The sequence below is a fragment of the Phenylobacterium sp. genome (assembly GCF_041691455.1).
Classification (GTDB): Bacteria; Pseudomonadota; Alphaproteobacteria; order Caulobacterales; family Caulobacteraceae; genus Phenylobacterium.
Map to the genome: position 1 here is coordinate 55,235 of NZ_JBEPUO010000004.1, position 53,792 is coordinate 109,026.

General features: G+C 69.2%; 57 protein-coding genes (1 of these 57 cut by a window edge). 33 read left to right on the top strand and 24 right to left on the bottom strand.

The annotated features are described in order from the left end of the window. Window positions 1–660, bottom strand: the 5' portion of a protein-coding gene (locus tag ACESMY_RS08380) for a methyltransferase domain-containing protein (protein ID WP_372784112.1). 249 nt of this gene lie to the left of the window's left edge; only the first 660 of its 909 coding nucleotides appear in the window; it begins with the start codon at window positions 658–660; the stop codon falls past the left edge of the window. Here ACESMY_RS08380 and ACESMY_RS08385 point away from each other — a divergent pair. From ACESMY_RS08385 to clpB, 8 genes are all read left to right on the top strand, one after another. Next, entirely contained in the window at window positions 659–1,435 is a 777-nt protein-coding gene (locus tag ACESMY_RS08385) for a ComF family protein (protein ID WP_372784113.1), read from the top strand. The genes ACESMY_RS08380 and ACESMY_RS08385 overlap by 2 nt on opposite strands. Before the next feature lie 34 nt (window positions 1,436–1,469). After that, entirely contained in the window at window positions 1,470–1,733 is a 264-nt protein-coding gene (grxC, locus tag ACESMY_RS08390; RefSeq protein ID WP_372784114.1) for a glutaredoxin 3, read from the top strand. A 32-nt stretch (window positions 1,734–1,765) separates the two neighbouring features. Next, a complete protein-coding gene (locus ACESMY_RS08395; RefSeq protein ID WP_372784115.1) occupies window positions 1,766–2,593 on the top strand; it encodes a carbon-nitrogen hydrolase family protein in 828 nt (275 codons plus the stop codon). Next, window positions 2,590–3,021, top strand: coding sequence for a DUF1178 family protein (locus ACESMY_RS08400; RefSeq protein ID WP_372784116.1), 432 nt, complete (start codon window positions 2,590–2,592; stop codon window positions 3,019–3,021). The genes ACESMY_RS08395 and ACESMY_RS08400 overlap by 4 nt, the downstream gene beginning before the upstream one ends. A 58-nt stretch (window positions 3,022–3,079) precedes the next feature. Continuing rightward, entirely contained in the window at window positions 3,080–4,501 is a 1,422-nt protein-coding gene (locus ACESMY_RS08405; protein WP_372784117.1) for a M20/M25/M40 family metallo-hydrolase, read from the top strand. Window positions 4,502–4,569: 68 nt separating this feature from the next. Beyond that, window positions 4,570–6,483 (top strand): alpha/beta hydrolase family protein, encoded by a 1,914-nt coding sequence (locus ACESMY_RS08410; RefSeq protein ID WP_372784118.1) that lies wholly within the window; start codon window positions 4,570–4,572, stop codon window positions 6,481–6,483. Window positions 6,484–6,601: 118 nt separating this feature from the next. Then, the gene (locus ACESMY_RS08415) at window positions 6,602–8,506 is read left to right on the top strand and encodes an alpha/beta hydrolase family protein (RefSeq protein WP_372784119.1); all 1,905 of its coding nucleotides are present in this window, start codon (window positions 6,602–6,604) and stop codon (window positions 8,504–8,506) included. Between the two features lie 114 nt (window positions 8,507–8,620). Next, window positions 8,621–11,203 (top strand): ATP-dependent chaperone ClpB, encoded by a 2,583-nt coding sequence (clpB, locus tag ACESMY_RS08420; RefSeq protein ID WP_372784120.1) that lies wholly within the window; start codon window positions 8,621–8,623, stop codon window positions 11,201–11,203. A gap of 55 nt (window positions 11,204–11,258) precedes the next feature. Here the strand turns inward: clpB and ACESMY_RS08425 are convergent, their stop codons facing one another. The 4 genes from ACESMY_RS08425 to arfB form a co-directional block, all read right to left on the bottom strand. Next, window positions 11,259–11,543 (bottom strand): hypothetical protein, encoded by a 285-nt coding sequence (locus ACESMY_RS08425; RefSeq protein ID WP_372784121.1) that lies wholly within the window; start codon window positions 11,541–11,543, stop codon window positions 11,259–11,261. A 79-nt stretch (window positions 11,544–11,622) separates the two neighbouring features. Continuing rightward, the gene (locus ACESMY_RS08430; RefSeq protein WP_372784122.1) at window positions 11,623–12,168 is read right to left on the bottom strand and encodes a hypothetical protein; all 546 of its coding nucleotides are present in this window, start codon (window positions 12,166–12,168) and stop codon (window positions 11,623–11,625) included. A 71-nt stretch (window positions 12,169–12,239) separates the two neighbouring features. After that, the gene (locus ACESMY_RS08435; protein ID WP_372784123.1) at window positions 12,240–13,349 is read right to left on the bottom strand and encodes a DUF3667 domain-containing protein; all 1,110 of its coding nucleotides are present in this window, start codon (window positions 13,347–13,349) and stop codon (window positions 12,240–12,242) included. 51 nt (window positions 13,350–13,400) lie between these two features. Next, entirely contained in the window at window positions 13,401–13,823 is a 423-nt protein-coding gene (gene arfB / locus ACESMY_RS08440) for an alternative ribosome rescue aminoacyl-tRNA hydrolase ArfB (RefSeq protein WP_372784124.1), read from the bottom strand. 222 nt (window positions 13,824–14,045) lie between these two features. Here arfB and ACESMY_RS08445 point away from each other — a divergent pair, with 222 nt between their 5' ends. The 3 genes from ACESMY_RS08445 (at window position 14,046) to ACESMY_RS08455 (ending at window position 16,769) form a co-directional block, all read left to right on the top strand. Beyond that, on the top strand, window positions 14,046–14,555 hold the full coding sequence (locus ACESMY_RS08445; protein WP_372784125.1) for a GNAT family N-acetyltransferase: 510 nt from the start codon (window positions 14,046–14,048) through the stop codon (window positions 14,553–14,555). Between the two features lie 105 nt (window positions 14,556–14,660). Next, entirely contained in the window at window positions 14,661–15,680 is a 1,020-nt protein-coding gene (gene ilvC, locus ACESMY_RS08450; protein WP_372784126.1) for a ketol-acid reductoisomerase, read from the top strand. A 216-nt stretch (window positions 15,681–15,896) separates the two neighbouring features. Then, a complete protein-coding gene (locus ACESMY_RS08455; RefSeq protein ID WP_372784127.1) occupies window positions 15,897–16,769 on the top strand; it encodes a DUF2189 domain-containing protein in 873 nt (290 codons plus the stop codon). 28 nt (window positions 16,770–16,797) lie between these two features. Here ACESMY_RS08455 and rsgA read toward each other — a convergent pair whose 3' ends face one another. Continuing rightward, the gene (gene rsgA, locus ACESMY_RS08460) at window positions 16,798–17,919 is read right to left on the bottom strand and encodes a ribosome small subunit-dependent GTPase A (RefSeq protein WP_372784128.1); all 1,122 of its coding nucleotides are present in this window, start codon (window positions 17,917–17,919) and stop codon (window positions 16,798–16,800) included. A 233-nt stretch (window positions 17,920–18,152) separates the two neighbouring features. On the opposite strand from rsgA, the gene ACESMY_RS08465 reads away from it, so the two are divergent. Both ACESMY_RS08465 and ACESMY_RS08470 read left to right on the top strand, forming a co-directional pair. Continuing rightward, window positions 18,153–18,560, top strand: coding sequence for a DUF6855 family protein (locus ACESMY_RS08465; RefSeq protein ID WP_372784129.1), 408 nt, complete (start codon window positions 18,153–18,155; stop codon window positions 18,558–18,560). Between the two features lie 2 nt (window positions 18,561–18,562). Then, window positions 18,563–18,877: a GNAT family N-acetyltransferase gene (locus ACESMY_RS08470; RefSeq protein ID WP_372784130.1), complete on the top strand. Its 315-nt coding sequence runs from the start codon at window positions 18,563–18,565 to the stop codon at window positions 18,875–18,877. Here ACESMY_RS08470 and ACESMY_RS08475 read toward each other — a convergent pair. Further along, complete coding sequence (locus tag ACESMY_RS08475; protein ID WP_372784131.1) at window positions 18,874–19,614, bottom strand: tRNA1(Val) (adenine(37)-N6)-methyltransferase; 741 nt, start codon at window positions 19,612–19,614, stop codon at window positions 18,874–18,876. The genes ACESMY_RS08470 and ACESMY_RS08475 overlap by 4 nt on opposite strands. A gap of 199 nt (window positions 19,615–19,813) precedes the next feature. Between ACESMY_RS08475 and ACESMY_RS08480 the strand changes: the two genes are divergently transcribed. Then, window positions 19,814–20,782 carry a polyprenyl synthetase family protein gene (locus ACESMY_RS08480; protein ID WP_372784347.1) on the top strand — a complete coding sequence of 323 codons (969 nt, stop codon included), beginning with the start codon at window positions 19,814–19,816 and terminating at the stop codon, window positions 20,780–20,782. Window positions 20,783–20,855: 73 nt separating this feature from the next. Beyond that, on the top strand, window positions 20,856–21,788 hold the full coding sequence (locus tag ACESMY_RS08485; protein WP_372784132.1) for an iron-containing redox enzyme family protein: 933 nt from the start codon (window positions 20,856–20,858) through the stop codon (window positions 21,786–21,788). 6 nt (window positions 21,789–21,794) lie between these two features. On the opposite strand, the gene ACESMY_RS08490 is transcribed toward ACESMY_RS08485, so the two are convergent. Next, entirely contained in the window at window positions 21,795–22,043 is a 249-nt protein-coding gene (locus ACESMY_RS08490) for a hypothetical protein (protein ID WP_372784133.1), read from the bottom strand. A gap of 57 nt (window positions 22,044–22,100) precedes the next feature. Beyond that, entirely contained in the window at window positions 22,101–23,492 is a 1,392-nt protein-coding gene (fumC, locus tag ACESMY_RS08495) for a class II fumarate hydratase (protein ID WP_372784134.1), read from the bottom strand. A gap of 132 nt (window positions 23,493–23,624) precedes the next feature. Between fumC and ACESMY_RS08500 the strand changes: the two genes are divergently transcribed. The 3 genes from ACESMY_RS08500 to ACESMY_RS08510 all read left to right on the top strand — a co-directional run bounded on the left by ACESMY_RS08500 (window position 23,625) and on the right by ACESMY_RS08510 (window position 24,560). Further along, entirely contained in the window at window positions 23,625–23,945 is a 321-nt protein-coding gene (locus ACESMY_RS08500) for a YbjQ family protein (RefSeq protein ID WP_372784135.1), read from the top strand. A gap of 73 nt (window positions 23,946–24,018) precedes the next feature. Continuing rightward, window positions 24,019–24,366, top strand: coding sequence for a RusA family crossover junction endodeoxyribonuclease (locus tag ACESMY_RS08505; RefSeq protein WP_372784348.1), 348 nt, complete (start codon window positions 24,019–24,021; stop codon window positions 24,364–24,366). Further along, window positions 24,363–24,560, top strand: coding sequence for a DUF2007 domain-containing protein (locus tag ACESMY_RS08510; RefSeq protein WP_372784136.1), 198 nt, complete (start codon window positions 24,363–24,365; stop codon window positions 24,558–24,560). The genes ACESMY_RS08505 and ACESMY_RS08510 overlap by 4 nt, the downstream gene beginning before the upstream one ends. Window positions 24,561–24,649: 89 nt before the next feature. On the opposite strand, the gene ACESMY_RS08515 is transcribed toward ACESMY_RS08510, so the two are convergent. The 4 genes from ACESMY_RS08515 to ACESMY_RS08530 all read right to left on the bottom strand — a co-directional run bounded on the left by ACESMY_RS08515 (window position 24,650) and on the right by ACESMY_RS08530 (window position 28,740). Further along, window positions 24,650–24,937 carry a DUF1153 domain-containing protein gene (locus tag ACESMY_RS08515; protein WP_324943050.1) on the bottom strand — a complete coding sequence of 96 codons (288 nt, stop codon included), beginning with the start codon at window positions 24,935–24,937 and terminating at the stop codon, window positions 24,650–24,652. A 164-nt stretch (window positions 24,938–25,101) separates the two neighbouring features. Continuing rightward, a complete protein-coding gene (locus tag ACESMY_RS08520; RefSeq protein ID WP_372784137.1) occupies window positions 25,102–26,478 on the bottom strand; it encodes a flagellar hook protein FlgE in 1,377 nt (458 codons plus the stop codon). Between the two features lie 92 nt (window positions 26,479–26,570). Further along, window positions 26,571–27,275 carry a flagellar hook assembly protein FlgD gene (locus tag ACESMY_RS08525; protein ID WP_372784138.1) on the bottom strand — a complete coding sequence of 235 codons (705 nt, stop codon included), beginning with the start codon at window positions 27,273–27,275 and terminating at the stop codon, window positions 26,571–26,573. Between the two features lie 7 nt (window positions 27,276–27,282). After that, window positions 27,283–28,740: a flagellar hook-length control protein FliK gene (locus ACESMY_RS08530; protein WP_372784139.1), complete on the bottom strand. Its 1,458-nt coding sequence runs from the start codon at window positions 28,738–28,740 to the stop codon at window positions 27,283–27,285. Window positions 28,741–29,232: 492 nt separating this feature from the next. Here ACESMY_RS08530 and flgK point away from each other — a divergent pair, with 492 nt between their 5' ends. Genes flgK through ACESMY_RS08550 form a run of 4 tightly spaced genes read left to right on the top strand, consistent with a single transcriptional unit; the run spans window position 29,233 to window position 33,757 of the window. Beyond that, window positions 29,233–31,341 carry a flagellar hook-associated protein FlgK gene (gene flgK / locus ACESMY_RS08535; RefSeq protein ID WP_372784140.1) on the top strand — a complete coding sequence of 703 codons (2,109 nt, stop codon included), beginning with the start codon at window positions 29,233–29,235 and terminating at the stop codon, window positions 31,339–31,341. A 28-nt stretch (window positions 31,342–31,369) separates the two neighbouring features. After that, a complete protein-coding gene (locus tag ACESMY_RS08540) occupies window positions 31,370–32,296 on the top strand; it encodes a flagellin (protein WP_372784141.1) in 927 nt (308 codons plus the stop codon). Window positions 32,297–32,341: 45 nt separating this feature from the next. Then, entirely contained in the window at window positions 32,342–33,526 is a 1,185-nt protein-coding gene (gene mnmA / locus ACESMY_RS08545; protein WP_372784142.1) for a tRNA 2-thiouridine(34) synthase MnmA, read from the top strand. Window positions 33,527–33,565: 39 nt separating this feature from the next. Then, the gene (locus tag ACESMY_RS08550; RefSeq protein WP_372784143.1) at window positions 33,566–33,757 is read left to right on the top strand and encodes a hypothetical protein; all 192 of its coding nucleotides are present in this window, start codon (window positions 33,566–33,568) and stop codon (window positions 33,755–33,757) included. 21 nt (window positions 33,758–33,778) lie between these two features. Here the strand turns inward: ACESMY_RS08550 and ACESMY_RS08555 are convergent, their stop codons facing one another. Further along, the gene (locus ACESMY_RS08555; RefSeq protein WP_372784349.1) at window positions 33,779–34,969 is read right to left on the bottom strand and encodes an acetyl-CoA C-acyltransferase; all 1,191 of its coding nucleotides are present in this window, start codon (window positions 34,967–34,969) and stop codon (window positions 33,779–33,781) included. 66 nt (window positions 34,970–35,035) lie between these two features. Next, window positions 35,036–35,710: a DUF3617 domain-containing protein gene (locus ACESMY_RS08560; RefSeq protein ID WP_372784144.1), complete on the bottom strand. Its 675-nt coding sequence runs from the start codon at window positions 35,708–35,710 to the stop codon at window positions 35,036–35,038. A 72-nt stretch (window positions 35,711–35,782) separates the two neighbouring features. On the opposite strand from ACESMY_RS08560, the gene ACESMY_RS08565 reads away from it, so the two are divergent. Next, window positions 35,783–36,061, top strand: coding sequence for a GNAT family N-acetyltransferase (locus ACESMY_RS08565; RefSeq protein ID WP_372784145.1), 279 nt, complete (start codon window positions 35,783–35,785; stop codon window positions 36,059–36,061). 237 nt (window positions 36,062–36,298) lie between these two features. On the opposite strand, the gene ACESMY_RS08570 is transcribed toward ACESMY_RS08565, so the two are convergent. The 4 genes from ACESMY_RS08570 to ACESMY_RS08585 all read right to left on the bottom strand — a co-directional run bounded on the left by ACESMY_RS08570 (window position 36,299) and on the right by ACESMY_RS08585 (window position 38,303). Further along, the gene (locus tag ACESMY_RS08570; protein ID WP_372784146.1) at window positions 36,299–36,580 is read right to left on the bottom strand and encodes a hypothetical protein; all 282 of its coding nucleotides are present in this window, start codon (window positions 36,578–36,580) and stop codon (window positions 36,299–36,301) included. Between the two features lie 191 nt (window positions 36,581–36,771). Next, window positions 36,772–37,629 (bottom strand): PEPxxWA-CTERM sorting domain-containing protein, encoded by an 858-nt coding sequence (locus tag ACESMY_RS08575; RefSeq protein WP_372784147.1) that lies wholly within the window; start codon window positions 37,627–37,629, stop codon window positions 36,772–36,774. A gap of 123 nt (window positions 37,630–37,752) precedes the next feature. Further along, on the bottom strand, window positions 37,753–38,121 hold the full coding sequence (locus tag ACESMY_RS08580; RefSeq protein ID WP_372784148.1) for a type II toxin-antitoxin system VapC family toxin: 369 nt from the start codon (window positions 38,119–38,121) through the stop codon (window positions 37,753–37,755). Then, window positions 38,118–38,303: a type II toxin-antitoxin system VapB family antitoxin gene (locus tag ACESMY_RS08585; protein WP_372784149.1), complete on the bottom strand. Its 186-nt coding sequence runs from the start codon at window positions 38,301–38,303 to the stop codon at window positions 38,118–38,120. The genes ACESMY_RS08580 and ACESMY_RS08585 overlap by 4 nt, the downstream gene beginning before the upstream one ends. Before the next feature lie 233 nt (window positions 38,304–38,536). On the opposite strand from ACESMY_RS08585, the gene ACESMY_RS08590 reads away from it, so the two are divergent. Beyond that, window positions 38,537–39,364: a hypothetical protein gene (locus tag ACESMY_RS08590; protein ID WP_372784150.1), complete on the top strand. Its 828-nt coding sequence runs from the start codon at window positions 38,537–38,539 to the stop codon at window positions 39,362–39,364. Here ACESMY_RS08590 and uvrB read toward each other — a convergent pair. After that, window positions 39,345–41,597, bottom strand: a complete 2,253-nt coding sequence (gene uvrB, locus ACESMY_RS08595; protein WP_372784151.1) for an excinuclease ABC subunit UvrB — start codon at window positions 41,595–41,597, stop codon at window positions 39,345–39,347. The two genes, ACESMY_RS08590 and uvrB, sit on opposite strands and share 20 nt — an antisense overlap. Window positions 41,598–41,701: 104 nt before the next feature. Between uvrB and ACESMY_RS08600 the strand changes: the two genes are divergently transcribed. After that, complete coding sequence (locus ACESMY_RS08600) at window positions 41,702–42,094, top strand: hypothetical protein (protein ID WP_372784152.1); 393 nt, start codon at window positions 41,702–41,704, stop codon at window positions 42,092–42,094. On the opposite strand, the gene ACESMY_RS08605 is transcribed toward ACESMY_RS08600, so the two are convergent. Continuing rightward, on the bottom strand, window positions 42,095–43,009 hold the full coding sequence (locus tag ACESMY_RS08605) for an alpha/beta fold hydrolase (protein WP_372784153.1): 915 nt from the start codon (window positions 43,007–43,009) through the stop codon (window positions 42,095–42,097). 110 nt (window positions 43,010–43,119) lie between these two features. Here ACESMY_RS08605 and ACESMY_RS08610 point away from each other — a divergent pair, with 110 nt between their 5' ends. Together ACESMY_RS08610 and ACESMY_RS08615 are read left to right on the top strand one after the other, a co-directional pair. Then, on the top strand, window positions 43,120–43,461 hold the full coding sequence (locus tag ACESMY_RS08610; RefSeq protein ID WP_372784154.1) for a PadR family transcriptional regulator: 342 nt from the start codon (window positions 43,120–43,122) through the stop codon (window positions 43,459–43,461). Further along, complete coding sequence (locus ACESMY_RS08615; RefSeq protein WP_372784155.1) at window positions 43,461–44,420, top strand: hypothetical protein; 960 nt, start codon at window positions 43,461–43,463, stop codon at window positions 44,418–44,420. Before ACESMY_RS08610 ends, ACESMY_RS08615 begins: the two co-directional genes overlap by 1 nt. A 144-nt stretch (window positions 44,421–44,564) precedes the next feature. Here the strand turns inward: ACESMY_RS08615 and ACESMY_RS08620 are convergent, their stop codons facing one another. Further along, a complete protein-coding gene (locus ACESMY_RS08620; protein WP_372784156.1) occupies window positions 44,565–44,753 on the bottom strand; it encodes a hypothetical protein in 189 nt (62 codons plus the stop codon). 386 nt (window positions 44,754–45,139) lie between these two features. Between ACESMY_RS08620 and ACESMY_RS08625 the strand changes: the two genes are divergently transcribed. Then, window positions 45,140–46,075: a cell wall hydrolase gene (locus ACESMY_RS08625; protein WP_372784157.1), complete on the top strand. Its 936-nt coding sequence runs from the start codon at window positions 45,140–45,142 to the stop codon at window positions 46,073–46,075. 74 nt (window positions 46,076–46,149) lie between these two features. Then, window positions 46,150–46,710 carry a DUF1003 domain-containing protein gene (locus ACESMY_RS08630; protein WP_372784158.1) on the top strand — a complete coding sequence of 187 codons (561 nt, stop codon included), beginning with the start codon at window positions 46,150–46,152 and terminating at the stop codon, window positions 46,708–46,710. A 13-nt stretch (window positions 46,711–46,723) separates the two neighbouring features. Here ACESMY_RS08630 and ACESMY_RS08635 read toward each other — a convergent pair whose 3' ends face one another. After that, entirely contained in the window at window positions 46,724–47,665 is a 942-nt protein-coding gene (locus tag ACESMY_RS08635) for a GlxA family transcriptional regulator (protein ID WP_372784159.1), read from the bottom strand. Window positions 47,666–47,747: 82 nt separating this feature from the next. Here ACESMY_RS08635 and ACESMY_RS08640 point away from each other — a divergent pair, with 82 nt between their 5' ends. The 3 genes from ACESMY_RS08640 to ACESMY_RS08650 all read left to right on the top strand — a co-directional run bounded on the left by ACESMY_RS08640 (window position 47,748) and on the right by ACESMY_RS08650 (window position 50,226). Then, the gene (locus ACESMY_RS08640) at window positions 47,748–48,446 is read left to right on the top strand and encodes a DJ-1/PfpI family protein (protein WP_372784160.1); all 699 of its coding nucleotides are present in this window, start codon (window positions 47,748–47,750) and stop codon (window positions 48,444–48,446) included. 130 nt (window positions 48,447–48,576) lie between these two features. Further along, window positions 48,577–49,530, top strand: coding sequence for an aldo/keto reductase family protein (locus ACESMY_RS08645; RefSeq protein ID WP_372784161.1), 954 nt, complete (start codon window positions 48,577–48,579; stop codon window positions 49,528–49,530). 15 nt (window positions 49,531–49,545) lie between these two features. Then, entirely contained in the window at window positions 49,546–50,226 is a 681-nt protein-coding gene (locus ACESMY_RS08650; protein WP_372784162.1) for a M24 family metallopeptidase, read from the top strand. Here the strand turns inward: ACESMY_RS08650 and ACESMY_RS08655 are convergent. Beyond that, complete coding sequence (locus ACESMY_RS08655) at window positions 50,223–51,962, bottom strand: cytochrome c biogenesis protein DipZ (protein WP_372784163.1); 1,740 nt, start codon at window positions 51,960–51,962, stop codon at window positions 50,223–50,225. The two genes, ACESMY_RS08650 and ACESMY_RS08655, sit on opposite strands and share 4 nt — an antisense overlap. A gap of 122 nt (window positions 51,963–52,084) precedes the next feature. Between ACESMY_RS08655 and ACESMY_RS08660 the strand changes: the two genes are divergently transcribed. After that, complete coding sequence (locus tag ACESMY_RS08660) at window positions 52,085–53,788, top strand: c-type cytochrome (RefSeq protein ID WP_372784164.1); 1,704 nt, start codon at window positions 52,085–52,087, stop codon at window positions 53,786–53,788. Window positions 53,789–53,792 lie beyond the last annotated feature (4 nt).

The window sequence follows — 53,792 nt, forward strand, 5'->3', positions numbered from 1 at the left end:
GCCCATCTGGCGCAGGTCGGCGAGCAGCTTCAGGGGATGCTCGTAGCTGACGTTCACCCGGTCGACGTCGCCGACGGGCAGCGCAAAGCCCGCACGCTGTAACAGCCCCGCGGCGTCGCGGCTGTCGGCGAAGGGCGAGACGCGGCTGCCGGCGCCGCCCAGGATCTCGTCCTCGGCGGCGGTCAGGGCCTGGCGAAGCTCGGTGAGCGTCGAGCCGCCCAAGAGGGCGCCGATGAAAAGGCCGTCCGGCTTCAGCGCCCGGCGAATCTGCACCAGGGCGCCGACCACGTCATTGGTCCAGTGCAGGCCGAGCGTCGAGACGACCAGGTCGAGGCTCGCGGGCGCGAACGGCAGGCGCTCCTCGTCCAAGGTGGCGCGCGGGCCGGTCCGCCCGGCCAGCATGGCGGGCGAGAGGTCTGTCTCGACCAGGACGCCGATGCGCCCGGCCGCCTCGCTGCCGCCCAGCACCTCGGCGAAGACACCGGAACGCGCCGAGAGGTCGACGGCCACGGGGAACTCCCGCATGATCCCCTCCAGGCGCTCGGCGATGTCGAGGGCGGCGCGGCGCTGCAGGAAGTCGGCGGCCGTGAAGCCCTTGGCGGCGCGGTCCAGGCGCCGGCGGTGCAGGGTGCGGTCGAAGAGGCGGGGCGGATTGGGCATGAGCGCGGAAGATGGCCTCTTCCCGGCTGTATTGAAACCGGGCCCGCGGGTCCGGGCGATGTGGCGCGGCGCGCTCGACCTGGTCTTCCCGCCGCAGGCCATCGACGGTGGGTCCGCCCTGGCCGGCGGGCTCTCGCCGGAAGCCTGGAGCCGCATCCGCTTCCTCGACGGTCCGGTCTGCGACGGCTGCGGGACGCCCTTTGAGTTCGACATCGGCTCCCGTTGCGCGGCCTGCCTCGCCAAACCCCGGGCCTTCGACGCGGCCCGCGCCGCCTGCCTCTATGACGAAACCTCCCGCGATCCGATCCTGAAGCTCAAGCACGCCGACCGGCTGGACCTCGCCCCGCTCTTCGCGCGCTGGCTGTCGCGCACGGCCCACGCCCTGGTGGAGCAGGCCGACGCCATCGCGCCCGTGCCGCTGCACCCCTCGCGCCTGCTCAGCCGCCGCTACAACCAGGCCGCCGAGATCGCCCGGCCGCTCAGCCGCCTGACCGGCGTTCCCTACCTGCCCGACGCCCTGGTCCGCCGCCGCGCCACCGAGACGCAGGGCGGCAAGTCCGGCTCGGGCCGCCGCCGCAACGTGGCCGGCGCCTTCGAGGTGCCGCCCGGCCGCGCCCGTCGGGTGGCCGGCAAGCGCATCCTGCTGATCGATGACGTGATGACCACCGGCGCCACGGCGGAGGGCTGTGCGCGGGCGCTGAAGGCCGCCGGCGCCGTGCGCGTGGATGTCGCAGTGGTCGCGCGGGTTAAAGAGATGTCAGGACTCACCATATGAAACTTCCGCGACAGTCGAGCGTCTAAAGAGTGTTATGTCCCACGTCACCATCTACACCCGGCCTTACTGCCCCTACTGCGTGCGGGCCCTGGACCTGCTTGAGAAGAAGGGCGTCGATTTCACCGAGATCGAAGCCGGCTTCGATCCCGAGAAGCGCCAGGAAATGATGCAGCGCGCCAACGGCCGCGCCACCTTCCCGCAGATCTTCGTCGGCGACCGGCACATCGGCGGCTGCGACGAGATGATGGCCCTGGAACGCGCCGGGCAACTCGATCCGCTGCTGCAGGCGGCGGCTTAGGCTTTCCAACGGCTGCGCTATAAGCTGGCGCCATGAAGATCGGCCTCATCCAGACCCGGACGCCCGCCACCCACGAGGCGGCGCTGGCGCATGTGCTGCCGCTGGTCCGCGAGGCGGCGGGGCAGGGCGCCGGCTTCATCGCGACCCCGGAGGGGACCAACGTCCTGCAGAAGGACCGCGCCATCCTGCTGCCGATGCTGAAGTCGCTGGAGGACGACGTGGTGGTGGCCGGCCTGCGGGCGGCGGCGATGGACTTCGGTGTCTGGATCCTGATCGGTTCGGCCCTGGTCCGGCGTGAGGACGGCAAGGCCGCCAACCGCTCGGTTCTGGTGTCGCCGCAGGGCGCGATCTCCGCGACCTACGACAAGCTGCACATGTTCGATGTCGACCTGCCGACCGGCGAAAGCTCGCGGGAGTCGGCGACCTACGAGCCTGGCGACCGGGCGGTGACCGCCCAGGCCGGCGAGCTGAAGCTCGGCATGACCGTCTGCTACGACCTGCGCTTCCCCGCGCTCTACCGCGCGCTGGCGCTGGCCGGCGCTGAGGTCATGACCATCCCCTCGGCCTTCACCCGGCCGACCGGGGCGGCGCACTGGGAGGTGCTGATGCGCGCCCGGGCCATCGAGACCGGCGCATTCGTGCTGGCGCCGGCCCAGGGCGGCCGCCACGAGGACGGGCGCGGCACCTACGGCCACTCGATCGCGGTCGCGCCCTGGGGCGAGGTTATCGGCCATCTCGACCATGACGAGCCGGGCGTACTGCTCGCCGAGCTGGACCTGGCGGCCGCGGCCAAGGCGCGCGCCGCGATCCCGGCGCTGGCCAATGCCCGGACCTTCGCCGCCCCTGAGCGTCTCGCATGATCCGCTACGCGCTCGCCTGCGAGCACGACCATGAGTTCGAGGGCTGGTTCGGCGCCTCGGCCGATTTCGACGACCAGCAGGCCCGCGGCCTGATCGAATGCCCGGTCTGTGCCTCGAAGGCGGTGCGCAAGGCGATCATGGCGCCGGCCGTGGCCGGGACGAAGCGACGCTCGCAAGACCAGTCCCCGGCCCAAAATCAGGCGATGATGATGGAAGCCATGGGCCGCATCCGCCAGCATGTGGAAGACAACTTCGACGATGTCGGCGACGCTTTCGCCTCAGAGGCCCGGGCGATCCACGAAGGCCGGTCCGAAGACCGCGGCATCTATGGCCAGGCGACCTCGACCGAGGTGAAGAAGCTGGTGGAAGACGGCGTCCCGGTCGCCCCAATGCCCCCCGAGGCGCCCAGGAAATCCAAGCTCAACTAGGGTTCTTGCGGACCCACGACCCGCCCCATACGGTCGCGGTCCAACCCTGGAGTCCTTCATGATCCGTACGCTGGCTGTCACGGCCGCCTTCGCCGCCTTTTGCGCTTCGTCCGCCGCAGCCCAGCCCGCCCCGCCGCCGAACTTCCCCGGCCAGGCGGAATTCCACGATCTCTACAAGGAGCTCATCGAGACCAACACCACGGTCTCCGCCGGGTCCTGCACCGTGGCCGCCCAGGAGATGGCCGCCCGGCTGAAGGCCGCGGGCTTCGCCGACGCCGACCTGACGCTGCTGATCCCGCCGAACCGGCCCAAGGACGGCAATCTGATCGCCGTGCTGCATGGCGCCGACGCCAAGGCCAAGCCGATCATGCTGCTCGCCCACATCGACGTGGTGGAGGCCAGGCGCGAGGACTGGCAGCGCGACCCCTTCAAGCTGGTCGAGGAGAACGGCTACTTCTACGCCCGCGGCGCCAGCGACGACAAAGCCATGGCCGCCTCCTTCACCGACGCCATGACCCGCTACAAGAAGGAGGGCTTCAAGCCCCGCCGCGACATCAAGCTGGCGCTGACCTGCGGCGAGGAGACGCCGGACACCTTCAACGGCGCCCACTGGCTGATGACCACCCACCGCGCCGAGATGGACGCGGCCTTCGCCCTGAACGAGGGGGCCGGCGGGCGGCTCGACGGCGACAAGCGCGTCTACCTGGGCATCCAGGCCGGCGAGAAGGTCTATCAGGACTATACGCTGGAGGTGACCAATCCCGGCGGCCACTCCTCGCGGCCGATCCGCGACAACGCGATCTACCATCTGGCCGGCGGGCTTTCGAAGATCGGGCTCTATGACTTCCCGGCCCACCTGAACGAGGCCACGCGCCTGCATTTCGGGAAGATGAGCACGATCCTGGGCGGCCAGATCGGCGGCGACATGAAGGCCGCGCTCGCCCAGCCGACGCCCCCGGCCGTGGTCGCCTCCATCGCCCGCGACCCCGGCTACAATTCGATGATGCGCACCACCTGCGTGGCGACCATGGTCAACGCCGGCCATGCGCTGAACGCCCTGCCGCAGCGGGCCACCGCCAACGTCAACTGCCGGATCCTGCCGGGCGAGGCGCCGGAGGCGGTGATGGCGCAGCTCGCCAAGGTGATGGACGATCCGGCGATCAAGATCCGCATGGCCGGGGAGAAGAGCCCGGTCTCGCCCCCGCCGCCGCTCGGCAAGGACATCACCGGCCCGGCCGAGACGGTCGCCCGCCAGATGTGGCCCGGCGTGCCGCTGGTCCCGGCCATGTCCACCGGCGCCACCGACGGGCGCTTCCTCACCGCCGCCGGCGTGCCGACCTACGGTCTCTCAGGCATGTTCGGCGAGAGCGACGGCGGCGGGGTGCATGGCCTGAACGAACGCATCCGCGTCCGCTCGCTCTACGAGGGCCGCGAGTACCTCTACCGCGTGGTCAAGCTCTACGCGAACAGCGCCGGCTGACCGGGCCGGCTTGTCGTCCCCGCACGCCTGGGCCACGATCGTGGCAGTGGCGTTCGGGGGAATCGATCATGCTTAGGTTGCAGGCCGCGCTGGGCGCGTTGGTCCTGACGTGGGCGTCCGCCGGCCTTGCGGCGCCCCTCGACGCCTACGGCCACCTGCCGGCGCTGGAGAATGCGGTGATCTCGCCCGATGGGCGACAGATCGCGCTCCTGCGCACCAACGGCGAACTTCGCCAGATCGCCATCGAAACCCTGGCCGACGGCAAGACCCCCCATGTGCTGGGAATCGGCGACGCCAAGATCCGCGCCCTGCAGTGGGTGGGGCCGGACCACCTGATTCTCACCACCTCGAAGACCACCACCATTCAGGACACCGGCGCCCCGCGAGCCGAGTACTTCCTGATCTTCGACTACAGCCTGAAGACCCGGAAGCTCTATCCCCTGCTGCGCGACGTCCCGCGCTCGCTGCCGACGGTCTTCGGGCCGCCGATGGCGCGAATGCTGGACGGCAAGCCGAACCTGTTCGTCGAGGGCATCCAGTTCAACGACAGCGGCCAGGGGATGTATTCGCTCTTCCGCATCGACCTGGAGAAGGAGCGGGCCGGTCTCGTCGAGATGGGCACGCTGGCGAGCCGGGGCTGGCTGGTCGACGCGAATGGCTATCCGATCGCCCAGACCACCTATGACGACCGTAGCGGCCGCTGGTCGCTCAAGGTGAAGGCGGGGCCCGGCTGGCGCGAGGGCCGGTCGGTCGAGCACACCTTGGAGACCCCGGCGCTCGAGGGCCTTGGCCGGGACGGCCATACGATCCTGATGCGCGAGATGATGGACGGCCGGGCCCAGGTCCGCGAGGTCGGCCTCGACGGCGCCTGGGGACCGCCGCTGGACATCGCCGACGACGACAGCGCGATCTTCGATCCCGCCGCCCACAACCTGATCGGCTACCACGCCCTGATCGGCGAGGAGCAGCGCTACAATTTCCTCGAGCCTCAGGACCAGACGGCCTGGAGCGCGCTGCTCAAGGCCTTCCCCGACCAGCAGGTGCGGCTGATCTCCTGGTCCGACGATCGGCAGAAACTGGTGGTGGCGGTGAATTCGCCCGTGGAGGGGCCGGCCTTCGCCCTCGTCGACGCCGCCACCCACGCCGTCACCAGGATCGGCCCGCAGTTCGACCGCCTGCAGAAGGCGGATATCGCCACGGTCCGCCCGATCCGCTTCAAAGCGCAGGACGGCGTCCCGCTCAGCGGCTACCTGACGATCCCTCACGGCGCCGATCCGAAGAACCTGCCGCTGGTGGTCTTCCCGCACGGGGGACCCGCGGTCCGTGACGAGCCGGGGTTCAACTGGTGGGCCCAGGCGATGGCTTCGCGCGGCTATGCGGTGCTGCAGGTCAACTACCGCGGCTCCAGCGGCTTCGGCTGGAATTTCCTGCAGGCCGGTTTCGGCCAGTGGGGCCGCAAGATGCAGACCGATCTGTCCGACGGGGTGCGAGATCTGGCCCGCCAGGGGATTGTCGATCCGAAGCGCGTCTGCATCGTCGGCGCGAGCTACGGCGGCTATGCGGCCATGGCCGGTCCGACGCTCGACCCCGGCGTCTACCGCTGCGCGGCGGCCTACGCCGGCATCTCCGACCTGCGGAGCTTCGCGCCCTGGGTCCGCAACCAGTCCGGGATCGGCCCGCAGCGCTATCTGGTGCGGTTCGTGGGTGCGGAAAGCGCGCGTGACCCCTCGCTGTCGGAAATCTCGCCCGCCGCCCACGTGGATCGGGTCAGCGTCCCGATGCTGCTGATCCACGGCAAGGACGACACGGTCGTGCCCCTGGAGCAGAGCCGCATCATGGCCGACGCCCTGAAGGCGGCCGGCAAGCCCGTCGAGTTCATCACCCTGGACTCCACCGACCACTGGCTGACCCGCGGCGACACGCGGCTCGCCATGCTGCAGGCGGTGGTGGCCTTCCTGGAAAAGAACAATCCGCCGAACTGAGCGGTCCGAGGCGATCGGCGGGGGTCCGCCGGCTTGATTTCAGGCCGGTGTCCCGACAACCTTCGCCTGTAATGGGGAGCGTTGCATGTTGAGGTGGGGTGGAGTGGCGGCGGGCCTATTGGCCCTCGCGGCGGGCGCCGCGAGGGCTGCGCCTCTCGAGGCCTATGGCAAGCTGGCGGCGGTCGAGGACATCGCGATCTCGCCCGATGGCTCGCGGTTGGCTTTGATCCAGACCGACGGTGAGAAGCGATCCATTCGGGTCGAGAATCTCGCTCAGCATCGGCTGGAGCGGTTGCTCCAGGGCGGCGACGCCAAGCTTTCCGGGATGCTTTGGGTAGGGCCTGACCACCTTTTCGTGTCGCGCGGCTCCAGAGCAGGTCTTCAAGGTACGGAGGCCACTCGGAGCGAGTTTCAGTTGGGATTCGACTACAACATCCTGACGGGCGGCACGCATGAGCTCCTGCAGGATACGACGGCGAGCTTCAACGCGTTCTGGGGCGGTCAAACACGCGTCATCGGTGGCAAGCCTGTCCTGTTCCTGCGTACCTACCATCTCTCCGGCTTCTACCTGGTCCATACGATCTACCGAATCGACATGGACACCGACAAGTCCACGGCGGTCGAAGTCGGCGCGCCGGGGGCGATGGGATTGGTCTTGGCTGCGGACGGCCACGCCATCGCGGAGTCGACATGGGACAGGTCGTCCAGGACCTGGGCCCTGAAGTTCAGGAGCGACGACGCCTGGAAGGACGTCCGAACCGAGAAGATGGAGCGCCACGAAAAGGCGTGGAAGGACGAGTTCTACAAGGTTCCCGTGTTGCTTGGCCTCGGCCGGGACGGGAATTCGGTTCTCGTGTCGGAGACGCGCGGCGACGAACAGCTGCTTCGGGAAGTGAATGGCAAGGGGGAATGGTCCGAACTCTTGCCGATCGAAGGAAGTGAAAGGCCGGTGTTCGACCCTGCCCACCACAACCTGATCGGCATCGCGGGCTTGGTCGGCGACGAGCAGCGCTATCGCTTCTTCTCCGATGCGGATCAGCAGGCCTGGAAACTGGTCGAACACGCCTATCCCAACCAACGCGTCCGGCTCGTTTCCTGGACCGACGACCGACGAAAGATCGTCGTCAGTGTCGATTCCCCCGATCTGGGGCCTGGCTATGCGCTGATCGATCTGAACTCACGCCACGCCGACTGGATCGCAAACCGGTACGATAAGGTCGGCCCCGCCGACATTTCGCCCGTCAGGCCGATCCAGTTCAAGGCCGCGGACGGCATGCAACTGACCGGATATCTGGCGACTCCGCGTGGGGCCGGCGAGAAGAACCTTCCTCTGATTGTCTTCCCTCACGACGGCCCGGAACAGCGGGACGAACCGGGGTTCGATTGGTGGGCTCAGGCCATGGCGTCCCGAGGCTACGCCGTTTTGCAGGTGAATTTTCGAGGATCGGCCGGCTTTGGGAGCAAGTTTCGCGACGCCGGTTTCGGCCAGTGGGGCCGCAAGATGCAGACCGATCTCTCGGATGGGGTTCGCTACCTGGCCAAGGAGGGCATCGTCGATCCCAAACGCGTCTGCATCGTGGGCGCGAGCTTTGGCGGCTACACCGCGATGGCGGGGTTGACGCTGGATCCCGACGTGTACCGGTGCGCGGTTTCCTATGGCGGGATCTCGGACATGGAGGACTTCACGCCCTGGGTGCGAGAACGGGATGGCCGTGAGCCTGAGCATTCGCTCATGGAGTTCATCGGCGCGAAGGAAGGGCGCGACGCGTCCGTCGCCGAGATCTCACCCATCGACCACATCGACAGGATCAAAGGCCCGTTGCTGCTGATCCACGGAAAGGACGACACGGTCGTTCCGATCGCGCAAAGCCGGCTCATGGCCAATGCCATGAAGCGGGCAGGAAAGCCGGTGGAGTACGTCACACTCGACAGCACCGATCACTGGCTGACGCGCGGCGACACGCGCCTGCAGATGCTGAAGGCCACCGTTGACTTCCTGGAGAAGAACAACCCGCCGAACTAGGTCCGCTGCGGCGTATCGTTGCGCCTTGTGTGGCTGATCCGCCACACTACATCGGGAGGGCTGGGCCGTGCTTGATGAGGCGGCCCCGCCCATTCGCCTACTCAAGGGGACCTGATGAATATCGACGTCTATTCCGACCGCGCCAAACAGGCGATCCAGTCTGCCCAGAGCCTTGCCCTGGCCCGCGGCCATCAGCAGCTGGGCCCCGAGCACCTCCTGAAGGTGCTGCTGGAAGAAAAGGACGGGCTGTCGCGCGCCCTGATCGAGAGCGCCGGCGGACGGCCCGACGAGGCCGACAAGGCCACCGACGCCCTGCTGGGCAAGACGCCCCGCGTCGAGGGCGGCTCCGGCCAGCTCTACATGAAGCCCGAGACGGCCCGCGTCTTCGCCGGCGCCGAACTGGGCGCCAAGGACGCGGGCGACGCCTTCGTCACCACCGAGCGCCTGTTGATCGCCATCTCCAAGGACGGCGGCGACGCGGCCAAGGTGCTGAAGGACGCGGGCGCCACCACCAAGGCCCTCGAAGCCGCCGCCGTCGCCCTGCGCAAGGGCAAGACCGCCGACTCGGCCTCGGCCGAGGAAGGCTACGATGCGCTGAAGCGCTACGCCCGCGACCTCACCCAGGCCGCCCGCGACGGCAAGCTCGATCCGGTGATCGGCCGCGACGAGGAGATCCGCCGCACGATCCAGGTCCTCTCGCGGCGCACCAAGAACAACCCCGTCCTGATCGGCGAGCCCGGCGTCGGCAAGACCGCCATCGTCGAGGGCTTGGCGCTGCGCATCGTCAACGGCGACGTGCCCGAGGGCCTGAAGGACAAGAAGCTCATGGCGCTCGACATGGGCTCGCTGATCGCCGGCGCGAAATACCGCGGCGAGTTCGAGGAGCGGCTGAAAGCCGTCCTCAACGAGGTCACCGCCGCCGAGGGCTCGATCATCCTGTTCATCGACGAGATGCACACCCTGGTGGGCGCCGGGAAGAGCGAAGGCGCCATGGACGCCTCCAACCTGCTGAAGCCCGCCCTGGCGCGCGGCGAACTGCACTGCGTGGGCGCCACCACGCTCGATGAGTACCGCAAGAACGTCGAGAAGGACGCGGCGCTCGCCCGTCGCTTCCAGCCGGTTTTCGTCTCCGAGCCCACGGTGGAGGACACCATCTCCATCCTGCGGGGCCTCAAGGAGAAATACGAGCTGCACCACGGGGTGCGGATCTCCGACAGCGCCATCGTGGCCGCCGCGACGCTGTCCAACCGCTACATCGCCGACCGCTTCCTGCCGGACAAGGCCATCGACCTGATGGACGAGGCGGGCAGCCGCGTGCGCATGGCGGTGGATTCCAAGCCCGAGGAGCTGGACGAGATCGACCGGCGCGTCGTGCAGCTGAAGATCGAGCGCGAGGCGCTCACCAAGGAGACCGACGCCGCCTCCAAGGCCCGGCTGGAGAAGCTGGAGGACGAACTCATCGACCTCGAGGCCCAGTCCGAGGACATGACCGGCAAGTGGCGCGCGGAGAAGGAGAAGGTCTCCTCCGCCGCCCAGACCCGCGAGGCGCTCGATCGCCTGCGGGCCGAGCTGGTCGTGGCGCAGCGGAGCGGCGACCTGCAGCGCGCCTCGGAGATCGCCTACGGCGAGATCCCGCAGCTCGAAAAACGCCTGGCCGAGGAAGAGTCCAAGGCCGACCAGGACGCGGTCTCCCCCGAAGTCGTGGACGCCGAACAGATCGCCGCTGTCGTCTCCCGCTGGACCGGGGTGCCGGTCGAAAAGATGCTGGAGGGCGAGCGCGAGAAGCTGCTCAAGATGGAAGACGCTCTGCGCGGACGCGTGGTCGGCCAGGAGGAGGCCCTGCTGGCGGTTTCCGACGCCGTGCGCCGGGCCCGCGCGGGCCTGCAGGACCCCAACCGCCCGATCGGCTCGTTCCTGTTCCTGGGCCCCACGGGCGTCGGCAAGACCGAGCTCACCAAGGCGCTCGCCGAGTTCATGTTCGCCGACGAGCACGCCATCACCCGCCTCGATATGAGCGAGTACATGGAGAAGCACTCGGTCTCCCGCATGATCGGCGCGCCCCCCGGCTACGTCGGCTATGACGAGGGCGGGGCGCTGACCGAGGCGGTGCGGCGCAGGCCCTACCAGGTGCTGCTGTTCGACGAGGTCGAGAAGGCCCACCCGGACGTCTTCAACGTGCTGCTGCAGGTGCTGGACGACGGGCGGCTCACCGACGGCCAGGGCCGCACGGTGGACTTCCGAAACGTGATCATCGTCATGACCTCGAACCTGGGCTCGGAATTCCTGGCCACGCTCGACGACGGCGAGGACGTGGAGGTCGCCCGCACCTCGGTGATGGACGTGGTCCGCCGCCATTTCCGGCCGGAGTTCATGAACCGCATCGACGAGATCATCCTCTTCAAGCGGCTGGGCCGCGGCGAGATGGACGACATCGTCAAGATCCAGCTGCAACGGGTCGAAAAGCTGCTCGGCGAGCGGCGCATGTCGATCGCGCTCGACGCGGCGGCCACCCACTGGCTGGCCGAACGCGGCTACGACCCGGTCTATGGCGCGCGGCCGCTGAAGCGGGTCATCCAGAAGGAACTGGTCGACCCGATCGCCAAGAAGCTGCTGGCGGGCGAGCTGGAGGATGGCGCGGTGATCAGCGTCTCCGCCGGTCAGGACGGCCTGATCATCGGCCGCGCCAAGGTCCACTAACGAAAAGGCCCCGGCGAGCGCCGGGGCCTTTCCTGGACTCCAGGGTCCGGCCGGATCAGTCGGCGCAGGCGACCCAGCGATGGCCTTCGCGGTACATGTCGCGGCGGGCGTCGTAGCCGTGGTAGCGCACCATGCAGTTGTGGACGTGGCCGTACCAGTCGGCCTCATGGCCGCGCCAGCGGTGCCACCTGTGCATGGGCGGGGGCGGGGCGTGGCCCCAGGTGTTGTCCCAGTGGCCGTAGCGTTCGACCACGACCGGCTGGGCCGAACTGACGCTGGCGGCGCCGGCGGCGCCCATCAGCGTGGCCACGGCCAAGCCGGCAAACATAAGCTTACGCATGGAAAATTTTCCTTCGTTGGTTGTCCCGACGAGGAAGAACGCAGATCGGCCCAGCGGGTTTCTCGCGAAAATCCGGGCCCTAGAATTCGAAGCTCGTGGCCCGCCCGCCGCGGGTGACCACCCGGCGCATGACCGCGACGCTGGGCCCCGAGGCGCCCGCGACCGGCTTGGCCAGGGTCACGGCGTACCAGGCGCCGTCCGGCAGGCCCGAGAAGCTCACGCGATCGGTGTTGTCGCAGGTGGCGCGCTTGACGAAGGGGTTGGAGTCGCCGGGCGGGGCCTGGGCCGTGCGGCTGCGCACGTCGTCGGTCGGCAGGGCCGAGCGCTGGTCGGACTTGTAGAGCACCATCATCCGCCGGCGCGACCAGGGGGTCTCCGGGGTCAGCACCACGGTCGCCCCGGCGCAGGTGTAGCGGGCCGATCCGGAGCCCCGGTAGTTCAGCGCCCCGATCAGCGCGTTGTGGCCGGGCGCCTTCGACCAGGCGAAGTCGCCGGCGCGGAACGCGGCGTCCTCCGCCGGCAGGCTCGGCCCACGTCCCGGCGGCGACGGACCGTAGGTCGGCGCACAGGCGGTGAGCGAGCCCAGAAGGGCGGCGGCGGCGAGGAGACGAGCGCGGTCGGCCATGAAGCGGAGCATATAGGCCAATGCGGCGAAATCGCGCCAGTGGGCTCGAGACCGCCGGGCGCTCGCGCCGCTCAGAGCTGGTTCAGGCTGAAGACCATCAGGCCGAGCAGCAGGAGGCCGAACGACACCACCGTCGTCGTCCAGACGATCAGGGTCTTCAGGATCGCCCCCAGCACGCTCGATCCATAGGCGCCGCGCAGGGTCTGGAAGAGGTTGATCGGCGTCCAGACGGCGAGCGCCAGGAACCAGACGATCGCCAGCTGGCCCGGCAGGATCAGGCCCACGGCGTTGGTCAGGAAGGCGAAGGACAACAGGTTCATCGCCACCAGCAGGTGGTCGTAGATGAACACCTGTTTGCGGTTGCGATAGACCAGCGCCAGGGTCAGGCCGACGATCGGCAGCAGCAGGATCGCCGTCCGCTGGCCCCAGGAGAACAGGACGCTCCAGTAGTAGTCCGGATTGGCGGTGGCCTTCCTCAGCCCCGCCTTCCAGCCGGTGCGCGCCTCACCGACCGCGGCCTCCGCATTGTCCGGCGCCAGGCCCTGGGCCGCCCGGTCGGCCTCGGCGATCCGCCGGCGATAGCGGGCCTCGGCCTTGGCGATGGTCCGGTCATAGGCCGCCGCCGCGTGGCCGGGCTTCTCGTCCGGGTCCAGCAGCGCCTCGGCGCGGTCCTTGCGGGCCTCGGTCATGTCCGCGGCCAGGTCCGTGCCCGCCTCGTCCCGGATCTTGCCGGCCGCGACGCTCCGGCCGGCGGGGGTCTTCAGCGCCGCGATCTCGGTCGCCTTGCGCCGGGCGTTGCTCAGCGTCTCCTCATGGGCCGCATGCTCGGCGGCGAAGATGAAGAGCACCAGGGCGACCAGGAAGGTCCGGAACGGCGGCACGTGGCGGACGATGCGGCCGTCCATATAGTCCCGCGCCAGGCGCCCGGGCCGCAGGAACAGGTCCGGCACGGTGCGCCAGAGCCGCCCGTCCAGTTCGAAAAGCGCCTCGCCGGCCTCCCAGATCAGCCGCAGGATCGAGCGCTTGTGGGTGTCGGCGGTCTGGCCGCAGACATGGCAGTAGGGTCCTTGCAGCTCTGCCCCGCAGTTGGCGCACGGCGTCCCCGGCGGCGGCGCCTTGCGGCGGCGTCCGATCAGATGGCCCAGCGAATCGGCCGCCGCCGCCTCAAGTTCCCCGCTCACCTCGCCCCCCGGACTCGCGCGCTGCGGAGAACCTAGTGCAGACGACCGCGCCTAGTCATCGCCCTTCGGTCGTCCGCGCATGGCCTTGACCCCCGACCGCTTCGACTTGCCCTCCAGGCGCTTCAGCTTCGAGGCGTAGGTGGGCCGGGTCTTCTTGCGGGGCTTGGGCTTGTGGGTGGCCTGTTCGATGAGGTCGACCAGGCGGGCCCGCGCATCCTGCCGGTTCATCTCCTGGCTGCGATGGCTCTGGGCGAAGATCACGATCACGCCCTCCTGGTTCATGCGGCTGCCGGCCACCCGCTCCAGGCGATGCTTCACCTCATCGGGCAGGGACGGGGAGTTGCGCGCGTCGAACCGCAACTCGACCGCGGAGGATGAGGTATTGACGTGCTGGCCGCCGGGACCGGAGGCGCGCACGAACTTCTCGCTGATCTCGTCGTCCTCGATCGAGATGGTTTCGGTGACGGGAATCATCGGACCGGTTTTGCCAAGCTTCGCCTAACGAGGTATGAGGCGTCCATGCGCTCGTTCGCCGCCATTCTCGTACTTACCATGCTGACCGCCACAGGCGGGCCGGTAAGGGATGTCGCGCGCTAGAGCTACCTCAAAGCAACGATAGCCACCCACCAGCCCCGCCGGATCCGGACGGGGCTTTTCTTTTGGTCCCTCGTCCGTCCCGCCAACCGAGATGAGACCATGGACCCGCCTCAGCCCAAGACCGACATCCTGATCCGCGCCCTCGAGCCCGGCGACATTCCAGACCTGACCGAGGCCTGGAACCAGCCGCTGGCCTACGCCGGCACCCTCCAGCTGCCCTATACCTCGGTGGATGCCCGCCAGAGGCGCGCCGCCGACCCGCCCGCGACCCTGACCCGCCTGGTGGCGGTGATCGAGGGCAGGGTGATCGGCTGCCTGGGACTGGAGCGCTACGAGAACCGGCGCAGCCACGCCGGCCAGTTCGGCATGGCGGTGCACGACGCCTACGCCGGGCGGGGCGCGGGCACGGCCCTGTTGGCGGCCGCGATCGACCTGGCCGACAACTGGCTGAACCTGAAGCGGCTGGAGCTGAGCGCCTACGCGGACAACGCCCGCGCCATCGCGCTCTATGAGCGGTTCGGCTTCGAACGCGAGGGCTTTCATCGCGCCTATTCCTGGCGCAACGGCGGCTATGTGGACTCGATCTCGATGGCGCGGCTTCGCCTGTGACCTCGCTTGGCTTGACCTTCACGCAAAAAACCGCTGGAAAGCGCCCGCTTTCCCGCACTCTCGTTGCGTCTGAGCGCAACTTCTTGACCACCCAGGAGAACAATCATGCGCGTCTACTATGACCGCGACGCCGACCTTTCCCGCATCCTGGACAAGAAGATCGCCATTGTAGGCTATGGCTCCCAGGGCCGGGCCCATGCGCTGAACCTCAAGGATTCGGGCGTGAAGAACGTCGCCGTGGCGCTGAAGCCCGGCTCGGCCACCGCCAAGAAGGTGGAAGCCGACGGCCTGAAGGTGATGAGCGTCGCCGACGCCGCCAAATGGGCCGACGCGGTCATGGTGCTGGCCCCCGACGAGCTGCAGCGCGACATCTACAAGGCCGACATCGCCCCCAATATCCGCGACGGGGCGGCGCTGCTGTTCGCCCACGGCCTCAACGTGCACTTCAACCTGATCGAGCCGGCGCCCGGCATCGACGTCCTGATGGTGGCGCCCAAAGGCCCCGGCCACACGGTGCGCGGCGAGTACCAGAAGGGCGGCGGTGTGCCCTGCCTGATCGCGGTGCACCAGGACGCCACGGGCGGGGCCATGGACCTCGGTCTCGCCTACGCCTCGGCGATCGGCGGCGGGCGCTCCGGCATCATCGAGACCAACTTCCGCGAGGAATGCGAGACCGACCTGTTCGGCGAACAGGCCGTGCTCTGCGGCGGCCTCGTCGAGCTGATCCGCGCGGGCTTCGAGACCCTGGTCGAGGCCGGCTACGCGCCGGAGATGGCCTATTTCGAGTGCCTGCACGAGGTGAAGCTGATCGTCGACCTGATCTACGAGGGCGGCATCGCCAACATGAACTACTCGATCTCCAACACCGCCGAGTACGGGGAATACGTCTCGGGCCCGCGGGTGGTGACGGCGGAGACCAAGGCCGAGATGAAGCGCATCCTCGACGACATCCAGTCGGGCCGCTTCGTGCGCGACTTCATGCAGGAGAATGCGGTCGGCGCCCCCAGCTTCAAGGCCACCCGCAAGCGCGGCGCCGAGCACCAGATCGAGGAAGTCGGCCAGCGGCTTCGCGCCATGATGCCCTGGATCACCAAGAACAAGCTGGTCGACACCGCGCGGAACTGAGCCGGGACGGCCGAGACCTACATCCAAGCTTCGTCATCCCGGACGGCCCGAAGGGGACGATCCGGGATGATGTGGGATTTTGAACCCCTGCGACGGCTCGCTACTTCCGTGCTAGCCTGAGGCCATAACGTCTGGGTTGTGGTCTGCGCTGCGCGACGAACCCTAGAGCCGCCCCCGCCAAGGCCACCCCCAGACCCAGGGTCCGGGAGATCAGGAATGGCGTCCGAAAATCATGTCGAAAACCCCTTCGAATTCGTCCTTGAGAAGCTCGGCTGGGCGGCCTCCGATGTCGCCCATGTGGTGCTGCCCCGGCGCGACCGGCACGCAGGCCAGGTCGCGCCCGCCGTCCGCAAGATCGGGGCGGCCGACCTCTGGGACGCGCTGCGCAAGGGCATGGCGGACGTGGGGGCCACCCGCGACGACGTGCTGTTCATCGGCCTGATCTATCCGCTGGCGGGTCTGGTGCTCGCGCGCCTGGCCTTCAGCCTGGACCTGCTGCCGCTGGTGTTTCCGCTGGCGTCGGGCTTCGCCATCGTCGGTCCGTTCGCCGCGGTGGGTCTCTACGAGCTGAGCCGCCGGCGCGAGCAGGGGGCGCAGGTCACCTGGCTCGACGGCTTCGGGGTGTTCAAGTCGCCGGCCCTGGGCTCGATCCTGGGTCTCGGCGCCATCCTGCTCGGCCTGTTCCTGGTCTGGCTGGGCGTGGCCTATGAGATCTATCTCGCGACGCTGGGCTCCACGCCGCCGCAGACCATCGCCGCCTTCGAGCGCAGCGTGTTCCAGACCGGCGGCGGCTGGACGATGATCGCCGCGGGCGTCGGCGTAGGCTTCCTCTTCGCGGTGTTCGCCTTCGCGATCAGCGTCGTCTCCTTCCCCCTGCTGCTCGACCGCGACGTGGGCCTGATGACGGCGGTCCGCACCTCCCTGCGGGCGGTCTCGGCGAACCTCGGCGTGATGACGCTCTGGGGCGCGATCGTCGCCGGCGCCCTGGTGCTGGGCTCGATCCCGGCCCTGGTCGGCCTGATCTTCGTGGTGCCGGTGCTCGGCCACGCCAGCTGGCACCTCTACCGCAAGGCGGTGGGAGAGGCCTGAAGTCCGCCGGCGCGCCGAGCCCCCCGCGTCAGTCGTCGATCTCGCGCTTGGCCTTCATGCGCGAGCGCCCGGCCTTGTGGATCGCCACCCAGCGCTTGCGCTCGGCGGCCGCGGCCAGCGGGTCCTCCTTGCGCACCGTGTGGGCGACCTCGCGCTGCAGCTTCTGGAAGCTGCGCCAGCGCTCGGCGTCCAGGGTCCCGTCGGCGAGCGCCGCCTGAACCGCGCAGCCGGGCTCCCGGTCGTGGGCGCAGTCGCGGAACTTGCAGCCCAACGCCAGCTCGTCGACCTGGGCGGTGGTCTCCGCGAAGGCCGCCGCCACCCCGGCCTCGGAGTCCCAGAGCGCCAGCTCGCGCATGCCCGGCGTGTCGAGGATCAGGGCGCCGGAGGGCAGCAGGATCAGCTCCCGGTGGGTCGTGGTGTGCCGCCCGTGGGCGTCGTCCTCGCGGATCTCCTTGGTCGCCATCCGCTCACTCCCGGCCAGCGCATTGACCAGGGTGGACTTGCCGACCCCGGACGAGCCCAGCAGCACCGCCGTCTTGCCGGGCGCGAGCAGCGCCGACAGCGCCTCCAGACCCTCGCCGGTCCGCACCGACACCGCCAGCACCGGCACGCCGAAGGCGATCTCCCGCACGCTCTCGACCAGGGGCTCGGGGTCGTCGCAGGCGTCGGCCTTGGTCAGCAGGAAGACCGGTTCGGCCCCGCTCTCGTAGGCGGTGGCCAGGTAGCGTTCCAGGCGGCGCAGGTTGAGGTCGGCGTTCAGCGAGGCGGCCAGCAGCGCCATGTCGACGTTGGCCGCCACCACCTGCATGTCCTTGGCGGTGCCGGCCGCCATGCGGGTGAAGGCGGTGCGGCGCGGCAGGACGCTGGCGATGACCGCGGCGTCGCCCTTCAGGTCCACCGCCACCCAGTCGCCGGTGACCGGATAGCCGCCCCCATTCTCATTGAAGACGGCGGCCTCATGGGCGAAGCGGCCGGAGATGCGGCCCTCGATCTCGGCGGCGGCGCCGTCGATCTCGAGGACCAGGCGGTAGAGGTTGCGTTGCTGGACGATGACCCGGGCCGGGACCAGCCCTTCGGCCGCGAAGGGTTGGAAGTCGTGTTGGAGCGTTTCGGTCCAGCCGTAGTTGCTGAGCCCAGATGAGGTGAGCAATGTCAGGGTTTCCTTGAAGGTTCGAGCCAATCCGGCGTCGACCGCGGAATCCCGCCTTTTCGAGGAAGGGTCGGTTGCCTAGGCAACCCGCACGGCGACGCGACGAAGGGCTGTGGCAATGGGCGTCGTCATCAGATCCTCCCTCGTTCAAGGTTTGCGTGCGTGCGAGGCGGACCTTGGCCCCGGGGCCGCCCTGGGTCAAGAAGGGGGCTGGACGCGGGCGGGAGTGGACGATGGCGAGCGGCGACGGCTTGAAGGACAATCCCTGGACGCTCACCACGCCCAGCGGCGGGTCCGAATTCCAGGCCTGGCGCGACGAGACCCTCGATCCGCCGGCCCTGGTGGTCCAGGTCGGCAAGACCCAGCTTCGCTATGCGCTGGCCGCCATCGAGGACCTGCACGCCATGTTGAAGTCGCGCGGCGACTGGGTGGCGCTCGGCGGCGCGGACGAACAAAAGCCGGCGGCGGCGGGCACGGTCGAGGCCTGGGGCCGGGCCTCGGACAACCCGCAGGGCGGCTGGTATGGCCTGAAGAAGGGCCTCAGAGGCCGCTTCGGCGTCTATGTGCCGCCGGTGCTGGAGGCTCTGGGCCTGGCCGAGGTCGAGAAGGCCTCGCGCAACAACCGCATGCGGGCGCTCTGATCGTGGCTGAGCCCTCCGCCGTGGTGATGAACGACAAGACCCATCGCTTCGAGGTGACCCTCGATGGCGAGACGGCCTACACCGAATACGTCCTGCACAACGGCGCGATCGTCCTGCCGCACACGCTCGTGCCGCCTGCCTTCGAGGGGAAGGGCGTCGGCTCGGCGCTGGCCAAGGCGGCGCTGGGCTACGCCCGCGCGCACGGGCTGACGGTCAAGCCGATCTGCCCGTTCATCGCCGGCTACATCCAGAAGCATCCGGAGTGGCAGGATCTGGTCGATCCGGAGTTCCGGGGACGGCTCGGGCTGCCGGCTTAGCGCCATTCAAGCGCGGCCTGGCCGCGCAGGATCGCCTCGGTCTCGGGCGTATGCTTGCCGCCCTCGCGGTCGTGCAGGATCAGCGGCGGCAGGATCTGCAAGGGGGCCTTGCCGGTCTTCACCGCGCGCACCAGCACCCGCTTGGCCGGTTCGTCGGCGAAGGGCAGCACCGGCCGCACCTGGAACGAGCCTGCCTTGGACGCCAGCAAGCCCAGGATGTCGGCCATCCGGTCGGCGCGGTGGATCAGGGTGATGGTCCCGCCTTCGACCACGGCCTTGGACAGGAAGACGATCCAGCCCTCCAGCCCGTCGTCGGCCATCCAGGCGTCGCGGCGGTCGTCGGCCGGGCCCCGGAGCGCGCCGGGGTCGTCGAAATAGGGCGGATTGGCGAACGCCGCGTCGAACGGCGCGAGCCCGAGGGCCGAAAACCGCTTGCCGACGTCGCCCTGCAGCGCCTCGACCCGATCCTCCATACCGTTCGCCGCGATGTTCTCCCGGGCCAGCGCCAGGGCCCTTGGGTCGCGCTCGACGCCGGTGAAGCGCGCCTGCGGCCGGCGGGCGGCGGCGGCCAGCAGGGCGGCGCCGGCTCCGCAGCCCGCCTCCAGCGCCCGGCCGCCCAGACCGACGTCGCAGGCGGCGGCCAGCAGCGCCGCGTCGAGGCCCGCGCGGTAGCCGCGGCCCGGCTGGCGCAGCGTCACCCGCCCGTCCAGCACGCGATCTTCGGTGGTCTCGTTCATCGTAGGCGCAACCGACAATCTCGCCACAGGGGTCCAGGCGCGGGCCCGCTCGGGGGTCCGTGCGCTTGACCGTGCCCTATCGCGTCACCATTGTCCCACGCAACGGCGACCGCCTCCCCACCGGCCGCCTCAAAGCCAGGAGCCCGAGGTCCGCGTGGACGTCGCCACACGCCCCGCCATCGCCGAAAAGCCGCCGTCGCTGGACGCGCTGCTGGCGCTTGCGCGCCCGGACATGGCCTCGGTCGACGCCCTGATCCGCCGGCATATGGATAGTCCGGTGCCGGTGATCCCGGCGCTCGCCGATCACCTGATCGCCGGATCCGCCAAGCGCCTGCGCCCGCTGCTGACCGTCGCCGCCGCCCGGCTGGCCGGCGGGCGGGACGACGCCTGCCTGAAGCTCGCCGCCGCCGTCGAGTTCATCCACACCGCCACCCTGCTGCACGACGACGTGGTGGATAGCTCCCAGCTGCGCCGCGGCCGGGTCGCGGCCCACCTGATCTGGGGCGCGCCGTCGAGCGTGCTGGTCGGCGACTTCCTGTTCGCGCGCGCCTTCGAGCTGATGGTCGGGGCGGGCTCCATGCCGGCGCTGGAGATCCTCGCGCGGGCCTCCCGGGTGATCGCCGAGGGCGAGGTGCTGCAGCTCACCCGCGCCCACGACCTCGACCTCTCCCAAGAGGTCTATCTCGACATCATCAAGGCCAAGACCGCCGAGCTGTTTGCCGCCGCCGCGGAGGCCGGCGCGGTTTCGGCCGGCGCGTCCCCGGACCGTTGCCGGGCGCTCCGCAAATACGGCCAGGACCTGGGCCTGGCCTTCCAGCTGGTGGACGACGCCCTCGACTATTCCGGCGACAGCGCGACCCTCGGCAAGAACCCGGGCGACGATTTCCGTGAAGGCAAGGCGACCCTGCCCCTGCTGCTTACAATGGCCCGCGCCGGCTCCTCGGAACGCGAGTTCTGGATCCGCACCGTCGATCGCCGCGAGCAGACCGACGCCGACTTCGACCGCGCCCGCGAGCTGATGCGCCAGACCGGGGCCCTGCAGTCCACCCTCGACCTGGCCGCCGCCTACGCCGCCAGCGCCAAGGCCGCCCTCGCCGACTTCGGCGCCAACCCCTGGCGCACGGCGCTGGAAGACCTCGCCGACTTCGCGGTCGCCCGCCTGGCCTAGGCCCAGCGTCGGCCTGTCGACCTAGGAACCTGAACGCGGGTTGAGCGCTCCTTCGCATCCGGAGGGAGTGGCTATGTTCGCAGCGCTGAGACTATCGAGCCTGGGGCAGTTCACGCCTGAGTTTCCCGATGCCGAGGCCCTGCATCTCGGCCTCGCCAAATGGAACCGACGACGGCTCGCGGTGCAGACGCCGGGCCCCGATTGGCAGGCGCGGCTCAACGAAGATCAGCGGATGCTCCGCCTGGAGGGCGCATTCGTCGAGGCCTTCCGCGCCCATGTGGCGGACCTGGCCGCCGGGGCCCCCCGCGATCCCGAGGGCTTCATCGGCTGGTTCGAGGGCCTGAAGGCGGCCGGCCCCGGCCAGTGGGACCCGCTGTTCGGCTGGCTGGAGGTCGACGCCGACCTGGAGCAGGTGAAGTGGTTCCTGACCCAGGAAGCGGCCGGGGAGGCGGGCTTCGACGATCTCGTCGCCATGACCCAGGTCAAGCTGCCGGCCGGCCCGAAGCTGGAGCTCGCCCGCAACTACTGGGACGAGATGGGCCGCGGCAATGAGGCCGGCATGCACGGGCCGATGCTCGACCGCACGGTCGAAGGGCTGGGCCTGACCCCCACCATCGACGGCACGGCCTGGCAGAGCCTTTGCCTCGCCAACACCATGACCGCCTTCGCGACCACCCGGCGCTATGTCTACCAGTCGATCGGCGCGCTCGGAGTGGTGGAGCTGACCGCGCCGGGCCGCGTGGCCTGCGTCGATCTCGCCCTGAAGCGGCTGGGCTGCGGGCCGGAGCAGCGGAAGTACTTCGCCCTCCACGCCCACCTGGATGTCGAGCACTCGAAGGCCTGGAACGCCGAGGCGCTCGCGCCGCTGGTCCGCGAGACCCCCGACTGCGCCCGCTACATCGCCGAGGGCGCGCTCATGCGGCTGATCTGCGGGGAGCAGTGCTTCGAGACCTACCGCGCCCACCTCTGGGCCCATGCCCATCCGGTGGTCTACGCAGCGGAATAGGGCGCCTCAGGCCTCGTCGAACGGATGCGGCAGCCGGCCGGACTTGAACAGGATCATCGGGTTCTCGTCATAGTCGCCGAGTTCGGTGTCCGCCGTCGCCGAGAAGGCGACCACGCCCTCGCGCAGGGGCGCCAGCCGCTCGGCTTTGCGCCGGGCCTCCTCGGCGGTCTTGCAGCCCACCTGCGGCTCGGCCTTCAGCCCATTGCCGCGCCCGGCGACATAGGTCTGCAGGATGTAGACGGTTTCACTGGCCATGCGCTGACACGCGCCGCCGAACGAGTCCCGTCAATGGGCGTCTGGCGCCCTTGGCCTCTAGCCTGGGCCGATCATGTTCTCCGGCCGCACGACCCGGTCGAACTCCTCGTTGGTGACGTAGCCGCCGCCGACGGCCTCTTCGCGCAGCGTCGTGCCGTTCTTGTGGGCGGTCTTGGCGATCTTGGCGGCGTTGTCGTAGCCGATGGTCGGCGCGAGCGCGGTGACCAGCATCAGCGAGCGCTCGAGGTTGGCCTTGATGTTGTCCTCTCGGGCCTCGATCCCCACCACCATGTTGTCGGTGAAGGAGACCGCAGCGTCGGCTAGCAGCCGGCAGGACTGCAGGAAGTTGTAGGCCATCACCGGGTTGAAGACGTTCAGCTCGAAGTGGCCTTGGCTGCCCGCGAAGGCGATCGCCGTCTGGTTTCCCATCACGTGGGCGCAGACCATGGTCAGCGCCTCGGCCTGGGTCGGATTGACCTTGCCCGGCATGATCGAGGAGCCGGGCTCGTTCTCCGGCAGGGAGAGTTCGCCGAGGCCGGATCGCGGGCCGCTGCCCAGGAACCGGATGTCGTTGGCGATCTTGAACAGCGCCGCGGCGGTGGCGGTCAGGGCCCCGTGGCTGAACACCATGGCGTCGTGCGCGGCCAGCGCCTCGAACTTGTTGGGCGCGGTGATGAACGGCAGCTTGGTGATCGCCGCGATCCGCTCGGCGACCTTTTCCGCGAAACCGATCGGCGCGTTCAGCCCGGTGCCCACCGCCGTGCCGCCCTGGGCCAGCTCATAGAGGCCGTAGAGCGTCTCCTTCAGGCGTCGCGTCGACATCGCCGTCTGATGGGCGTAGCCGCCGAACTCCTGGCCGAGGGTCAGCGGGGTGGCGTCCTGGGTGTGGGTGCGGCCGATCTTGATGATGTGGGCGAAGGCCTTGCTCTTCGCCGTCAGGGCCGCGTGCAGGTGCTCGATAGCCGGCATGACGCTGCGGGCTACCTCCTCGGCGCAGGCGATGTGCATGGCCGTCGGATAGGTGTCGTTCGACGACTGGCTCATGTTGACGTGGTCGTTGGGGTGGACCGGCTTCTTGGAGCCCATGACCCCGCCCATCATCTCGATCGCCCGGTTCGAGATCACCTCGTTGGCGTTCATGTTCGACTGGGTGCCGGAGCCGGTCTGCCAGACCACCAGCGGGAAGTGCTCGTCGAGCTTGCCGTCGATCACCTCCTGGGCGGCCGCGACGATCGCCGCGGCGATCGCGGGGTCGATCTTGCCCAGCGCCAGGTTGGCCTCGGCGGCGGCGCGCTTGACCACGCCCAGGGCCCGGATCATCGGCTCGGGCTGCTTCTCCCAGCCGATCTTGAAGTTCTGCAAGGACCGCTGGGTCTGGGCGCCCCAGTAGCGGTCGGCGGGAACCTCGATAGGGCCGAAGGTGTCGGTTTCGGTGCGGGTGGCGGTCATCGAAGGGGCCCCAGGCGGTGTCGTTCCGGCGATGCGGCGGGTCTAGCCGCCGGAAGCGGGGCCCGCAACGGGCGTGGCGCGCCTGACCCGCCGACGCTATAGGGGAAGCGGTCAAGCTCGGAGCCAGAACCCATGATCGTCGTGACCACCAACGATCTGCCCGGATACCGCGTCACCGCCGTGATCGGCATGGTCCGCGGGATCACCGTCCGCTCGCGCAGCGTGGTCGGCAACCTCGGCGGGGCGATCCAGTCGATCTTCGGCGGCAACCTGTCGATCTACACCGAGCTCGCCGAGCACGCCCGCCAGGAGGCCTATCAGCTGATGGTCGAGCACGCCCGGGCGGCCGGCGCCGACGCGGTGCTGGCCATGCGCTACGACGCCAACGAGATCATGGAAGGCATCACCGAGGTGCTGGCCTATGGCACCGGCGTGAAGGTCGAGCGCGTCTAGCGCGCCGGCGCCCGGCGTGGACGACGCCTGGACCCAGCACGGCAAGGTCCGCGCCCGCGAGGGCGAAGGGGTGATGGAGGTGGTCGTCGACGGCCTGACCACCCAGGCCAAATACTATAAGCCGCTGATCTACGAGTTCTTCCGCAAGGCCTGGCGCGGCTCCCGCCCAGCCTGGGGTGAGTTCGCCGTGGAGATCCGCATGGAATATGTCGGCGATCCCCCCTGGCTCGACCTCGACAACCTGGCCAAGGCGATCCTCGACGCCATCAAGGGCTACGCCTTTCACGACGACGCCCAGGTGGCGCGCCTGCTGGTCGAGCGCCAGCCGGGCGAGCGCGAGCGGATCACCGTCAGCGTGCGGCGCCTGCCGGGCGCGGGCTTCGGCGCGCCGTTCCATCCGCAAGGGGAGGCGAGAGAATGATCGCGATCCTGGAAACCGACGACCCCGTCCGCCTGGGGTTCCTGAAGATGATCCTCGAGGAAGCGGACCTTCACCCGTTCATCTTCGACACCCATTCGACCTACCGCCAGCTGCCCAACCGGCTGATGGTGCCGGAGAGCGAGGTCGAAATGGCCAGGCGGCTGATCGAAGAGGTCGAAAAGTCGGCGACCTAGGGCCGCATTGGGTCCTGAAACAGAAACGGCCGCGCCCTGGGGCGCGGCCGATGTCTTACGCGAACCTCTCGGTGGGAACGGCGAGCGGCTCAGCGATACTGTTGGAGGCGCGTGGTCCGAAGACCGGCGAGGCCGTGACGGTCGATGGATCGTTGCCAGGCCAGGAATTCTTCCGACGTCAGCCGGTAGCGTTCCAAGGCGTCCTCGAGCGAGAGCAGGCCGCCACGGACCGCGGCGACGACCTCGGCCTTGCGGCGGATCACCCAGCGGCCGGTATCGGCAGGCGGCAGATCCCTCAGCGTCAACGGCGCGCCCGTGGGGCCGATGACGTACGACTCCCCGCGGCTATTCGTGCGCGTCTGCTGTTGCTGCAACATGGTTTTACGTCTTTCCCACGATCACTGTTGAGCGACAGAATAGGCGGTGGGCCCTAACAGCCGCTGAATCGTGATAGTGAATCGAAACCTAATCATTTGATTTCCCATGTACTAATTCGGCACATACTGATGTTAAGCGTGGTTAATCAGTATTAAGATTGCGCCTAGCGGATGATGTTGATCAGCTCGTCCAACATCGTGTCGGCGGTGGTGATGATCTTGGAGGAGGCCGAGTAGGCCTTCTGGGTGGTGATCAGGCCGGTGAACTCGGTCGACAGGTCGACCGTCGAGGCTTCCAGGCTGGACGGCGCGATCTTGCCCGCGCCACCCACGCCGGCCGCCTTCAGGGTCATCTGCCCGGCGGGCAGGGTCGAGGTGTAGGCGTTGCCGTTGACCGCCTGCAGGCCATCGGCGTTGGGGAAGGTGGCGATGGCGATCTGGGCGATCTTGCGGACCTGGCTGTTGTCGAAGAGCGCCGAGACCACGCCGTCGGGGCTGACCTGGACGCCGACGATGTTGCCGACGCCCGCGCCGTTGGAGGTCACCGAATTGACCGTCGTGGCGGCGGCGAGCTGGGTGAACTGGCTCAGGTCGAGGGTGAGCGGCTGGGCGGCGATGCCCAGGGCCGTGCCCCAGGCCGGCTGGGCTCCGCCCGAGGCGGCCAGGTTGATCTGCGGCGGCGCGCCGGCCGCGCCGAACAGGGTGGAGTTCGCCAGGTCGATCGACCCGTCGGTGTTGAACTTCACGAGGCCCGCGGCGATCTGGCCGTTCGGGCCGGCGGTCGAGACGTCGCTGGCCGGCACCGCGTAGATTTCAGCGTTCCAGGTGTTGGGCGTGGCGGTCTTTTCGAAGGCGAGCGCGAACTTGTGGGTGCCGCCCATCGAGTCGACGACGCTCAGCTCCATCGGCGGGGCGTCCGGCGCCGTGCCGGTGCCGGTGGCGGCGAAGGCGGCCATGCTCTTGGTGGCCTTGTTGTAGGTCGCCGCGCCCGCCGAGACCGCGGTCGTCTGGTCGAGGTTGGCGCTGATCCCCAGGGTGCTGGTCTGCTGGACCGCGGCGCCGAGGTTCTTGACGTTGATCGGGCCGATCTTGGAGAGGTCGGAGGGGTCGGTGGTGAACCCCCCGGTGGCGTTCACCGGCCAGCCTTGCAGGTAGAGGCCCGCGTCGTTGACCAGGTAGCCGTTGGCGTCGGGCGCGAAGGCCCCGGCGCGGGTGAATTCCCGGGGATCGGAGGCGGTCAGGCCGGCGCCCTTGGTCGACACCACGAAGAAGCCGTCGCCGGAGATCGCCAGGCTGGTCGAGGACGACGAGCTCTGGATCAGGCCCTGCTGGCTGACGAACGCCTTGGAGGAGCCTTGCACGCCGCCGGCGGAATATTCGCCCTTGACCGCCTGGGACGTCACCATGGTGGCGAAGTCCACCTGGTTGCGCTTGTAGGCGGTGGTGTTGACGTTGGCGATGTTGTCCGAGATGGCCGCCAGAGCCGAGGAGTTGGCCACCAGGCCCGAAACCCCGGCCAGCAGTGCTGAATTGATGCTCATGGTGTGATCCGTTCTTTCCTAGGTTTCCGCCTGCTGCGGGCGTCGATCGGCGTCGTTCAGCCGTCGGGGTTCAAAAGGGGAGGCGCCGCGCGTCACGAGGCGGCCGGTGTGGTTGGGGGCGTGGCCGCCGCGACCTGCTGGATCGAGGTGACCTTCGACCAGTCCACCGGCCCGCCGTTGACGGTGATGGAGGTCGCGCCGTTGCCCTGGGTGACGCCGGTGACGACGCCTTGCACATAGGTCGTCGAGGCGATCTGGGCGCCGGTGGAGTCGAGGGCCGTCACCCGCAGCGTATAGGGCCCGCCGTCGGGCAGCTGGGTGTTGGTGAGGTCCTTGCCGTTCCAGGTGAAGGCGTGGTCGCCGGCCTTCAGGTCGGTCGGCGCCTCGGCGTGGACGATCTTGCCGTTGGCGTCGAGCACCTGGACCTTGAGGTCCGAGGCCGCGGCGGGAAGATTGTAGGTCCACTGGGCCTGGCCGCCCGAAAGATTGGCGTCGTCGCTGACCGCTTTCACGTTCTTGCCGATCAGGGTGACGGCGGTGGAGACGCCGCTCGAGGTGTTGTTGACCAGCTGCTTCAGCAGATCGTTGGCGTTGAGCTGCTGCTCGACGCCGGTCATCTGCACCAGCTGCTGGGTGAACTGGTTGGAGTCCAGCGGCGCGGTCGGGTCCTGGTTCTTCAGCTGCGTGGTGAGCAGGCTGAGGAAGGTGTTGAAGTTGTCGGCCAGGCTCGCCTTGCCGAGCGCGGTCTGGTCCGGCGGCGTGGTGGGGGTCGTGGCGGAAGGCGCGGTGACGGTCATGAGGTCCTCAGATCCGGATGTCGACGCCGGAGACTGAGCTCCGGCGGTACATGAGTTGGTTGTCCGGCGCGGCGTCGGCAGTGGTGTCGAGCGCCGTCTGGAAGGCCCGGCCGCGGAACGCCGCGCCGGTGTTGCTGTCGGGGTCCTGCCCCTGGGCCTGGCGGCCCTGGCCGTTGTCGCTGGCGACGTCGAACGACAGGCCGCCGGAAAGGTCGAAGCCGGACTGTTCAAGCGCGCGCTGCAATTCGCCGGCGCGGGATTTCAGCTCCGCGGCGGCCTGCGGATTGTCGAAGGCCATCGAGGCGCTCATCCGGCCATCGCCGCCGATCTCCACGTGCACGTTGACCTTGCCGAGGCCGGCCGGATCGAGTTGCACGTCGAACTGGGTCGAGCGGCCGTCGAGCTTCTTGGCGATCTGGGCGGCGAGGTTGGCGACGGTCTGGGGCGCGCCGCGCACGGCGATCGCCGCGGCGTGGATCAGGGTGGCCGGCGTGGTGGTCGAGGCGGTGTCGAGGGTCGCCGGCGTCTGGGGCTGGTCGGCCGGTTCGGTCTTCGCGTCGAGCAGCGGGCCCTGGGCGTCGCGATCTGCGGCGCCGCCCTTGGCCAGGGCGGTGGAGACCGCCAGCAAGGCGTCGGCGGTCTTGGCGGAGACGTTGGCGCTCGGCGCGCCATCGGCCTGGGCGCCTTCGACGCGCGTGGAGGTGGGAGCCTGCGCCTTGGCCTTGGTGCTGGGCGCCGCCACCGGCTGCGGCTTGGCGCCGGGGTCCGCGGTGGGCGGCGTCAGGGCGGCCGTCGCCGCGGCGGTGGCGGCCGCGGTCGCTGCGACAGGCGTTTCGGCGATGACGGGTTGGGCTGGGGCCTGGGGCGTGGCCGGGACGGCTGTGGCCAGCGCCGGAGTCGCCGCGGTGGGGGGCGTGGGCGCTGTCGGCGCTGCGATCTTGGCCGTGGCGGTCGCGTCGCTGGCGGCGGTTCCGGCGGCGATCGCGGCCTGCAGGGCGGCGGACGAGGGTTTCGCGCCGTCTGTCTTGCCCGCGTCCGTCTTGCCTGCGTCGCCCGCGACCTGGGCGCCGAGTTGCGCCAGCGTGGCGGCGGTCACCTGGCCTGCGGTCTTGTCGGCGCCGGCGCCCGGCGCGGGCGTCGCGCCCGGTTGGGCCGCGGTCGTGTTGGTCTTCGGCGATGTCGGCGCAAGCGTCAGACCCGCCGCCGCCAGCATGGCCAGCAGCGCGTCGGGCGTCTCAGGGGCGATGGCGTCCGCCGTGTCGGTCTTGCCGTCGTCGGCGGTCTTGGCCTTGCCGTCGCCCACGGCGGCTTTTCCATCCGTGGCGGTCTTGCCGGTGGCCTTGGCCAGAAGCTGGGCCGCCGAAGCCGCGGCCGTGGCGTCGTCCTCGCCCTGGGCGCTGAAGAAGGCGGCCATCAGCGCCTCGAAGCCGGTGAGCGGTCCCTTGGCATGACCGGCCTGACCCACGATTCCGGCGCCCGTAGCGCCCGTCGCAGAGGACGAGCCGGGGGCCGGCGGGGTGGCGGGAGCGGGGGACGCTGAAACGGACATACGAAGCGACAGCCTTGCGACGTCTGGAGGAGTGACGGTGGGCTGACGCGTGCTGCGTCGGGGGTTATTCGGAGGTCCTGGAGCAACCTTTGCGCCAACCGGGCAAGCGGTTGTTTTATCAAGAGTAATGGTCCTCCCGGCGAGGACCTCCGACCCCCCTCAGGAGCGGAAATTGCCGGGCCGAATGCGGCCAGATGGGGCGTTTCCTGCCGCCCACCCACCGAGCTGGAAAAGGCGGTTCGCGGACTGGCGCCGGTCTTGCGCTCCAATTGGCGAGGTCATCGGGCCCAGAGACTGACTATGTTGAAAACAAACAATATTTTGCAGGCCCTCGCGCGGGCGTTCACTAGGGTCTCGGCAGATTCAGCCGGGTCGCGCGTCAGCCTTTGCCGGGCGGAGGGCTAGACCATGTCGCTGACGATCGCCCTTCAGACCGCGGCCAGCGGCCTCCAGGCGGCCCAGGCCGGCCTGCGCGCGGTGTCCGACAACATCGCCAACGTCAACACGCCCGGCTACGTCCGCAAGACCATCGTCCAGCAGCAGCTGGTGGTGGACGGGCAGGGCGCCGGCGTCGACGTCACCGGCGTCCAGCGCGTCACCGACCAATATCTCCAGTCGGCCAGCATGACCGCCGGCTCCGACGCCAGCCGCTATGACATCTATGCGCAGTTCCTCGACAACGCCCAGAGCCTGTTCGGCGACCCCTCGGGCGCCAACTACTTCTTCGGCATGCCGGACGACATCTCGGCGGCCTTTTCCAGCGCCGCGGACGATCCCTCCTCGACCCTCCTGCGCGAGCAGGCGGTCAACAAGGTCAGCAATTTCCTCAGCGAAGCCGACCGGATCAACACCCAGATCTCCGCCCTGGGCTCGACCGTCGACACCCAGATCGGCAGCGACGTCACGCAGATCAACAGCCTGCTGCAGCAGATCTCCAAGCTGAACACCGACATCACCCGCGCCAAGATCACCGGCGGCGACTCCAGCGGCTCGGAAAACATCCAGGCCCAGGCGCTCAACACGCTTTCCGGCCTGATGAATGTCAAGGTGAGCGCCCGCGACACCGGCGGCGTCACCGTGCGCTCGACCGAAGGCGTGCTGCTGGCCGGCGACGGCGCCTCGACGCTCTCTTACAACAGCTCCGACACGACGCCCGGCTACATCACCGCCACCACGCCCGGCGCCTCCAGCGGCCCGCAGACGATCACCGTCAACAGCGGCGAGGTCCGGGGCCTGCTCGACCTGCGGAACGAAAAGCTCCCGGCGATCTCCGACCAGATGGGCGAGTTCGTCTCGCGCACCGCCCAGCAACTGAACGCCGCCCACAACGCCTCGACCGCCTATCCGCCGCCGACCACGCTCAGCGGGCGCAACACCGGCCTCGACCTGCCGACCGCCGCCAGCGGCTTCACCGGCCAGTCGACGGTGGCGATCACCAACTCGTCCGGCGTCGTGCAGCGCACGGTGGCGATCGACTTCACCGCCGGGACCATGAGCGTCAACGGCGGGGCGGGGACCGCCTTTACGCCCTCGACCTTCCTGGCGACCCTCAACGCCAGCCTGGGCGCGCAGGGCTCGGCGACCTTCACCAACGGCGCGCTCTCGATCTCCGCCACCGGGACCAACGGCGTGGCGATCGACGAGGGAACGTCGCAAAAGGCTGGCGAAGGCTTCTCGCAGTTCTTCGGCCTGAACGACCTGATCAGCTCGAGCGGCGTCTCGACCTACGATACCGGGCTCGCGTCGACGGACGCCAATGGCTTCACGCCGGGCGATACGATCAAGCTCCGCCTCTCCCTGCCCAACGGTAACCCGATCCGCGACGTGACCGTGACGGTTCCGCCGGCCGGCAACCCGACGGTCGGCGACCTGGTCAATGCGCTCAACAACAGCGCCTCGGGCGTCGGCCTCTACGGGAGCTTCACCCTCGACGCCCAGGGCGGGCTGAGCTTCACCGGCAATCCGCCGCAGAACGCCCAGCTCTCCATCGTGCAGGACACCACCCAGCGCGGCGTCGGCGGCCCCTCGATCAGCCAGCTGTTCGGCCTGGGCTCCGGGCAGCGCTCCACGCGGGCCGGGACCTATTCGGTCGACCCGGCGGTAGCGGCCGACCCCACCAAGCTCGCGCTCGGCACGCTGAACTTGAGCGTGGCCGCCGGCCAGCCGGCGATCTCGGCCGGCGATGGCACCGGCGCCCAGGCGCTTGCCCAGGCCGAGCAGAGCTCCACGCTCTTCAAGGCGGCGGGCGACCTAGGCGCGGTGAACATGACGCTCGCCAGCTACGCGGCGGAACTGGGCGGCTCCATCGGCCGCGACGCGGCCACGGCGGGGGACCAGAAGACCAGCGCCACCGCCGTGCAGACCGAAGCCAACGCGCGCCGCCAGTCCGTAGAAGGCGTGAATATCGACGAAGAGCTCGTCAACCTCACCACCTATCAGCAGGCGTTCAGTGCGAACGCCCGGATGATCCAGGCCACCAAGGATATGTTCGATATCCTTGCGAACCTGATCAGCTAACCCGTTCTAAGTTCCGAAGGATCCGACCATGGACCGCGTTTCGACAGCCGGAAACTACTCCGCCATCCTCGCCAATCTGATGGCCGCCGAAGGCCGTCAGGTCGACGCCGAAAACCGCGTCTCGTCGCAGAAGAACGGCGACTCCCTGAAGGACTACGCCAACAAGGCCGAGACCCTGACGGCCATGAAGACGGTCGACCGGCGGATCACCGCCTACCAGGACGGCAACGCCGCGATCGCCGCCAAGCTGACCACCCAGGACAACGCGCTCAACGGCATCACCGACTCCGCCGCGGCGGTCCGCCAGGCGATCACCGACGCGCTCGCCAACGACAACGCCGACAGCCTGATGCAGGTGGTGCAGGGCCAGTTCCAGAGCGCCGTCACCGGCCTCAACGCCCAGTACGACGGCAAATACCTGTTCGCCGGCGGCAAGGTCACCACCGCCCCGGTCACCGCCACCCAGATGAGCGACCTGACGGCCGGCCCGCCGATTTCCAGCTTCTTCCAGAACGACAACTTCAAGGTCCAGGCGAAGCTCGACGACTCCACGACCGCCACCACCGGTCAGCTGGCCAGCGACCTCGGGACCAACATGCTGACTTCGTTCCAGGCGCTGCAGGCCTTCGACACCGGCGGCTCGGGGCCGCTCTCCGGCCCGCTCACCCCCGCCCAGCGCACCTTCCTGCAGGGGCAGCTCGCCAACTGGGACACCATCCGTTCGGATCTGACGACCTCCACGGCGCAGAACGGCCTGATCCAGAACCAGGTGGATGCGGTGGGCGCGAGCCTGGTCGCCCAGAAGAACACGCTCACCGGGATGATCGGCGACATCACCGACGCCGACATGGCCAAGGCCGCGACCGACCTCTCCAGCGCCCAGCTCTCCGTCCAGGCCACGGCCCAGGTGCTGCAGGTGATGCAGGGCTCCTCGCTCCTGAACCTGCTCAAGTAGGCTCCGCCCTCGCAAATTAGGGGTCGAGCCGCTAGATAGGCGCCCATGAACGCGCCCGTTCTCATTCCCGATCGGCTCAGCGACGGCCTGATCGCCGCCGCGCGCGACGCCGTGCGCCTGCCGGCCGGAACGCGCATCGTCGCGGCCATGTCCGGCGGCGTGGACTCGACCGTGACCGCGGCCCTGCTGGCCAAGGCCGGCTACGACGTGGTGGGCGTGACCCTGCAGCTCTACGACCACGGCGCGGCGATCCAGAAGAAGGGCGCCTGCTGCGCGGGCCAGGATATCCACGACGCGCGCACCGCCGCCGAGAGCCTGTCGATCCCCCACTACGTCCTCGACTACGAGAGCCGTTTCCGGGCCGAGGTCATCGAGGAGTTCGCCGACGCCTATCTGCGCGGCGAGACGCCGATCCCCTGCGTGCGCTGCAATCAGACGGTGAAGTTCCGCGACCTGCTGGACGTCGCCCGCGACCTGGGCGCCGAGGCCATGGCGACCGGCCACTACGTCCGCCGCGACGTGGGCCCAGCCGGCCCGGAGCTGCACCGCGCCGCCGACGCCAACCGCGACCAGTCCTACTTCCTGTTCGCCACCACGGCCGAGCAGCTCGCCTATCTGCGCTTCCCGCTCGGCGGCCTGCCCAAGCCCGCCGTGCGCGCCGCCGCCGCCGAACTGGGCCTGGCGGTCGCGGACAAGCCGGACAGCCAGGACATCTGCTTCGTGCCGGAAGGCCGCTACACCACGGTCATCGACCGCCTGCGCCCGCATGGCGCGGAGCCCGGCGACATCGTCCACCTGGACGGCCGCGTGCTGGGCCGCCACGAGGGCGTCACCCGCTACACCATCGGCCAGCGCCGCGGCCTGAACGTCGCGGTGGGCGACCCGCTGTTCGTGGTCCGCATCGATGCCGACAACCGCCGGGTCATCGTAGGGCCCCGCGAGGCGCTGCTCACCCATGCGCTGACGCTGAAGGAAACCAATTGGGTCGGCGACGGCGCTTCTATCGAAGCGGCCTGCGACGCCGCCCGCCCGGTGCTGGCCCGCGTCCGCTCCACCCGCGAGCCCGCCCCCGGCCGCCTGGGCCGGATCGACGGCCGGCCCGCGGTGATCTTCGACGCGCCCGAAGAAGGCGTCGCGCCGGGCCAGGCCTGCGCCCTCTACGCCCCCGAAGCCCCGACCCGCGTCCTCGGCGGCGGCTTCATCGCCGGCACGCTCCGCGCGAACCTCTGATCGCCTTCACGGGTTTAGCTCCGCAAAGGAGACACCCCGATGGCCAGTTCGAAGACGTGGATCGCCGGCGCGACCAAGAAGAAGGGCAAACTGCACGAGGCCCTCCATGTGCCCAAGGACGAGAAAATCCCCGCCGCCAAGCTGCACGCCGCGGCCAGGAAGGGCGGCAAGATCGGTAAGGAAGCCCGCTTGGCCGAGACCCTGAAGGGCCTCAACCACAAACACTCGTAACGCCGCGGTATTTTGAAGGGGCTAGACCAGCTCCACTGCCATGGCCGTGGCCTCGCCGCCGCCGATGCAGAGGCTGGCGACGCCGCGCTTGCCGCCGCGGGCTTCCAGGGCGGAGAGCAGGGTGGCGAGGATGCGCGCGCCGGAGGCCCCGATCGGGTGACCCAGGGCGCAGGCGCCGCCGTTGACGTTGAGCTTGGCGCGGTCGATGCCGAGGTCGCGCTCGGCGATCATCGCGACCACGGCGAAGGCCTCGTTGACCTCGAAGAGGTCGACGTCGGCGACGCTCCAGCCGGCGCGCTTCAGGCACTTCTGGATGGCCGGCACGGGCGCGGTGGTGAAAAGGCTGGGCTCGTGGGCGTGGGCCGCGTGGCCGGCGACGCGGGCGACGATGGTCATGCCGAGCTTCCGGGCCACCGACTCCCGGGTCATCACCAGGGCCGCGGCGCCGTCGCTGATCGATGAAGCGTTGGCCGCGGTGATCGCGCCGTCCTTTGCGAAGGCGGGCTTGAGCGTCGGGATCTTGGCCGGATCGGCCTTCATCGGCTGCTCGTCGTCCTCGATCAGGATGGCGCCCTTGCGGGTGACCACCTCGAAGGGGACGATCTCGCGCTTGAAGGCGCCGCTCTCCGTAGCCGCCTTGGCGGCGGTCAGCGAGCGGATGGCGAACTCGTCCATGGCCTCGCGGGTGAACTGGTACTGCTTGGCGGTCTCCTCGGCGAAGGAGCCCATCAGCCGGCCGGGCTCGTAGGCGTCCTCCAGGCCGTCCAGGTACATGCTGTCGTAGGACGTATCGTGGCCGATCCGGGCGCCGGCCCGGTGCTTGGTCAGCAGGTAGGGGGCGTTGGTCATGCTCTCCATGCCGCCCGCGACGATCACGTCCGCGGAGCCGGCGGCCAGCGCATCGTGCGCCATGATCGCGGCCTGCATGCCCGAGCCGCACATCTTGTTGACCGTGGTGGCCTCCACCGACTTCGGCAGACCCGCGCCGATTGCCGCCTGGCGGGCGGGCGCCTGGCCGAGGCCGGCGGGAAGCACGCAGCCCATGACGATCTGTTCGACCGCCTCGGGCGAAACCCCCGAACGCTCGACCGCGGCGCGGACCGCGGCGGCCCCGAGCTCGGTGGCCTTCACAGGCGCGAAGACGCCCTGGAAGCCGCCCATGGGCGTGCGGGCGTAGGAGGCGATGACGACGGGATCGGAACTCTGGGTCATGGGCGGGGATATAACCATCCGCTCATCCCCACGAAAGCGGGGATGAGCGGGGTTTGAGGGTGTCGCCTACTGCTGATGGTCCTTCATCGCGGCGGCCATGGCCTTGGCCTGGGCGCGCATCTGGGCGATTTCGGCGGCGTTGGGCGCATGGCCCGGAGCGCCGGGGCCCTTGCCCGACATCATGTCGTTCATGTTGATCTTCATGCCGCCGGGCATCTCCATGTCGCCGGCCTTCATGTCGGCGGGGCAGGGGCCCTGCCAGGTGGCTTCGATGGAGATCTTGTGCGTGCCGTCGGCCTGCGGCATCGGGCCGCCGGCGGTCGTGGAGGTCACGTCGACCTTGTAGTGCGAGCCGAAGTCGCCGGTGGCGGTGCCGGACGAGGTGGTCGTCCCGCCGGCTTCCGACTTGCAGACCGAGTGGAAGTCCCAGCCGCCCCCCAGGTGCTGGGTGATCGACTGTTCCTGGCAGGTCGACTTGGCGGCCTGCGAGCCCCACCAGGCCATCTGTTTGTCGGTGGCGGTGTCGAGGCACATCTTGGTGGTCTGGGTCATCTCGGCCATGGAGATCGTCTGCGCCCAGAGCCCGGGCTTGCGCGGCGGCGGGGTCAGCGGGCCGCCCGAGGCCGCCGGCGCCGTCGCCGTGGCGGACACGGCCGTCCCCGTGGCGGCGGTTTCCGTCTTCTTCTGGCACGCCGCCAGCGCCAGCAGCGCCACCGCCGAAATTCCGATCACCCGTTTCATCTTGAACCTCCCAGCCCAATGCCCAGTTTAGGGACGAAGCTAGCCGCGATCCGGCGGCAGGAGAACAGGGTTATGGCCGAGCTGCCGAAAGGGCTTCGAGACACCGGCGCCCGCTATGAGATGGACGAGCAGGGCCTGACCTCCTGGGCCGACTACCGCCGCTCCGGCGACCGCCTGTTCATCGACCACGTCGAGAGCCCCGTGCCCTTGCGCGGAACCGGCGCCGCCGGCCGCCTGATGGCCGCCCTGTCCGCCGACGCCCGCGCCAAACAGCTGCGCATCACGCCGATCTGCGGCTACGCCGCCGCCTGGCTGGCGCGGAGCACCGAGTTCGGCGATCTGGCGCGCTAGCTAGGGAGGATCGGTGTGATCGGAGGATGTGGCCGGTGCGCCACGGTCTGCAATCGGCCCGGACGGGCGGACGGCTGGGTTAGGATTCGAGGTTAACGGGGAAGGTGCTCCGGAGGGGTCCTCGACGGAGGAGGGGATCAGCGCCCCTCGTCGGAATGGCGCCGCGGCCAGGGGCCGGCGCCGGGACCACCGACCGGCGCTCGCCCACCACGAGCGAACCGGCCGCGGTCAACCCGCCTACTGGCGGGAGGCGATGGCTTCCAGGGTCTGGACGCGGGCTTCGGCGTCTTCGACGAAACGGCGGGCCAGGTCGCGGATGCCGGGCGGATAGGCGTCGCCGCCGTCGGCGATTTCGGCCGCGATGGCCTCGGCGTTCATGATCGCCGCCGACAGCGCATGGACGTGGTCCTTGGCCAGCTGCTTGGCTTCAGCCTGCAGCCGGCGCACGCGCTCGGCGACGGTTTCGGTTCTGGAGGACTTCAGGTCGTTGTCTGCGACCACGCTGAGTGACGGTGACATTCGATAATACCTCAAGGCCCAAAATCCAGGTCTTCTCAGGACACCCCGCGGTTCACCATGAACCGCTCGCAGGACGCCCAGCCTGTTGTCTCGCTTACGTACAGAGACAGCACAGGTTCCCTGACGCTTGCATGAACGGGGCCGCTACGGTGCAGTTGGGGATTCAGGGTCACAGTTGGAAGTGACGCCGGTCACAGGCCGCACCGAGCGGCGATCAATTCTTGTGACGGAATGCACAGCGGGACCGCAAACCGGCCGCGCCGCCGCCGAAGCGCCGCCCCGGCCAGACCGAAGCCCAGGAGGCTCAGCGCCCAGCTCGAGGGCTCCGGCACGGCCGAATTGTCCCTGATCGACCAGGAAAAGTAGTCATTCTCCGCCGCCACGGCGTGGTTCGGCGAGACGGTCCCCAGGCTGTTCAGGTTCATCAGCGCGAACCGGTAGGCGACACCGGCTCTCAGCGGGTGGCTGAACGAACCCATGTGCTCGTTGTCGCTCGGGTCGCGGGTTCCGGCGAAGGTGTCGCTGATGTCGAAGAACTGCAGGCCGTCGCCCACCATCTCGAGCTGCCAGTCGCCGAGCCCGAACAGGCTGCCCGGGCCTGTGCCCACAATGTCGAAGTCGAGGTTGAACACCCCATCGGCGTCCGCCCGGAAGGCGTAGTTCCAGTCGAAGTCGTTGGTCAGGTTGCCGGAGAGCAGGGTTTCGATGGAGCCGGGCGTCGAGACGTTGAACTCGTGGCCCATGTTGGTGACGGTGAAGGTGCCCCGGTCCGCCGATTGCCAGACCGCGCTCTCGGTCGCGTGGCTGACCACGCTGTCGGCGCCGTCCGTCGCCGTGGCGCTCACCGTCCCGAACAGGGACTGGTGCGTCGGCGTCAGGACGTCGTGGGCGACGTCGCTCTTCGGATCCACACCCGGCCGGTCGATCACCGAGGTCGCGTGCAGGGTCAGCGAGCCCTCGAGCTCCGTCGCCGCGCCCGCCGGCCCGGCCGCCAGGCCGATCGCCAGGAGCGCGCCGACGCTGGCGCTGAGAGTTCGCAGGATCGTCATGGACGGTTCTCGGGCCTGTTCGGAAGGGATCGACCCGACCCAAGAGTCCCGGACCGGCGGTTTCCGCCATGTGGACAGGCCGCTAGGGCGCGGATGCAGGTCTTGGGCGCCCGGGCAGGGCCCCTAGGGGTGGAGGACGGCGAGACCCTTGCGGTCAGCCAGGTCGCCCAGTCGGCGGTCGCGTGTCCAAAGGCGCGCGTCGGGGCTCAGCCGCGTCGCGGCCAGCAGGTGAGCGTCCAGATAGCCGACACCCAGGCCATGCAGCGCCTCGCGTTCAATGAAGGCCAGAACCTCGTCGTCGGTGGCGACGACCGCGGGCGGCAGAGCCTTGAGCGCCGCCAGGACCGTCTCGCGCTGACGCAGGTTGCCCATCGCCAGCTCGCCGGTCACCAGGGGATGGCCCAGCACCTCACCGGCCTCCAACCGCTGCGCCAGGGCCGGATCGCCCCGCCGCAAGTGGTCGACCCACACGGACGTATCGACCAGGATCATCGCCCGCGCGGCGGCGCCTTGAGGTCAGGTTCGCTGCCGCCCAGCCGCGCCAGCCGCCGCGCGCTTTCCCGCTGGATCAGCGCCACCAACGCCTCGCGCACGAGAGCGGATTTCTCTCTCAGACCCGTCAGGTCTTGGGCGTTCGCGAGGAGGTCATCATCGAGGGCAAGAGTGGTGCGCATGGGGACAATTCCACTATCAGGCACGAATTATAGCATTAAATGATGCCAGAATCCATGCTGACATCTCCGTGTAGCCGGATTGAGCGCCCACAATCCATACGCGCCCCGGCCAATGAACTCGAGATACCCACGCCCCCCGCCACATGCCTACCGCGGCCTTCACCACATCTCTTAATGGCGTGTGAAGAGGGGGGCCCCGAAGATAGGCGGAACGAGGGGAAGAAGGTCGAGTGATGGATAGTCAGGCGATCGGGCAAGAGCTGGCGGAAGCGCCCTCGGCGGGCGTGGAGCAGCTCGCCGCGGCGGCGCTCAAGAGTCTGTGGCGCACCGCCGGCCGTTTGGGGCCGCTGTGGCTGATCGGAACCCTGTTCATCGCGCTCAAGATCGTCGCCACCAACGGGCTGCTGGCCGGGGCGAGCGAGGTCCAGGCGGGGATGACGACCGGGGCCCTCGAGCTCGCCGGCCACGTCCTGCCGGCCGCGGTCTCCGGCCTCGCCATCCGCATGTACCTCGGCCGTGGGCGTGACGCCTGGAAGCTCGACGGCGCCTTCTGGCGCTATGTGGGCGTCATCACGCTCCTCAGCCTCGCGCCGGTGATGCTGTCGGTCTGGGTCAACACGCTGTGGACCGGCGGCCTGCCGAAGCTCGACATGGGCCTGCTCGCCGAGGCGACGATCGCGGCCGCAGTGCTGATCCTCCTGGTCTGGTCGACGCTTCGCCTGCTGCTCTGGCCGGTCGGCCGGCTGATGGGCGAGGCGGACATGACGCCGGACCGCTCCTGGAGCCTGATGCGCGGCGGCGTGGTCGGCTTCTTCGGCGCTTCGACGCTTCTGACCGCGCCGCTGTTCATGCTGTCGATGATCCCGGCGATGCTGACCCTGCACGGCGACCACGCCCAGGGCGAGCTGCTCGGCGCTCCGCTCGGCAGCGCCATGACCCTGGTGTTCGCGGCGGTGGCGGCGGAGATCTACCGCCTGCGGCTGGCGGATCTCGCCGGCCGGCCCCGGCCCGTCGCCGAGGTCCCGCCGGGCCAGCAGCGGCTTACCGCCTCGACTTCCTGAACCGCTCGGCCGCCTCGGCGCGCGCCTCGGCCTTGACCCGCTTGACCGCCCCGCGGTCGACCGTCTCGCCGGGCGCGGTCAAGACGTCGTTGGCGAATTCCAGGTCGAGCATCTTCAGCCGCTTGATCTCGTCGCGCAGGCGCGCGGCCTCCTCGAACTCCAGGTTGGAGGCGGCGGCCCGCATGCGGCCCTCGAGGTCGCGCAGCGTGGCCTTGAAGTTGTCGCCCAGGAACGGCTTGGAGCCGTCCTCGGCCACGCCCACCGGCACGGTGATCCGGTCCTTCTCGTAGGGCGAGGCCAGGATGTCCTTGATCCGGCTCTTGATGCTGGTGGCGGTGATGCCGTGGAGCGCGTTGTACTCTTCCTGCTTCTCGCGCCGCCGCTGGGTCTCGGCCATGGCGCGTTCCATGGAGCCGGTGACGCTGTCGGCATAGAGGATCACCCGGCCGTCGACGTTGCGCGCCGCGCGCCCGATGGTCTGGATCAGGCTGGTCTCCGAGCGCAGGAAGCCCTCCTTGTCGGCGTCGAGGATGGCCACCAGGCCGCACTCGGGGATGTCGAGGCCCTCGCGCAGCAGATTGATGCCGACCAGGGCGTCGAAGGCGCCGAGCCGCAGGTCGCGGATGATCTCGATCCGCTCCAGGGTGTCGACGTCGGAGTGCATGTAGCGGACCCGCAGGCCCTGCTCGTGCATGTACTCGGTCAGGTCCTCGGCCATCTTCTTGGTGAGCACGGTGATCAGGGCGCGGTAGCCCTGGGCGGCCACCTGGCGCACCTGGTCGATCACGTCGTCGACCTGGGAGAAGCCGTCCTTGGAGACCGGCTTGATCTCGACCGGCGGGTCGATGAGCCCGGTCGGGCGGATCACCTGCTCGATGAAGACCCCGCCGGTGCGCTCCATCTCCCAGGGGCCGGGGGTGGCCGAGACGTGCACGGTATCCGGCCGCATGGCCTCCCACTCCTCGAACTTGAGCGGGCGGTTGTCCATGGCCGAGGGCAGGCGGAAGCCGTATTCGGCCAGCGTGAATTTCCGCCGGTAGTCGCCCCGGTACATGCCGCCGATCTGCGGCACGGTCTGGTGGCTCTCGTCGACGAAGAGCAGGGCGTTTTCCGGGATGTATTCGAAGAAGGTCGGCGGCGGCTCGCCGGTCCGCCGGCCGGTCAGGTAGCGCGAGTAGTTCTCGATGCCGGCGCAGGAGCCGGTGGCCTGGATCATCTCCAGGTCGAAGGTGGTGCGCTGTTCCAGCCGTTGGGCTTCCAGGAGCTTGCCCTCGGCGACCATCCAGTCGAGCCGCTCCTTGAGCTCGTCCTTGATCTGGCTGATCGCCTGGTTGAGCGTCGGCCTGGGCGTCACATAGTGCGAGTTCGCGTAGATCTTCACGCCCTTCAGGTCGGCGGTCTTCTTGCCGGTCAGCGGGTCGAACTCGGTGATCGTCTCGATGGTGTCGCCGAACAGGCTGATCCGCCAGGCGCGGTCCTCGTAGTGGGCGGGGAAGATCTCGATGGTGTCCCCGCGCCGGCGGAAGGTGCCGCGCTCGAAGGCCTGATCGTTGCGCTTGTACTGCTGGGCCACGAGGTCGCCCATCAGCTTGCGCTCGTCGAGCTGCTGGCCGGGCTCCAGCGTGAAGGTCATGGCCGTATAGGTCTCGACCGAGCCGATGCCGTAGATGCAGGAGACCGAGGCCACGACGATCACGTCGTCGCGTTCCAGGATCGCCCGGGTGGCCGAGTGGCGCATCCGGTCGATCTGCTCGTTAATCGAGCTGTCCTTCTCGATGTAGGTGTCGGTCCGCGGCACATAGGCCTCGGGCTGGTAATAGTCGTAGTAGGAGACGAAGAACTCGACCGCGTTCTCGGGGAAGAAGCTCTTGAATTCGCTGTAGAGCTGGGCGGCGAGCGTCTTGTTGGGCGCGAGGATCAGCGCCGGGCGCTGGGTCAGCTCGATCACCTTGGCCATGGTGAAGGTCTTGCCTGACCCGGTGACGCCCAGCAGCACCTGGTCGTGCTCGCGGGCGTTGACGCCGGCCACCAGCTCCGGGATCGCGGTCAGCTGGTCGCCGGCCGGCTCGTAGTCGCTGACCAGCTTGAACTTCTGGCCGCCCTCGGACTTGGCGGGCCGGTCCGGCCGGTGCGGCTTCCACAGCATCGGCATGGTGTTCTCGTCGTAGTCGAACGAGGCCGACATGTCGGCGACGCCCGGCGGCGGCGCGGTGGTGATCTGAGAACGGGCCATGAACGCCAAGGTAGGTCCTGCGAGGCTGTAACGCCACCCCGCGGAAGGCGGTTGCTGACAGGAAGGTGGCAGGAGCAAGCTCGGGAAAAGACCGGAGGATATGAATGGCCAAAGACCACCTCGACGCCGAAGCCGTCCGCGCCGCCCAGGGCGTGCTGGACGCCTTCATGACGGCGTTCAACGCCCGCGACATCCCGGCCTTCGAGGACACCTTCAACTTCCCGAGCGTGCGGCTGGCCAGCGAAGGGCTGGTGATCATCAACAGGGGCGACCTGAAGCCCGAGCGCTACACCACCGGCGCGCTCGCCGAATGGGACCATTCGGCCTGGGACCGCCGCGAGGTGATCCACGCGGGCCCCGAGAAGGTGCACATCGACACCCGCTTCACCCGCTACCGCAAGGACGGCTCGGTGATCGGCGGCTTCGACTCGATCTACGTCGTCACCCGCCAGGACGGCCACTGGGGCGTGAAGATCCGCTCCAGCTTCGCGCCCTGATCAGCGCCGCGCGTCCAGCCAGTCCTTGATGGTGCGGTCGACCAGGGCTTCGGCGTCGTGCTGCACGAAGTGGCCGGCGGTGGGGACCATCAGGATCGTGGTGTCGGCGGTGACGTGCTCCCAGACGCCGTTGTGGCCGGCGGCGTTGAGCGCGGTGTCCTTCATGCCGTGGATGACCAGCACCGGGACCTTGATCGGCGGGTAGGTCTGCGGCGGACCCACGGCCTCGCCGGTCCCCTTCGGATAGTTGGCCCGGTAGTAGTTCATCATCGCGGCGAAGTCGGAGCGCTTGAAGGCCTCCACATAGCCGGGCTTTTCCTTCGGGTCCTTCACCCAGCCGGCCAGGCCCTCGGCGGTCAGCGCCTTCTCCGAGCCTTCCTTCTGGAAGTTGCGGGCGTAGTTGGAGCCTTCCTGCTGGGCCTTGTTGGTGGCCAGCTCGCGCGCCATGCCGGCCGGGTGCGGGACGGACAGGATCACCAGCTTGTTCACCAGGTCCGGCCGGTTCAGCACCGTCTGCCAGGCGATCGCCGCGCCCCAGTCGTGGCCGATCACGATGGCGTTCTTCTGGCCCTCGGCGGCGATCACCGCGGCCACGTCGCCGATCAGGTTCGGCATGGCGTAGGCGGCCTCGCCCTTGGGCTGGTCGGAGAGGTTGTAGCCGCGGTTGTCCAGGGCCGCGGTGCGGTAGCCGGCGGCCGAGAGGGTGGCCATCAGCGGCTTCCAGGTCGCCCAGTAGTCGGGGAAGCCATGGATCAGCACCACCAGCGGCCCCTTGCCCTCGACCACATAGTGGATCTTCACCGCGCCGTTCTGGGCGAACCGGTCCTGCGTCTTTCCGGCCGGTGGGGCGGCCTGGGCCGCGAAAGCCAGGGTCAGCGCCATAGCGATCGCGCCGGCAAAGGTGATCTTGCGCATCTTGGAAGCCTCCCGTTTCGAATGACCATAGCACCGCTTACGCCGTAAGCGAGAGACGGCTTCATACTATGTGCTAGACAGTGTGTGTCACACAGTATACGACGCACAGCATGCCGACCGAAATCGAGATCTTCGAAGCCCTGAAACTGGAACTGCGCCGCGGATCGCTGATCCTGGCCGTGCTCGGCCACCTGCGCCGCGAGCACTACGGCTACACCCTGCGCAAGGCGCTCTCCGATGCCGGCGTCGAGATCGACGAAGGCGCGCTCTACCCGATGCTGCGGCGCCTGGAGACCCAGGGCCTGCTGACCAGCGAGTGGCGCGAGGAGGAGAAGCGCAACAAGCGCTTCTACCGGCTGTCCGACGAGGGGACGCGGGTCCTGGCCCGCCTGGCCGACGAATGGCGCGCTCTCAACGCGTCCGTGACCGACATTCTGAAGGGGGAGTCCTGATGGACCTCATCGAACGCTATGTGGCGGCCGTCGGCCGTCAGCTGCCCGAAAAGCAGGCGGCCGACATCGAGAACGAACTGCGTGATGTCCTGCTGTCGCGGCAGGAGGAGCAGGAGGCGCGGCTCGGACGCCCGATGACCCGGTCCGAGATGGAGGCGCTGCTGTTCGAGTTCGGCCATCCGCTGACCGTCGCCGGCCGCTATCGGCGCACCCAGCACCTGATCGGGCCTGAGGTGTTCCCGTTCTGGTGGGCGGCGGTCAAGGTGATGCTGTCGATCGTGGCGGGCGTCTATGTGGTGCTGATCATCGTCGGCGTCCTGACCGACCAGACGCCCTCGCAGTTCAACAGGGCCGTGCCCTCGATCTGGTATGTCGCGGTCTATCTGTTCGGGCTGATCACGCTCGTCTGCATGGGCATCGAGCGGTTCGGCAAGACGCAGGTTCTGCAGCGCTGGAAACCCTCCCACCTGCCGCCGGCCGGGGGCAAGCAACGCTCACGCTTCGAGCTAGGCGCGGAAATCGGCGCCGACGTGGTGTTCATCGCCTGGTGGAGCGGCCTGATCCACTTCGCCGATCTCATTCCCTATCCGGACTTCCTGCGCATCGACATGGCGCCTGTGTGGACGGTCTGGCACTGGCCGATCCTGAGCTACTACGTGGTGGAGATGATCGCGAACCTGGTCGCCATCGCCCGGCCCGGCTGGATCCGGGGGAACGCCGCGATCCTGGCGGTCCGCTACCTCGTGGGCATCGCCATCCTGATCCAGGTGGTGCGCGCCGGCCACTGGCTGACGGTCAGTTCGCCGGCGATACCGCCCCATGCCTTGGCGATCGTGCAGACCAATGTGGATCTGGGCATGCACATCGGGCTGGGCCTCGCGATCGCCGGCATGAGCCTGCGGATCGCGCTGGAGTGGTGGCGTCTGCGGCGCAGGCTGCGCGCGCAGCTCGCCGCCTAGAAGCCGCGCGCCGCGTTGGCCAGCATCAGCACGGTGGCGGCCAGCGCCGCCACGGCGATCAGGATGTGGCGCACGGCCGCGGTTCTCCCCAGGTCCCTGAGGAGAGATACGCCGCCGGCCGAAATCCGGATGCGGATAGGGCGGTTAGTGCTTGTTGTCGTCCGCGTGGCCCGCGACAGCGCCGGCTGCGCCGCCGACCGCCGCACCCACGGGACCGGCCACGACCGCGCCGGCGACCGCGCCTGAGGCGGCCTTCTGTTCGATGGTGTGGCCGCAGGCGGCGAGGCCCGTCAGGGCGCCCGCGACGATGAGCAGGCCGAGCGTCTTGCGCATGTTCTTTCTCCAGGTGCGAACAACGCCGAGACAAACGAAACGGCGCCGCTTGCGGTTCCGCCAACAGCCCAGGTTGGCCCGTGATCTGCGCGGGCAACGTCCGTTGTGCCAGTCACGCACAACTCGCCCGAGGCGTGTCTTTTCATGTTGCAGTGCAATATAAGCTTGCCAAGCGGGCCAAATTTGTTCATAGAGCCTTCATCATTTGCCGTCGCCCACCCCTATCGAGTCCCGGGGCGGGTCAGCCAGCGGTCACTGCCAGCAAGAGCAGGGGCGATCGCGGCGACAAAGTTGGGGGGCAGTTCGCCCTCGCCGTGTAGGACACGTTTGTTTTGACAATAGGAACGCAGGCGCGCGCCGATCGGCGCGGGCTGTTTAGCGCCGCTTTGATTGGCTCCGGCATCGGCCTGGGCCTGGGCGCGGCCTATCTGGCGGCGGGCTTGGCGCAGGCCACGTCCGACCACTTCCGGGCTGAGCGGATCGCCGAATCGGCCCGCGGCGGCTTCTCGGAAACCATGTTGCAGCGCGAAATGGATCGCATGGATCCGGCCGCTCTGCGGCTGGCGCGCGCGCATGACAGTTTCACAGCCGAGCCCGGCCGCGACGCGCCGCAGGCCTGGCCCTCGCGGCTTGGCGACCGGCTGCCGGCCGGCGGGCGTCACTCGCCGCTGGACGGCGCCCGCGAGCTCGATTGCCTGACCTCGGCGGTCTATTTCGAAGCCCGTGGCGAGACTCCGCGCGGCCAGGCGGCGGTGGCCCAGGTGGTGCTGAACCGGGTGGCCAACCCGCGTTTCCCGAAGAGCGTCTGCGGCGTGGTGTTCCAAGGCGCGGCGACCCACGGCTGCCAGTTCAGTTTCGCCTGCGACGGCTCGATGCGGCACGGCCGCGAGGCCGCCGCCTGGGATCGCGCCCGGCGCATCGCCGAACGCGCCCTGTCCGGTGTGAGGCTGGCCGACATCGGCAAGGCGACCCATTTCCACACCACCGACTGCCAGCCCGACTGGGGGCCGCAGATGTTGCGCGTCGCCCAGGTCGGCCTGCACGTCTTCTACCGCTTCAATCCGCACGCGCCGGTGAGCCAGCCGGGGGATCGCGCCACGTTCGTCAGCCTGCCGATCGGCCCGGCGTCGAACCTTCGCCTGGCGACCGCCCTGCTTGAGAAGACCGCGGATGCGACCGTGGCCGCCAGCGGTCTCGCGCCGCTGCCGGCGGCGGCGGGCGAGCCCAAGACGGCGGCGGTGAAGCCCGCCGAGCCGGCCGGCAATCTGGCGAAGAGCTCCGATGCTGGCCTTTCGCGAGCCGGAGACGCCGCGGCGTCCTGATCCCGGCGAGCTGAGCCTTGCGCTCCTGGGACTTCCCCGCCAGCGTGCGGCCAGTCCCAGGGGAAGGCCCAGCCATGCCAGATCAAGCTCACGAGGAGCTCGCGCACCAGCTCCTCAACTGCTCCTATGAGGCGCTGAATCCGGTCCAGCGAAGCGTCATCGACCTGATCGCCAACGAAGACCCGACCCATATCAATCCGGCGCTCTCGCACGACCACCGCACCTTCGGCTCCCGACTGGCCGACCAGGTGGCCGCGGTGGGCGGCTCGTGGGGCTTCATCATCACCTTCGGCGTGATCCTCGCGCTCTGGATGGGGTGGAACACCGCGACCAAGGGCCATCCGCTGGCCTTCGACCCCTATCCGTTCATCTTCCTCAACCTGATGCTGTCGATGGTGGCCGCGATCCAGGCGCCGGTGATCATGATGAGCCAGAACCGCGCCGCGGCGCGCGACCGCGAGGCCGCCGACCACGATTACACCGTCAATCTGCGCGCCGAGCTCGAGATCATGCACTTGCACGACAAGGTCGACACCATGCGCGAGAAGCAGATGCTGGAGATGCTGAAGCAGCAGCGCGAGGCGCTGCGACTGCTTAAGGGCCAGGTGGACAAGCTCGCCTCGAAGAAGGCGTAGCCGGGCGGGCGTCCTAGACCCGCGCCGCGCGCCGCAGCGCCTGGGGCGGCTGGCCGAACGTCCGCAGGAAGGCCCGGCGCATGCGCTCCGGATCGCGGAAGCCGGAGTCCTCGGCGACCCGGTCGATCGGATCGTGGCCGGCCTCGACGCGCACGCGCGCGGCCTCCAGGCGCAGGCGCTCGACCGCCTTGGCGGGGGTGACCCCGGTCTCGGCGGTGAAGGCGCGGGCGAAGTGGCGCGGGCTCATGGCCGCCTGATCGGCCAGTCGCTCGACGCCCAGCGGCTCGGCCAGCCGCTCGCGCATCCAGTCCATCAGACCGGCGAACCGCCCGTGCGCTCCGCCCATGTCCAGCAGGGCGGAGAATTGCGACTGCCCGCCCGGGCGGCGCTGATGGACCACCAGTTGCTGGGCGGTCTGCTTGGCGACCGCGCCGCCCAGGTCGTCCTCGATCAGGGCCAGCGCCAGGTCGATGCCGGCGGTGATCCCGGCCGAGGTCCAGACCTCGCCCTGGCGCACGAAGATCCGGTCGGGCTCCAGGCGGATCTTCGGATAGCGCCGCGCGAAGTCGTCTGAGCGGCTCCAGTGCGTCGTCGCGCGCTTGCCGTCCAGCAGGCCGGCCTCGGCCAGCAGATAGGCCCCGGAGCAGACGCTGGCGGTCCGCCGGGCGCTGGACGCGCGGCGGCGAAGCCAGGCGACCGACTCCCCCAGGTCGCCCAGCGTCCGCGTGCCGATGCCGCCCGCCACCACCAGGGTGTCGTAGGCGCCGTCGCCGAGCGGGGCGGCCATGATCCGCACGCCTGCGGAGCTGGCGATCTCGCCGCCGCCCGCGGCGACCACTTCCAGGGCGTAGGCGCCGGGCGCGATCCGCCCGGCGATCTCGAAGGCGGCGACGGGGCCCGTGGCGTCCAGGATCTGGAACTCAGGGAAGATCAGGACGGCGATTTTGCGGGTCATGGCAGATTCCGAGGGAAAAAGGTCATTTCAGCCGGAACCTAGACCCGCGACCATGTTGAGGTCAAACCCGGAGACCGACGCCATGCCCCAAACCGCCGCCAAGCTGCAGATCGTCATCCCGCTCTTCCCGGGCGTGACCCACCTCGACTTCACCGGCCCGCACCAGGTGCTGAGCCGCGCGCCGGACGCCGAGGTGATCGTCGCCTCGCTGGGCGGCCGCGACATCGCCGCCGAGGGCCTGGTGTTCACCGGCCTGGCGGATCTGGCGCGCGTCGAGCGCTGCGACCTGCTCTGCGTCCCCGGCGGCTACGGCGCCGCCGAGGCCATGCTGGACGAGGGCTTCATGCGCCAGGTCCGGCGGCTGGGCGCGCAGTCCCGCTACCTGACCTCGGTCTGCACCGGGTCGCTGATCCTCGCGGCGGCCGGATTCCTGCGCGGCAAGCGCGCCGCCTGCCACTGGGCCTGGCGTGAGCTGCTGGAGCCGTTCGGCGCCATCGTCGACGAGCGCCGCGTGGCGCGCGACGGAAACATCATCACCGGCGGCGGCGTCACCGCCGGCCTCGACTTCGCCTTCACGGTGCTGGCCGAGATCGCCGGCGAGGACTTCGCCAAGACGGTGCAGCTCGGCCTGGAATACGCGCCGGCCCCGCCGTTCGACGCCGGCCGCCCGGAGCTTGCGCCGCCACAGGTGCTGGCCGCCTACAGCCGCCGCATCGGTCCGCTGGTGGCGGCCCGCCGCGCCGCCGCCGAGGAGGCCGCTCGACGCCTGCTGCCCGTCTGACGGTCGAGAGCGGGCGCTCGACCGCCTTGCGCTCGCCTTTTGATCCGATCAGCATCCCCTGGGCGATGCGCCATGCTGTGCGATATCGCAGCGCGCCGGTCCGTCATTTGAACCCAGGGAATTTGAAGCCATGAAATACCGCAAACTTGGCGCGAGCGATCTTGAGGTCTCGGAAATCTCCCTCGGCTCCTGGCTGACCTATGGCGTCGGCGTGAAGCAGGACGCGGCGCGGGCCTGCGTCGACAAGGCCTTTGATCTGGGCATCAATTTCATCGACACGGCCAACGTCTACGGTCGCGGTGCGGCCGAGAGCGTGCTGGGCGAGACCCTCGCCGGGCGCAAACGCGACAGCTACGTCCTGGCCACCAAGGTGTACGGCCAGATGAGCGACACCGACCAAGGCCTGTCGCGGACCCAGATCCTCAAACAGATGGACGCGTCGCTGAAGCGGCTGCGGACCGATTTCGTCGACCTCTATCAATGCCACCGCTACGACGTGAACACGCCGCTGGAAGAGACCATGGAAGCCCTGAGCGAGGTGGTCCGGGCCGGTAAGGCGCGCTGGATCGGCTTCAGCGAATGGTCGCCGGACCAGATCGAGGCCGCCTTCGCCATTCCCGGGGTCGAGAAGTTCGTCTCCAGCCAGCCGCAATATTCCCTGCTGTGGCGCCGGCCGGAGGCCAAGGTGATCCCGATCTCGGCGGCCAACAGCGTCTCGCAGATCGTCTGGTCGCCGCTGGCCCAAGGCGTGCTCTCCGGCAAATACCGGCCGGGCGCGGCGTTGCCGGCGGATTCGCGCGGGGCGAGCGACTCCATGGGCTCGGCCATGCAGACCTGGCTGCGACCGGAGATCCTGGAGGCGGTGCAGAAGCTGAAGCCGCTGGCCGAAGAGGCTGGCTGCTCGCTCTCGCAGTTCTCGCTGGCCTGGGTGCTGCGCGAGCCCAACGTGGCCTCGGCCATCGTCGGCGCGAGCCGACCCGATCAGCTGGAGGAGAACGCGGCGGCCTCCGGCCTGCAGGTCGATCCGGCGCTTTTCGCGAAGGCCGAGGCCATCGTCGCGGGCGTCCGGCGCGCCACGAGCTAGCCGAAGGAGCGATTGTTGGCCCACGACCACAACCCGCACCGCGAAGCGGTCGGAGAGAGCTTCTCGCTGGCCGCGATGGTCAAGGCGCGCGACCTGACCTTCGACGCGGTCCGCCGCATCGCCGAGGCGGTCCATCCCGGCATGACCGAGGGTCGGGCGCATGGCCTGGCGCAGGAAATCATCGAGGCCATGGGCATGGAGCGGCTCTGGCACAAGAACGTCATCCGCTTCGGTCCCGGGACGTTGGAGACCTTCCACGGCGACTTCCAGCCCGGCTATGTGCTCAAGGCCGACGACATCTTCTACGTCGATCTGGGGGTGGTCTGGGATGGCCACGAGGGTGATGCGGGCGACACCTTTGTGGTCGGCGACGACCCGGAGATGGCGGCCTGCGCCGAGGCCGCGCGCAGGCTCTGGGACGAGGTGGCGGCGCGCTGGCGCGGCGAAGGGCTGAGCGGGCCGGGGCTCTACGATTTCGCCCGCGACCGAGCCGAGGCCATGGGCTGGCGGCTCAACTGGGAGGTGAAGGGTCACCGGGTCAGCGATTTCCCACATGCGATCTACAAGGCCGGCGCGCTCGGCGACTTCGAGGGCTGTCCGGCGACGGGACTATGGATCCTGGAGATCCAGATCGCGCATCCGAGCCGACCGATCGGCGCCTTCTACGAGGACCTGCTGTACGAGGCGGCCGGCTAGCCGAAGGTGAAGGCGAAGGCCTGGACGCCGGGATCGAGGAACTCGATCTCGAAGCTGCCCTCCCGCGATGGCCCGCCTTGCCGCACGAGTTGGTAGAGCCGGTGCTCGGAGACCGCGCCTGCGCCCGCCGCATCGACGTCGGCGCCGTGGTCGTTCGCGGGCGGCTTTCCGTCCAGGCGGATGCGGAAACGCACGGGGCGCCCGTTCGCGCCGGGGCCGAGCACGAGGTGCAGGTCGCGGCCGCGGAAGCGGTAGGTGATCGTCGCGTGGGCGGCGTTGGCCGTCGCGGCCTCGGCGCCGGCCGTCCAGGCCCCGCCGAGGGTCCAGTGGCTCACGGGCGGCGGTTTCGTGGGCGGATAGACGTGGGCGCGGTCCTCGATCAGGCCGTCGGGATTGTCGTTGCCCGTGGCCTTCAGATAGCCGACGTAGGTCTCCGGCGACTGCGGTTCGTTGAGATCGGCCGACGCGCCGGCGCCGGCCGCGACGACGCTCACCACGCCGCCGGCGACGCCGCGCGCGCCGTTCTCGGCCAGGAGCCGCTGGATGACCTGCTCGGACTGCGCATACTCGCCCTCGCCGAAGTGGTGGTGGCGGATGCGGCCCTGGCCGTCGATGAAGTAGTGGGCCGGCCAGTAGCTGTTGTCGAAGGCCCGCCAGATCGCACGGTCGTTGTCGACCGCAACGGGGTAGCTGACCGCAAGCTCCCGGACCGCGCGGCGCACATTGCCGAGGTCGCCCTCGAAGGCGAATTCCGGCGTGTGCACGCCGATCACCACCAGGCCCTGGTCCTTGTACTTCTTCGCCCAGGCTTCGACGTAGGGCAGGGACCTCAGGCAGTTGATGCAGGAGTAGGTCCAGAAATCGACCACCACGACCCTGCCGCGCAGGCCCTCGGCGGTCAGCGGCGGCGAGTTCAGCCAGGCGACCGCGCCGGTCAGCGGCGGCATCTTGCCCTCGATCGGCAGGGCGGCCCCGGCCGGCGTCGCGGCGGAGGTCGCGGGCGCCCCTGCGCCCCTGAACCGGTCGAGCAGGCCCTGCTCGATCTTTGAGGTGCTGGCCAGCGACAGGCGGGTGAGGACGCCGGTGTCGAAGCCGAACGCGATGGCCGCGACCGCGACCAGAACGACGAGGCCAAGCCCGCGCCGCAGCCACTCGCTGGCGCCCAGCGACCGCTTCATCGTGGCGTAGACGCGGCCCCCGACCAGGAGGGCCAGGGCGAGGGAGGTCGCGGCGCCCGCGGCATAGGCCAGGAGCAGGAGCGAGGTCTGGACGCTCGCCCCCTGCAGGGCCGCGCCGGTGAGGACGAGGCCGAGGATCGGCCCGGCGCAGGGCGCCCAGAGCAGGCCCGTGGCGACGCCCAGCAGGAATGAGGTCGCAGCCGTTGAGGCAGAATCGCCACTCCCAGAGGCCGATTCGGACAGCCGCGCGCCCAGCGCCACGAGCGGCCGGGTGACCCGGTCGGCAAGGCTGGGGAGCAGCAGGAGAAGGCCGAAGAAGCCCAGGACCACCAGGGCCGCGATCCGGCCGTAGCCATTGGCCTGCACGGCCCAGCCGCCGCCCACGGCCGCGAGGCTCGCGACGCCCGCGAAGGTGATCGCCATGCCCGCCAGCATCGGCAGGCCGCTTTTCACGAACGGCTGGCCGGCGCGGGCGAAGACGAACGGCAGCACCGGCAGAATGCACGGACTGACGATGGTCAAGGCGCCGCCGAGGTAGGCTAGGATGAACAGCAGCATGAACGCGGGTCTTTCGGCGCGGTCGGCGAAACGATAGGTAGTCGAGCTACATAACGGTAAGGCGCTGGAGGGACGAGGGCATGATAAACCAGGCTGGCAGGCGGGATCGAAGCTTTTGGCCGATGGCGCTCGGTGTCGCAGGCGCCCTGGCGGTAACCGCCGGCGTGGGCCTGACCGTGCAGGCCGCGCCCAAGACCGCGCCCGCCAAGACCGCGGCCTGCGCCGGCGACAATGGCGGCATCACCCTGCCGCCCGGCTTTTGCGCCACGGTCTTCGCCGACAATGTGGGCAATGTGCGCCACCTCGCGGTGGCCGCCGACGGGACGGTCTACGGCAATCTGTGGAACGGCTCGTCCTACTTCCCGCGCGACAAGCCGCCGGCCGACGGCTTCCTGGTGGCGATGCAGGACACCGACCGCGACGGCAAGGCCGACAAGGTCACCCATTTCGGCCAGACCCCGGCCGAGGGGTCCAAGGGCGGCACCGGCATCGGGCTCTACAAGGGCTTCGTCTACGCCGAGATGAACGACAAGATCGTCCGCTATCCGCTGGCGGGCTCGGTGGTCCCGGCTGACAAGCCGGAGGTCGTGGTGTCCGGCATGCCGCTGGGCGGCGACCACCCGATGCATCCCTTCGCGATCAACGCCAAGGGCCAGCTTTTCATCGACATGGGCACGGCGACCAATTCCTGCCAGCCGAAGAACCGCGTGGCGGGCATCCCCGGCAATCAGCCTTGCGACGAGCTTCCGACGCGCGGCGGGACCTGGCTCTATTCGGCGGACAAGCTCGATCAGAAGTTCTCGCCCGCCGAGCGTTACGCCACCGGCATCCGCAACGGCATGGGCCTGGCGTTCGACGCCTCCGGCCGGCTGTTCGCCACCCAGCACGGCCGCGACCAGCTGTTGCAGAACTGGGGGAAGCTCTACCCCGACGCCAAGACGACGACGGAACTGCCATCCGAGGAGCTGATGCTGGAGGCCAAGGGCGGCGATTACGGCTGGCCCTTCTGCTACTACGACAACTTCCAGAAGAAGCTGGTCCTGGCCCCGGAATACGGCGGCGACGGCGGCAAGGAAGTCGGCCTCTGCGCGACCAAGACGCCGCCTGTGGCGGCGTTCCCGGCGCACTGGGCCCCCAACAGCCTGCAGATCTACACGGCCAAGGCCTTCCCCACCGCCTATCAGGGCGGCGCGTTCATCGCCTTCCACGGCTCCTGGAACCGGGCGCCGGCGGCGCAGAACGGCTTCAACGTGGTGTTCCAGCCGCTGAAGGGCGGCAAGGCGTCGGGCGACTACCTGGTCTTCGCTGACGGCTTCGCGGGCCCCAACAAGGCTTCGGGCAAGGCGGTGTTCCGGCCGAGCGGCCTGGCGGTCGGTCCCGATGGCGCACTCTACATCTCCGACGACGTGAAGGGCCGCATCTGGCGGGTGACCTACCAGGGCCCGGCCGGCGCCCCGGCAGCCGCCGCGCCGGCGCCGACCTACGCCGAGCCCACAGCCGCCGCGCCGGTGACCGCGCTTCCGGTTCCGCCCGGCGGCACGGCCGAGCAGGTCGCCAAGGGCATGGCGCTGTTCCAAGGCGGCAGCTGCGGCGCCTGCCATGGCACGGACGCCACAGGCGGTCAGGTCGGCCCGCCGCTCAACACCGGCAGTCCGCTATGGACCGATGGCAGCCTCGCCTCGATCACCGACCTGATCACCAAGGGCGTGCCGGCGCCCAAGCAGTACCGCAGCCCCATGCCGCCGATGGGCGGGGCCCAGCTGTCGCCGGACGATCTCGCCGCCGTCTCCGCCTATGTCTGGGCGGTCGGCCACAAGCCGAAATAAGAAC

Bases quoted from the DNA above. Each gene is read 5' to 3' on its own strand.
- ACESMY_RS08655 (WP_372784163.1), bottom strand. From the start codon at position 51,962: ATGCTGCTGTTCATCCTAGCCTACCTCGGCGGCGCCTTGACCATCGTC.
- clpB (WP_372784120.1), top strand. From the start codon at position 8,621: ATGAATATCGACGTCTATTCCGACCGCGCCAAACAGGCGATCCAGTCT.
- ACESMY_RS08485 (WP_372784132.1), top strand. From the start codon at position 20,856: ATGTTCGCAGCGCTGAGACTATCGAGCCTGGGGCAGTTCACGCCTGAG.
- ACESMY_RS08445 (WP_372784125.1), top strand. From the start codon at position 14,046: ATGGACCCGCCTCAGCCCAAGACCGACATCCTGATCCGCGCCCTCGAG.
- ACESMY_RS08410 (WP_372784118.1), top strand. From the start codon at position 4,570: ATGCTTAGGTTGCAGGCCGCGCTGGGCGCGTTGGTCCTGACGTGGGCG.
- flgK (WP_372784140.1), top strand. From the start codon at position 29,233: ATGTCGCTGACGATCGCCCTTCAGACCGCGGCCAGCGGCCTCCAGGCG.
- ACESMY_RS08500 (WP_372784135.1), top strand. From the start codon at position 23,625: ATGATCGTCGTGACCACCAACGATCTGCCCGGATACCGCGTCACCGCC.
- mnmA (WP_372784142.1), top strand. From the start codon at position 32,342: ATGAACGCGCCCGTTCTCATTCCCGATCGGCTCAGCGACGGCCTGATC.
- arfB (WP_372784124.1), bottom strand. From the start codon at position 13,823: ATGATTCCCGTCACCGAAACCATCTCGATCGAGGACGACGAGATCAGC.
- ACESMY_RS08605 (WP_372784153.1), bottom strand. From the start codon at position 43,009: ATGCGCAAGATCACCTTTGCCGGCGCGATCGCTATGGCGCTGACCCTG.
- ACESMY_RS08575 (WP_372784147.1), bottom strand. From the start codon at position 37,629: ATGACGATCCTGCGAACTCTCAGCGCCAGCGTCGGCGCGCTCCTGGCG.
- ACESMY_RS08405 (WP_372784117.1), top strand. From the start codon at position 3,080: ATGATCCGTACGCTGGCTGTCACGGCCGCCTTCGCCGCCTTTTGCGCT.
- ACESMY_RS08430 (WP_372784122.1), bottom strand. From the start codon at position 12,168: ATGGCCGACCGCGCTCGTCTCCTCGCCGCCGCCGCCCTTCTGGGCTCG.
- ACESMY_RS08525 (WP_372784138.1), bottom strand. From the start codon at position 27,275: ATGACCGTCACCGCGCCTTCCGCCACGACCCCCACCACGCCGCCGGAC.
- ACESMY_RS08520 (WP_372784137.1), bottom strand. From the start codon at position 26,478: ATGAGCATCAATTCAGCACTGCTGGCCGGGGTTTCGGGCCTGGTGGCC.
- ACESMY_RS08640 (WP_372784160.1), top strand. From the start codon at position 47,748: ATGCCCCAAACCGCCGCCAAGCTGCAGATCGTCATCCCGCTCTTCCCG.
- ACESMY_RS08585 (WP_372784149.1), bottom strand. From the start codon at position 38,303: ATGCGCACCACTCTTGCCCTCGATGATGACCTCCTCGCGAACGCCCAA.
- ACESMY_RS08455 (WP_372784127.1), top strand. From the start codon at position 15,897: ATGGCGTCCGAAAATCATGTCGAAAACCCCTTCGAATTCGTCCTTGAG.
- ACESMY_RS08565 (WP_372784145.1), top strand. From the start codon at position 35,783: ATGGCCGAGCTGCCGAAAGGGCTTCGAGACACCGGCGCCCGCTATGAG.
- ACESMY_RS08560 (WP_372784144.1), bottom strand. From the start codon at position 35,710: ATGAAACGGGTGATCGGAATTTCGGCGGTGGCGCTGCTGGCGCTGGCG.
- ACESMY_RS08395 (WP_372784115.1), top strand. From the start codon at position 1,766: ATGAAGATCGGCCTCATCCAGACCCGGACGCCCGCCACCCACGAGGCG.
- ACESMY_RS08615 (WP_372784155.1), top strand. From the start codon at position 43,461: ATGGACCTCATCGAACGCTATGTGGCGGCCGTCGGCCGTCAGCTGCCC.
- ACESMY_RS08550 (WP_372784143.1), top strand. From the start codon at position 33,566: ATGGCCAGTTCGAAGACGTGGATCGCCGGCGCGACCAAGAAGAAGGGC.
- grxC (WP_372784114.1), top strand. From the start codon at position 1,470: ATGTCCCACGTCACCATCTACACCCGGCCTTACTGCCCCTACTGCGTG.
- ACESMY_RS08590 (WP_372784150.1), top strand. From the start codon at position 38,537: ATGGATAGTCAGGCGATCGGGCAAGAGCTGGCGGAAGCGCCCTCGGCG.
- ACESMY_RS08580 (WP_372784148.1), bottom strand. From the start codon at position 38,121: ATGATCCTGGTCGATACGTCCGTGTGGGTCGACCACTTGCGGCGGGGC.
- ACESMY_RS08425 (WP_372784121.1), bottom strand. From the start codon at position 11,543: ATGCGTAAGCTTATGTTTGCCGGCTTGGCCGTGGCCACGCTGATGGGC.
- ACESMY_RS08555 (WP_372784349.1), bottom strand. From the start codon at position 34,969: ATGACCCAGAGTTCCGATCCCGTCGTCATCGCCTCCTACGCCCGCACG.
- ACESMY_RS08620 (WP_372784156.1), bottom strand. From the start codon at position 44,753: ATGCGCAAGACGCTCGGCCTGCTCATCGTCGCGGGCGCCCTGACGGGC.
- uvrB (WP_372784151.1), bottom strand. From the start codon at position 41,597: ATGGCCCGTTCTCAGATCACCACCGCGCCGCCGCCGGGCGTCGCCGAC.
- ACESMY_RS08645 (WP_372784161.1), top strand. From the start codon at position 48,577: ATGAAATACCGCAAACTTGGCGCGAGCGATCTTGAGGTCTCGGAAATC.
- ACESMY_RS08570 (WP_372784146.1), bottom strand. From the start codon at position 36,580: ATGTCACCGTCACTCAGCGTGGTCGCAGACAACGACCTGAAGTCCTCC.
- ACESMY_RS08540 (WP_372784141.1), top strand. From the start codon at position 31,370: ATGGACCGCGTTTCGACAGCCGGAAACTACTCCGCCATCCTCGCCAAT.
- ACESMY_RS08600 (WP_372784152.1), top strand. From the start codon at position 41,702: ATGGCCAAAGACCACCTCGACGCCGAAGCCGTCCGCGCCGCCCAGGGC.
- ACESMY_RS08610 (WP_372784154.1), top strand. From the start codon at position 43,120: ATGCCGACCGAAATCGAGATCTTCGAAGCCCTGAAACTGGAACTGCGC.
- ACESMY_RS08510 (WP_372784136.1), top strand. From the start codon at position 24,363: ATGATCGCGATCCTGGAAACCGACGACCCCGTCCGCCTGGGGTTCCTG.
- ACESMY_RS08630 (WP_372784158.1), top strand. From the start codon at position 46,150: ATGCCAGATCAAGCTCACGAGGAGCTCGCGCACCAGCTCCTCAACTGC.
- ACESMY_RS08635 (WP_372784159.1), bottom strand. From the start codon at position 47,665: ATGACCCGCAAAATCGCCGTCCTGATCTTCCCTGAGTTCCAGATCCTG.
- ACESMY_RS08385 (WP_372784113.1), top strand. From the start codon at position 659: ATGAGCGCGGAAGATGGCCTCTTCCCGGCTGTATTGAAACCGGGCCCG.
- ACESMY_RS08465 (WP_372784129.1), top strand. From the start codon at position 18,153: ATGGCGAGCGGCGACGGCTTGAAGGACAATCCCTGGACGCTCACCACG.
- ACESMY_RS08400 (WP_372784116.1), top strand. From the start codon at position 2,590: ATGATCCGCTACGCGCTCGCCTGCGAGCACGACCATGAGTTCGAGGGC.
- ilvC (WP_372784126.1), top strand. From the start codon at position 14,661: ATGCGCGTCTACTATGACCGCGACGCCGACCTTTCCCGCATCCTGGAC.
- ACESMY_RS08515 (WP_324943050.1), bottom strand. From the start codon at position 24,937: ATGTTGCAGCAACAGCAGACGCGCACGAATAGCCGCGGGGAGTCGTAC.
- ACESMY_RS08660 (WP_372784164.1), top strand. From the start codon at position 52,085: ATGGCGCTCGGTGTCGCAGGCGCCCTGGCGGTAACCGCCGGCGTGGGC.
- fumC (WP_372784134.1), bottom strand. From the start codon at position 23,492: ATGACCGCCACCCGCACCGAAACCGACACCTTCGGCCCTATCGAGGTT.
- ACESMY_RS08475 (WP_372784131.1), bottom strand. From the start codon at position 19,614: ATGAACGAGACCACCGAAGATCGCGTGCTGGACGGGCGGGTGACGCTG.
- ACESMY_RS08490 (WP_372784133.1), bottom strand. From the start codon at position 22,043: ATGGCCAGTGAAACCGTCTACATCCTGCAGACCTATGTCGCCGGGCGC.
- ACESMY_RS08505 (WP_372784348.1), top strand. From the start codon at position 24,019: ATGGAGGTGGTCGTCGACGGCCTGACCACCCAGGCCAAATACTATAAG.